Raw genomic sequence first — 57,671 nt, forward strand, 5'->3', positions numbered from 1 at the left:
AAAACAGCACAAATAAAGCGATACATTCAAACAATATTTCAAGGGCTGGCTTCATTTTATTCAGCCTTGCCCTTGCCACCCCTTAAGTCAATGACATTGCCACCTTGGGGCGTAAGAAATACTTGAAGCCATCTCAAAATAATTTGTACTTTCGTTGCGAAAGGAGTGGGTACATCTCTCTTCGCTTCGGTGCGGGCTTTCAGGCCCTTTTGCACAGGCGCTCACAGAGTTGCACCCACGCCTAATTTGGCTCGTCAAAAATAGGGCGAGTTTTTATATTTTTGAGATGGTTTTTAGTTCAGAAAAAGAAAAAGGGGCGATGAACGCCCCTTTAAATTACATTAGGTATAATTTGTTAATCTATTTTAATTCAATTAGATAGAGGCCACTTTTTCCGGGGAGGACGAGGTCAACGTCGCCGTCGTCGTCAATGTCGGTAAGAGCGGGATTTAACCCGAAGCCTACGGTTCCGCCCTCATGGATGGTGTTGCGTTTCCAATCTTTTTTCGCGGAATCATACTCATACGCATAGACGCAAAGCGGGTCGTCCGCACCTGGATCGTTGCCGTTGTGAGCGCGAAAGCGCTTTCCAGTGACGAGGTATTTTTTGCCGTTTTGTTTGAGATCAACCATGCGGATGTAGTGCGCTTGCGACCAGGATTTGTCAATCTCATGCTTCGTCCAGGTGCGTTTTCCGTCTTGAAGAGATTGCTCGAACCAATAGAGCCCGTAGTCGTGGCCCATACCCCAAACCACGTCATTGAGGCCGTCGCCGTTCACGTCATGCACTTCGATAGGGACGCTGGCGGTGCCGAGTTCAAATTCGCCGAACCAGGTCCATTCCATCGTTTCGCCGTTCATTTTGCCTTTGTACCAGCCATGCGGGGTGACGAGGTCGGTGACGCCGTCTTTATCGAGGTCGCCATAGCCGAGGCCGTGACCTGCGCCTTGTTTGCCTGCTTCGCGCTTGATCCAGGCGGCTTTTTTGGGGGCTTTTTCATACCACGCGACGGCGGTACTGATGTTGGGCAGAAAGTCGGCTTCGCCATCCTGGTTGATATCGACTTCCAGTCCAGTTTCCATGTTGCCCGGGGTATCAATTGAGTGTACCGCCCACTCATCGCAGCAAGAGCCGGGATTTTCGCGCCAGAAAACACTTTGGCTGAACCAGGTGCATGATACCAAGTCGATGTCGCCATCGCCGTCAACGTCTTGCATGGTATGAGCAAAGTCGTCGTAATATTCGTGTTGTTCCTCAAGGCTGGCGAATTTGTGTTTTTCCCATTTGGGCGCTTCATACCAAAATTCACCGCAGAGAATATCTTTCTTACCGTCACCGTTTACGTCGGCGACGCCTGCGGCTTCAAATTTTGAGTCGGCATTAATGGTTTGTACGCTCCATTCCAATGCGCTTTCGGCGGCGGGTACAATAGAGATTGATGCGATTGCGGCGAATAAAGCCATAGCAAAACGTTTCATTTGATATTCCTCCTGGATAGAAAAGCACCTTATTTTACGAAGAATCCGTTCCAATTGCTATGCGCCGGACGCAGCCCCGCCGCTGGTGAGTTGGTGTAGTTGTTCTTCAATAAAAACGGCGAGTTGGTCGATGGAAGCTCGAATGCCGTCTGCGCGCGGGCTGCGTAGGAAGAAGGCGCTCCATTGCGCTTGGCGCGCGTGCGCTTGCGCTTTGCGCAGAAGGTGAAGATCGAGCGTTAAAACGGCCAGTTTGGCTTCTGCTCGCGCCAAGGTATCTAAGTAAGCGAAATTGCGCGGGTCTTTGGCGACGGCGCGTTCTGCCAGTTTGACTGCGGCGCCATACGCGGCCTGTTTTTCTTGATTGCTATCCATGAAGTCGGCGCGAAGGATATTGACCATGGCTGCGATATTCTCACGGTAATCGCGTACGGTCGCTTCCTGGTTCAACGAAGACGCCTGGCGCAGCAAGTGTTCGCATTCCATCAATAAGTCCTGATCGCCTTCCTGCGTGTATTGATACAGGGCGCTATCAGCATAGACGATGCTAAGCAGCCAGTCTTCATGCGCGTTTGCGCGTAGAGATTCCGGGGCTTGGCTGACGGCCCGTTGGCGCAAGGCGCGTTCGAGTATCTGTATAACGCGCGCGGTCCGTTGGTCCGCCTGGATTTCTGTATTGCGTTGCAAGATGGTCTGGCGGATGAATTCGGTGGGGAAACGCGCTGATTGTTCAAGCCAGATATAACAGAACGCCACCAGGATGGCGCTGCCGACCAATGGCCAGAATTTGCGCCAGGAAAAAGCGATCAATGGCTTACGCTTTTTTGATGCGCGCCAGGAAGTTTCCTTGACGATTTTGATGGTGCTTAAGGCAAATATCGTGATGATGGCGACGCAACCCGCCAACCAGCCGATTTTGCGGTAGTGCTTAATATCCAGTTCGATTGAGATGAATAGCACATAGAGAGTAATCAAACAGAGAATGGCGAACGAAAGAAAATAGAAGGTGCCGTACGAGTGGAGTGAGTCGCGCCGCCGGATGTGATAGATGCTGGAAACCGACAACAATAGCGCTAGGCACAAACTCAAACATCCAACCAGCCCATACCAGAACACCGGCGCGGAAAGCGTTGTGAGGTTCGCCAGCCCAACGACTTGCGCGGTCAGTAAATCCAAACGGGAAAATGAATAGGAAAATCCAAACCCAAACGCGGCGCCCGCAAACAACGATAACGGGAACGGCATGAGCGGAAAACCATCATGAGAAGAAGCGGGGGATGATTCTGCGCGATGGATAATCTTTTGATGGTTGCGCCGGGTCAACCATGCAGCGAACAGCGACGCGCCCAGAAATGACAGCGGGCCGATGAGAAAGATGCGGATTAATTCACTGATGATTTCACCGTACGTCAGATAACTGAGATCGACGGTTTCCGGCAGGATGAATGCAAGGTTTTGAACGCCCAACAATACGCCGCTCAACAGGGCGATGATAAAACCGAGCGAGAGGTGGTCGGTGTAATCGCTTGGGTTCAGCCAGTCGGCGAAGCGGGTGTACATACTTTGCACGGTGCGTTCCATGAAACCGCGCCCGCGTGGGATGAATTCGATCCCTGGCGGGATATACGCGCGAAAGCGCCCCCATAACGGCGCCGTATCCGTGTCCGGCCCGCGCAGCGAACGCCGCGCCGCTTCGACCGCGCCGACGATGGTTGGCGTCAGATGGGGCGTTTGCAAAGACTGGTCAATACAAAGGGATTGATAAAAGCGCCGCGCCGCCAAAATGGGTTTGTCGTTATCTTCAATCTCGGCTTGATACCCCAAGACGCACAATCCCAGGTCATGCAGGCCGGACGCGAAACCCGCCGAGTAGCGGCCCCGGCTGGAAGAACCGCATGCGTTTAAAAAGAATATGGCTGGAATCTTGTTCTTTGGCGCACTTTCCTGGACGGAAGTCAGTAGTGTTCTCAGCCGCGAGACCGAAACATAATCAGGATCACCCTTATCATCCTCAAAACATAAACACGGCTCGTCATCCACCATCACGCCGTGGCCGATGAAATGCAGAATGGTTTTGGGACCGCCTTGAGACGAACGCAACGCGGCGTCTAATTGCGCAACCGTTTTGACGCCTCCGGGGCGCCGCCGCGATAGAGAAGGCCAAATTCGGATCAGGCCGCCTGACCAATCCTGTAAGGAACGCAGCATCTCAATTTCTTCTACGCTATGCGGCAAAGATGGCAAGCCGATTTTTTGCAGCGCCTCTTCATTTCCCGTTGCGAAGGGCGTCGCCAGAATGACGCCCCAAGTGGAGACATCAATTTTCTGCTTGTTGATCGACTCGCTGTCGCGGGTATGAGAGCGAATGATTTGCAGCCCATAGCGCCAACTGAGGTAGGTTTCGCCGTCGTGTAAGAGTTCCCAGGGCAAATCCTCTAACGCAAGACAGCGCTCTTTGGCGTCGTGAGAGGGAATCGGAAATTGCAACACCAGCGCCCGGTCGGATTCGTCGTCTTGTAAATTGGCGAATGTGTGGATTAACGTCTTTTGGGCTTCCGCGCCAAGCAATTCGTATAAACGCCTACCTGTTTCTTGCGCCTGACGGTCCCAAGCGCCAAACCATGCGCCGGATGATACGTCTTTGGTTTGCAACGGGAGGTTGCCCGCGCCGGTAAACCGCCGGGTGGGCCAGGCAAACTGCAATGAGATGTGCTTGCCGGTCTGATAATAAAAGTCGACCGCCAAACCGCCGTCATTTTCATGCGGTTCGCCAAAACTCCAATTGAGCCGAATTTCTCCCATAGGGTTCTTGTCCGTTTTGGTTCACAATACAGATCAATTCAAGATAAGCATAGCCAAATCAAGGCTTGCTGCCTATGCAATCGTTTATCTTTCTTGTCGTAAAACGACTTGTTCGTAAGTCATTTTAGCTAAATGGTTTTGTTATGCGATACCATAATCACATAAGATGATGAAAAATGTTTCAATTGAGAGGGGACGGATGATGAATACCTTTAATTATAAAATGTGGTTCCTCCCCATGTGGATGGCCGTATTCGCTTTGGTCGCTCCCGCGTTTGTTGCGGCGGAGGATACGCCAGACCCGCCGCGAGTCGCGCGCATTTCAGCCATTGAAGGCAGCGCGTCGCTCTGGACGGACGATGAAAACGAATGGCAGGCGGTAGACGTGAATTCGCCCGTCTTGGGTGGAGACCGCGTCTATGCAGGCGTTGGCTCTCTGGTTGAAATTCAACTGGGGGACGATGTTTTTGTCCGGCTGAACGAACAAACCTATATTTCGCTTCCCTATTTAGAAGAAGATTTTGTTCGCATCGAAGTGGAACAGGGCAGCGTCAATGTGAACGCCAAAGAAACCGAATATGACCGCCCGCCGCTTGAGGTGATGGCTTCGACGTTTTTAGCGACGATGGATGAACCCGCTAATGTGCGTTTTGACGTTCAACCGACTGGAGCGGAAATTGCCGTCCAGCGCGGACGCTTGAACGTCAACATAGACAAAGAGCGCTTCATTCGGGTTGAGCGCGGTGAAAAACTGATTGCGCCGAGAGCTGACCCGGACACCTACACCAAAATGCCAATCAGTCCGGCGGACGCTTTTGATAAATGGGTGGATATTCGCGATGCGGCGACAGCAACCATCTCGCGTGAGCCGCAGGTTTCAACGCGCATCTCCGGCTACCAGGACCTCGACCGATATGGTGAATGGGTCAATGTTCCAACCTACGGGACCGTGTGGCGCCCGGCGACGTCAACCGTAGACTGGGCGCCGTATCGTGAAGGGTATTGGACTTGGCGTTATCGTCATGGTTGGGTGTGGGTGTCGTATGAGCCGTGGGGATGGGCGCCGTACCACTATGGCCGTTGGGTGCATACAAACCGGTATAACTGGGTGTGGACGCCGCATTACGCCGCGTACGTTGGGCCGAGTTATCATTACCGCCGTCCTTACTGGTATCCCGCGTTGGTTTCGTTTACCTATGCAGACCGGGGCGACTATTTCCGCTTCTCAGTTGGCGGTGGGCGTAGTTACTACAACGATTCCATCGGTTGGTTCCCGCTTGGGTATAACGATCCCTACTACTGGAATTGGGGATACTATAACAATCACCATCGCAATCATTATTACTATGACGATTATCATCGCGGCTTCCATCGTCGCGGCGGCAACACCTTTATCAACAATGGAAACATCGTCATCAATGACTATGATTATGATAATTACCAAGTGAAGAATGCGGTCACTGTTATGCCGCGCAAAGATTTCACCGCCAGCGTGTATGATCGCAAAACTGGGGTGACGGTGCAGACCTCCGCAAGGCGCGCGGTTGCGCTGGGCGAGAACGCGATGAATAGCGTCCCCGATGTCCGCGCGGTGCGGACGGAAACGCAAAAGACGAAATTGGCGATGAAAAATTCAAGCCAGCCGTTGACTTCGCCGTCGCGGGTTGTTTCAGACCGTAGTTTTATGTCGAGTTCAAAACCGCGCAGCATTACGACTGATGACGCCAAACCGGTTGCGATGACGACGACCAAGCCCGCCCGTCTGCGTGACGCGGAAACGCCGCGAATGAAAATGAGCAACCCGGCGATTGATGAAAAACGGGTGAAAGTCGCGCAGCGGTCGACCGTCGATGTGAAGACAATACGCCAGTCGCAAGCCGCGTCGCCCAGTCGAAGCGGACAAGCAGCGGGGCGCGTTGAAACCTCGCCGTCGCGGACGGTTTCGCCTGACAGAACCACATCGCCAAATCGAAACCCATCTACGGTTGCTCCGCAAACCCGCAGCCGAATTTCGGCGCCGTCTGTTTCAACGCCAGGCGAACGCTCTAGCCGCTCGGTGACGAAGCCAAACAGCCCATCCAGAGTTGGGCAGCCGCAAGAGCGTTCGGTTCAACAAGCGCCGTCGACAGTGAAAGAGCGCTCTTCGCGCGCACAAGAACTGCGTTCGCGACGGACGGTCACACCGCCAAATTCACAGGCGGCGCGCAATCGTCAACGCGTGACCGAACCGAGCATGAGCATGAATTGGTCGGAAGCGGCCCGCAACCGGAGTTATTCGATTAATTCAAGGTCGCGTTATGAGTCCGAATCGGGTTCCCGCGCCATCACGCCGCCGGTGCGCGTACAGGCGCCGCGCAATTCGGGCAGCGTAACTTCGACGCCGAGGACGTATAATTTGCAGGGCCGGGGAGCATACTCTGTCTCGCCGTCTCGATCTGAAGCGAATTCAAACGTGAGAGTGTATAACCGAAGCGGGCAGTCTTCCGAACCAAGCCGCAGCATCCCGCAGAGAGAGACTTCGGTGCGGCGTTCCAATATTCAAACTTTCTCGCCGGAGGCCAGTCCGCAGAGGTCGACTTCCAGGCGTTCTTCTTCGCCGTCGGTTTCATCGCCGCGCTCGAGTGAGCGGTCTTACAACGTCTCGCCGTCACGGTCGTCATCGAACCGTTCGAGTTCCGTGTCGCCGTCGCGCAGTTCCAATTCGAGTAGTCGGATGAACAGCCCATCGGTTTCTCGCTCGCAACCCAGCCGTTCGATTTCTCCGTCGCGTTCGTCCAGTTCATCAAGCCGTTTGAGCAGCCCGTCGGTTTCGCCTTCGCGTTCGAGCGTTGGAACCTCTCGCGCATCGCAAATGCGAAGCAGCTCTCCTACGCGATCCAGCGGCCCGACATCCAGCGCCGCCGCATCGAGAGCAAGAAGACCGTAGTATGACTCAATCAATATTCATATTGGCCCGAATCTACGTAGTGAGTGGATTCGGGTTTTTGGTGTATAAGAAAAAGCCCGCAGAGACATCCCCAAGCCTCGCCAACCAAATGAGTTGACTTACTCGATAGTCGTTCGGTGTTTCTCTAAAATTTTGTCGATAGCGGTTAAATCATTTTCGCTGATTTCCGTATTGCCTGCTTTGACGTTTTCCAGCGCTTGATCTGCATTTCGCGCACCCGCCAAGACGTGAGTGACGCCGGGTTGAGCGATTGTCCAAGCGAGAACCAATTGGGCGATGGTTAATTCATAGTGTTCGGCAATCGGTTGGAACTCGTTCAACATCGCCAGAACGCGCGCGCGATTTTCTGTGCTGAAACGAGAGCGCACTAGCCGGACGTCTCCCTCTTTCAATTTGCGCTCCGGTGTTAGTTTGCCTGTCAGCAGCCCCATCGCCATTGGTGAGTACGCGAGAAGCGCGATGTTATTTTCCATGCAATGCGGCAGTTGGTCTTCTTTGATTTCAGGGTCCAACATGCTGAATTTTTCCTGATCGCAATCTAACGGGCCGGCGCTGGCGTATTGCTTCATTCGCTCTGCGTCGCAATTGCTTACGCCGATGGCGCGAATTTTTCCCTCGCGCTTGAGGTCTTGTAATGTCGCCATTGTTTCTTCAGCGGGGATTGTTGGGTCTTGCCAATGGGTTTGGTAGAGATCAATGCAATCAATGTTGAGCCGCGCCAAACTTTGTTCGACTTCCCAACGGATCGAATCGGCGGCCAAGTGACGGTTCACCGATTTGCCTTCAAGATCAAAAAAGTGTTCGCCTTTGTCAAAATCCCAACGTAGGCCGCACTTGGTCGCGATGACGACTTGGTCGCGTCGGCCTTCGATGGCTTTGCCGACGAGAGTTTCAGAGACGCCGAAACCATAAACGGCGGCGGTGTCGATACAGTTGACGCCGTTGTCGATGGCGGCGCGAATCGCATCAATCGACGCGGCTTCATCGGTTCCGCCCCACCAGGTACCGCCGATGGCCCATGTGCCCAATACGATTACGCTGGCTTCAATGCCGGACTGTCCTAATGTGCGACGCTTCATGGATATCTTCTCCTAATGGGTCAATTTATTTTTGGGTTTGCGTTGCTCCATCGTTATACTGTATAGTAACTCAGCAAAATAATATTTTACGTTTGGAGCACTCAAAAATGGTTCGTAATTTCTTTTCTGTATTTGTTGTATTAATTTTATGCGCAATGCTGCTTTCTCCAAGTGCATTCACCGCAGAAGATACGCCGCCGCTGTTGGGCGAAATCGCCCCGGATATTCAAACCAAAACAATCGAAAACAAAGATTTTAAGATGAAAGACCTGAGAGGCAAATTGGTCTTGGTTGATTTTTGGGCGACATGGTGCCCGCCGTGTAAGGCGGAGTTGCCCCACTTGAGAGAGATATATGCTAAGTACCATAAAAAAGGCCTGGAAATCGTAAGCATCTCTGCGGAAAGCGTCAATACAATTCAGCCTTTCGCAAAAGCCAAAAAAATGGATTGGATTCATATCAGCGATACGCACAAACGGCTGTTAGCGAAATATAGCGTTGAGTCTTATCCATCGCCTTTTTTAATTGGGCCTGATGGTAAGCTGCTTGAGAAACATGTTCCATTGCGGTTGCATTTTCTCGAGAAAACGATTGAAGAACATATCGGCAAAGTAGACCCCAAAGTATTAAAAAAAGAAGACGCTGCTGAGTAAATGAAAGCAAGCGCGTCGCATCCTCAATTGAACACTGCAACGCCGCGGCGAAAGTCGCGGCGTTTATTGCGTTGGGGCGTGGGAGGATGCCTTGTACTGTTTGCGATTTGGATGTTTCAGCCCATTGATGTGTTGTTAAATTATGTATTGGTGTATGAAACGCCAATGAAAAACGTCGATGCAATTTTTATAACGCAACTGGGTGAAACTAAAACAGCGGCGGATTTATTCCACAATGGCAGCGTGAAGCGAATATTGATTTTGCACGGCCCAAGCCCGGAGTACCGTGAGGCGGACCCGCCCATTTCTCCGCATACCTTTATTCGGGATGAGTTGCTCAAACAATTGACGCCTGCACACGCGATTGCGCACCTGCCGTATCAAGCCACCAACGCCGTAGACTCACACCGTCTTATACGTGAATGGGTGTTTGCGAACAACGTGAAATCCATTGTCGTTTTCCCGCCAAAATACCACTCGTTTTATAACAAGATGACCCATGAGCAAACCTTGGGATTTGAAGGAATCGAGTTGGTTGTCAGGCCTGTGGATGAGAACGGGATATGGCGCAAGCAAATTTTGAGTATAGAAAATTTGTTTATACGCATGGCTTGGTGGCGATTGGTGGATTTGCCGAAATTGCGCGCCGAATTCGGATATGGAAAACCGTTGACCGCCCTTTCGGAAGACGCCGCCTAAGGCATATTCATCGCAATTTCCGCATAGACCCGCGCTGTTTTAACCAATGAGTTCACATCGCAATGTTCTTTGTCGCCATGAAGTCCCGCGCCTTCAACGCCATAACCGATCGCCGGGCAATTGGCGTAATTCGTGAAAAAGTGCAAGTCAGTGAAAGCGCCGAACATTCGTAATTTTGCGCGTGAGCCATAGACGGTTGACGCTGCCTTCTGGGCGATTTTACAGAACGGATGTTTGGGATCGGTATATCCCGCATTAAACGCCATCGTATAGTTGATCGACGCGTCTAAGTTCTTGTCGCGCTTTATGGCGGATTGAAGCAATGCGTCATACTCGTTACTCAGTTCTTTTACATCTTCTTCCGCAAGCAGCCGACGGTCAAAGGTGAAATGAAACGAGTCTGGGATAATATTGACCTTGGAGCCGCCGCCCGATACGCCGCCCAGCGTAAGCGTCGGGTGTTTGGCTGCGGCGTTATTCATCATTTCGTTTGTTTTGCGTTGTTGATGTTGGGCGTGTAACTCACGAAAACTTTCGGCGAGTTTGACGCCGTGTTCAAAGGCGTTCACACCGGAAGCGGGGTTCGAGCCGTGCGCCGCTACGCCGCGAATATGGACATCGCCCCACAATACGCCGCGATGCCCGTAGGCAACTGTATCGCCGCTACCGCCTTCGCAGACAACGCAGGCGTCAGGCGAAACGATTTTTTCTTTAGTTAAATAGCCAACGCCGCAGGCGCCGCCGATTTCTTCATCAGCGGTAAAAGAGAGTTCGATGTTCCAGGGCGGTTGGACGCCTTCGGCTTGTATGGCCTTCACGGCGAAAATTGAGGCCGCCAAACAGCCTTTCATGTCTTCCGTCCCTCTGCCGTACAAACGCGTACTTTTCAATACGGGCCGGAACGGGTCCGTTTTCCAATTAGGCGAGGCGGGCACTACATCGTAATGGCTATTGAAATGCAGCGTGCGATCCGCGCCGACGTCCCAAAGGGCGATCACGTTATAGCGCGGGTAGCCGAGCGTTTCTTTCGGAGCGTATTTCTCTTGGTATGCGTTCGGGACGCGCAACATGCGCACGTTCATCCCCATGTCTTCGACTACGTCTTTCAGAAAACCCGCACAGGCTTTGAAGTCTCGCCCCGGAGGATTTTCCGTCGGAAACGAACAGATCGCCTGAGTTAGATCAATAATTCCGCTTCGGCGCTCTTTCAAATATTTCAACATTCCATCTGTGCGAGTGGTCAACGGTTTTAGATTCATGATTGACTTCCATTGCGTTCGGTTTCTCTTTCGCGAAGCAGCCATAAGCGGGGGTATAGAAACAACAACGAAAAAATTAACAAAAGCGCCGTCGTGCTGAGTGAGCATCCATAATAATAGAGTTTTGGGAAATACTGAAACTCAATTTCATGCGTCCCGGCGCTCACTTGGACGGCCATGAGTGCATGATTGGCGCGGTAGACGGTGAGTGGTTTTCCATCTTGCGTCGCCGTCCAATGAGGTGAATAGCCTTCGGCGACTGCGAGTATCGCGTCGAAATCCGCCTGAATATCAAGCGTGAAAGAATCCGAGTGGTTTCGGTTGTATTCAATGGTTGCGTTGCCTTGCAGCCGTTGCGAGTTGGCGGCGCGTTCCGGCGCGGGGCCGTCGTTTTTATCAAAGAAGACGGGCAGCGGTTGATCGTGCGGCCATTCATTCATTTGCTCAATCATGGTTTCGATGCGCTCATATTCAATCGGAGAACGGCTTAAGTACGCCATGCCGGGACATGTTTCATTCTTCCAAACTGAGACTTCGGCTGCATCGGTGATTCGCGGCAGCGTGTTTTGAGATGCGTCGGCAAATACGCCGTAAACCAGCAAAGAAATATTAGATGTTGTGAGTTCGATGGAAACGGCGTCTATCGCCTGGTTGGTCTGTACGGGGTATATCGCCTCATACTGCCGCGCTTTGAGGTATCCAAACCGGGAGGGAATTGGAAACCAGCGATATTCTGTTGCCGGGCGGTGCGCCGCTGTATCCGGCCCATATTGGACGAACTGGTCGGCAACGTCGACGCCGATGCGAACCGGAAACGTCTGTACGGTTTGCGATGCGCTGAGAAGATGGACGCGGCCAATCTGCGCGCCTTGTTGCAGTCGCCCCGCGCCGACCGTGACCCAACGCAATAACAGGCTCTCGATCCGTTGCGGTTGTTGAAGCGAGGTTTCTACCCGGCTTGGTTCATCAATCGCCACTTGTCCTTGATAGAGCGTCAGCGTGTTGGGGCGGCCCACGATTGCGCCGACGCCGAGCATATCCAACATGCGCGGCGGCAGCGTCTTAAAGCGGATATTACGGTCGGGGTGGACGATCTCTGAGTGACCCGCCCAAGCGCGAGTGAGTTCGGCATACTGTTTTGGAATTAACGGGTCATAGCCTTGAGCGTCATATACTTGAAAGACTTCATTGAGCCGGGGGGAGATCACGGGACGGACGTAACGCATACGGATGTCCATTCCACTGTCGAGAGTTGGGTCAAACCCGCACATCCGCGCGAACGGTTGAGCGCTTTGCCAATCATGGATCGCCCGGGCGGTGCGCGGCGCTTGCATGTATGTCGAAGGCGTTGTTTCTAAAAATAAGCGTTGCGTGTATTGCGCCGATTGCGCGGCAATGAGCAGTACCAAAATGGATAGGCATACGTTGGGTTTGATCCAATTTCTCGCCATGCACGCAATTACAAGCAGCGTGAGGCCGATCCATAAACAACAGGTGAATAGCGCCCAGGCTCCATCGCTGTAGGCGCCGGGCTGAAAGGGTTGCGTTAATCCAGAATGAACCAGAGTCGAAAACAACGTGGGGTTGCTCCACGCTGCGCACAGCCAGATGGCGGACGCGATCAAACCGCCCGTCAACAGCACAACGCTGCGGCGGGGAGAGGGGGACATATTTAACAACGCTTCCGCGCCGAAGCCTGCAAAAATTGGCAGGGCCATTGCCGCCATCAATAAGGACCGGTTGGGTAGATTGAGTGCGTTCCAACCGAGCAGCCATTGATACATCAGGGGGTAGAGAACCCCTTGCCTGCCTGCGGTCAATAATGCGGCGAAGATAACGGCGAAAGTCAGCGGCCAACGCAATTGGCGCGGCATCGTCTTCCAGCCAATCGGCAAAAGCAAGAGCGCGGTTGCGCCGATGTAGCAGGTTCCTTCCCAAGGGTCGAGACGGGAAATACCCGGCTGGCTTAATCCGCCGATAAAGCACTTCCATAAATCCGCAAGAGGAATTGACCCTGCTAGCGCCTCATGTAATCCCAACTCGGTGCGTACGGTGGCAGGCAGATTGAACAGAGCGGGGATGAGCATCCCGCAGGATAATAACAGCGCTGTCAAAACCATTGCGGCGTACATAGACAATGAACGACCAAGAGATCGCGTGTTGAAGGAAGTGAACCCAATATGCAAAATGAAAGACAATAGCAGTAGGTACGCTGCTGTATGTGGAACGCCCGCTAAGATTGTCATGGAGAGAAACAAACTTGCGACCATCAGTGGAATATAAGAACCGCGTTGCAGCGCCAATAAATTAAAATAGAGAAACGCCGGCGCCCAGGCGGCGCCTTCGAGAATGCCCAGGTTTGTGATTTTACATCGCCAGTAGGTGTTCAATAAAAACGCGGACGCGCCGAAGAGCGCAGCCAGCGGCGACAGGCGAAGCCCGCGCAACAACAAATACATGCCAATTCCGCCCAGCGCATAATGAGCAATGATTAAAATAGGAAACGCCGTTTGCGCGGGCAACAACATCGCGATCCAGGCGGGCCAATAGAGCAGCTGCGCTTGCGGATTGGCGTCGCGGGGGAACCCGCAGAATTGGTAGGGGTTCCATAAGCCAACATCCGCATCGCCTTGCATTGCAACCTGGGGATAGAAAAACAGCAGGGAATCAGAGTCCAGCGGCAGTTGCCCTAAAAATGCAATGGACGAATTACAGAGCATCGCGATTGCAATCAACAGCAAGACGCTGACGGCGTCAAAGCGTTGCCAACGGGGAACTTCACAGATTGGCGGGTTCGCCATGCTTTTTTGAACTCCATGTAAAAGGTCGATGGTTATATATCAGTTCTATCGCCCGTTGTCATCGGGTGGAGCCTGGCGCATCAACCTTTGTTCCTTCGATTTTCATCTGGATAACGATATGCTCCAAACATCATAACGTGAGAGAAAAAAATCTGCAGCGGCAATGCAGCAGCGCATGATAATGACGAAACAAAAGAGGGGCGTGCCAAAAGGCCCGTTTTGGAAATTTGCCTTTGTTGACTTGGCGATTGTTTTTCTTTCGCTCGGCGCCGCTTTTTCCATACACATCCGCGAGATTTCCACGCAAAACCTGAACGTCTATATTCAATTGCTGCCGCTGATTGTGATGATTCGCCTGACATCGTATTTCGCTTTCCGGTTATATGACTATAGCCGCCCCGTGACCCAATTTGATATTTTGTATATGACGTTTTGGGCGAACCTGGCCGCGCACGGCATCGAAAGTTTGTTAATTCTCTATACGGGGACGTATTTCTCTGACCGCGCCGTATTAGGATGGGCGCCGCTTCACACCCCGAACCCTGACGCCACCGCCTACCAAATATCACGAATCATTCTAGCGCTCAATTTCTTCAATAGCTGGTTGCTGTCGGCGTTGTGGCGCATGTTGTATTTATATCGCCGCTTGCGCTGGGGCTATGACCGCACCCGCTTATTAATCGTTGGCGCCGGGCCGTTAGGCGAGAGCGTCCATCGCGACATTGAGCAATACTCACGGCTTGGTCATCACGTCGTCGGTTTGGTGGATGATGATCTCGAACCGGGGTCGGACAATGCGCAGGTATTGGGAGTAATGAATGATCTTCCGCAGCTCGTTGAACGCGAAGAAATTGACGAAATTATTGTGACCAGTCGTCGGGCGACCCGCCAAACGATGCTAGAAATTCTTACTCAATGCCGTTCGACTGGGTGCAAGGTGTACTTACTGCCGGAACTCTATGAAGTCGCCATTGGGCAAGTTGAGATTGGACAAGTGGCGGGCATCCCGCTGATTACAGTCGGTATGGCGCCGTGGAGCGACTGGAAGCGTTTCGTGAAACGCAGCTTTGATCTGGTGTTTTCGATGATTGCTTTGATTGCGCTATTTCCCGTTTTATTGGTGACGGCGATTGCGATCACGCTTGACAGTCGCGGCCCGGTGTTCTATCAGCAAACCCGCGTTGGGCGCGACGGCGCGTTGTTCCGTATACTTAAATTCCGCACCATGCGGCAAGACGCGGAAACCAAAACCGGGCCGGTGCTCGCTGATGAAGAAGACCCGCGCGTTACCCGCATTGGGCGCATCTTGCGCCGCGTTCATCTGGATGAACTGCCGCAGTTGATTAATGTGTTTAAGGGAGAAATGAGTTTGGTGGGGCCTCGTCCTGAACGGCCTCATTTTGTTGAGAAATACCGCAAAGACATACCGTTATATCGCCTGCGGGAAAGTATTCGCCCCGGCATGACGGGCCTCGCGCAGATTCATGGATTTTACAAAACGCCGATGGAACACAAACTGCGTTACGACCTCGCTTACGTCAACAACATGACGTTTCTTCTCGACATCAAAATCATCTTCAATACCGTACGCGTATCGCTTTCCGGGCATGGGACAATTTGAATTGTGAACTCAATGATTGCGCGGGGAGGGCGAGTCTCCCGACGAGCCGCGAACTATCGAAATGTATGCTCTTTATTGCGGCTCACCAGGAGGTTCGCCCTCCCCAAAAATCACCACTACCATTGGTGGGTTAAGAACTTATCCTCCGTCTAAAATTTCGCAGCAGAGACACACCGAACCATGACGCAATCACCCCGGTGGAAACAGATCGACCGTCTTCTTTGTCTTGGATTTATTCTCTTCAACGGAACCCATCATCGCTTTATAAAAATCTTCGCCATACTCACGCGTTTTGACGACCACTGGCATTGGCGTGGCGTGTCCGAGGATGAGCGCCTGCTGTTTGCTGTCGAGCGACGCCAATACGTTGCGCAACGCCGCTGCCCCCGATACGCCAGTGAATACCGCATTGATATCTTTTTCATCGTTCAATAGCGCGGTCACGCGGGTTCCTAACTGGGAAAGTATTTCGTCGTCGATCCCCGAAGGCCGCTGATCGACCACCAGCAGCGAGACGAAATACTTACGCAATTCGCGCGCGATGGTTCCAAAAATTGTCTGGCGCGCAGCGGCGGGATTCAAAAACTTGTGCGCCTCTTCGATGGTAATCATCAGTGGGCGCGGGCGGTCTTCGAGTTTCTGCGTCGCCATATATTTTTCCGCCTGATTGACCCATGTCTCATGGATGCGGCGGCTGATCAGGTTCGCGACCAGCAGGTACGACAACATGCTGGAGACGCGGCCAAATTCGAGGTCAATGTTGCGCCCCTGTTGCAACTCTTGAATCAATCGCCGAACGCCGACGCGGTTGGATTTGACATGCTCCTCATCTTTGTGCGCTTTTTCTGTGACGAAGGGCAGGTTGCGCACCGCACTTAATTTTCGGTACAACGCCGCCAGGCTTTCTTTGTTGGCGCCGATCTCTTCGGCGAAGTCTTTCATTCCCGCCGGGTCTTGGTCGAGCAACTCGCTAAGCCATTTTTTCTTGAAGCGGTTGCGTAAGATGTAAGCCGTTTCGATGGCGGTAGTGTGCAGGTTGAGTTCATCCTGCAGCGGCGCGATGTCTTCAACGTCGATCTCGCTGAGGGGAATCTCAAGTTCCAGATCGACGCTGACGTTACGCGCGCGGGCGGATTCAGGATCAAGCGTGCAGATGAGCACCTGCTGCCCGAACAGGTTTTTGAGGCCCTTCACAAACGTGTCTTTGCCAGAGCCGGATTCCTTGCGCGTCTGCCAGCCGTATTCGCTGTGCATGTCAAAAATCAGGTTGACGGCTTTGTTGTTGCGGATAATGCCCGCAAGGATGAGCCGCGTTAAAAACGTCTTGCCCGTCCCGGTTTTTCCGAAGACGCCGTTCGAGCGTTCGATCAAACGGTCGAGGTCGAGGCACACTTCGATGTCGTCCATGTCGATGGGCGAGCCTAGGTTAAAGAAGCGCTTGCTCTCGTCTTCTTTGCCGAAAATTTTGTCGATATCAATAGATTGCGCGCTCCACACAGTCGAGAAGTGCACCGGGATGCTCTTGACCGGGCGCAAGTCTTCATCGCGCTTGATGGTTTCTTTTCGCTCGACCATCAGCATCGGTTTGAGCGAAAGCGTGGCGTAGGTGTGGTCGCCCGCTAATACGTCGCTGAGCAACGATTCCCGCGCGGGCGGATCGCGCAGGATCGACGCGCTGGAGGCGTCGAGGCGTACATCCGTTATCATCGAGAAGAAATCGAGTTGCTTGCCCTCGACCACGACGAACTTGCCCGCGCGCACTTCTTCGACCGAGACATCGGGGTCAAGCCGCATCTCAAGCCCATCGCTGAGCGAGCCGGAGGTGACCACGCCCAGGCGGTCCTCTTCATTACGGGGAGTCAGTTTTTCAGCCATTTATCCAGTCGCGCCATCATCCGGCGCAGGGTTTCGTAGTCGTCGCGGTAGAGTTGCGAAAGTTCTTTGCCGATCTTTACCGCTGCGGCTTTGTCGGTTTCGAATTCATCGCTTCGTTTGAGCGACGACAGTTCATCTTTTCGATTAACGCCACTCGCTTGAAGAAGGTTGATGCATACCTTCAGCAGCAATTCTTCGGACGACGCCCGGCCTGAATCATAGATCAGGCGAAAGAAGCCCAGGTCGGATGCGATTGTCTGCATGAGTTCATTGCCGCAATGCGCGACGCCCGCGTGCAGCCCCGGCGGGCGGCTGGGAAGCCCATATAAAAAGCGTCCATTGACGATTTCACCGATGAGAAGCGCTTGAAACTGCTTGCGCATCAGGGCGAACAATTGCGGATGCTGCGCGGGGAGTTGGTCTTCGGCGATTCCGGTCATGGCGGGCTTGCGATAGCCTTCGGGACCGACCACTTCGACGTTAAACACCACCGCGACGCAGCGGCTCGACTTGCCCGCGCACACCAGCGAGCCGAAGCCGGGGCCGTCAACTTTGAGTTTGCTTTGTCCGGTGATTTCGGTGGTGCTGGTTTGGATGATTTCGCCGATTATTTCGCTCATCAATTCGCCCATGTCGAGAATAGATGAACCAGTATGGCGCCATCCGATGATGCGGCAATCCCTGAGTTTGCGTCCGGCGTCTTGATTTCCCTCATGGCGGGGTTATGATTTCAATCGTTCTCAGGGGCTGTAGCTCAGCTGGGAGAGCGTCTGAATGGCATTCAGAAGGTCAGGGGTTCGATCCCCCTCAGCTCCACAAACCCTCCCCATCCCAGTGAAGTCTTTTCACCTTAACTGAAAATATACTTATTCCACTTAACAACCAAGGTAGGGTGGGATCGCGCCAGCAGCCTACCAAGTAATGTATCAATCGTTTGAAATGCCGGGTTAAGAACCCGGCCTGCAATGCTGGATTGCAATTTCATCAAAGATTGTCAATCTTTGTCAGTGCGGATACAATATTAAAAGATAGAGCGAAGGGTTTTCAATTATGCATGTATCCCTGACGGAACGGCTTGAAGAGTTCGTTAAAGAAAAAGTCGAGAGCGGACTTTATAACAACTCCAGCGAAGTGGTACGTGAGGCGCTGCGGCTTTTAGAGCAAGAAGACCAACTTCGCAAGATTAAACTCGAGCGGCTGCGTGATGCGATCCGCGTTGGCGACGAACAATTCGCTCGCGGTGAATTCAGCAACCGCACCATCGACGACATCATTGCCGATAATGAAGCCGCCGCAAAAAAATCCCGCAAATAAAATGTCTCCATACAGATTGGGTGGCAAGGGCAAGGCCGCGAAGCGGGCAGCCCTTGATAATTTTTCCCTCATCCTAACCTTCTCCCAGAGGGAGAAGGGATTTGGTTGTCACTCCACTTAGCGTTGGCGTCATTCACGAGCGCAGCAAAAGCAGCCCACCGGAATGAACTACACGACGCACAGACATGCAATGAAATAGAATATTGCACTTAGAACCGAAAAAAATGTCCGAATATGGTTCCAATTAGTCCAGGTGCGGCAGTATTCGAGCCAATAGGTCTCCGTTTCTTTGTCCTCAAAATTCATCGAATCTAATCGTTGATTCATTGGCACATTACAGACGCCTGTGACTAAAATTACGCCAAAGAAATAAGTAAGCCCTCCAGCAAGGGTCCACCAAAATTCATTGTGAGTCGCGTAGAAAAATGAAAAAATCATAAGTGAAAATGAATAAGGAACCATCCCCATCAACAAGACCATAAAAATGGAACGGTATACCTTCCGGTTGATGAGTTGCATACATTCAATGCCGGCAGCGGGATTGGCGGCGTCAAGCGATCGCATGATGAAATCGGAAAACGCTAAAAATATTCCCGCCACGAGTCCGCATGATAATGCGGCGATGCTGCATCCAATTAGTAATAAATGAGTCGTCATTTTTACGCTCCCAAGCACTTAAAATCAGCGTTATTTTGAGGCGATTGTAGGCCAAGGCCGCGAAGCGGGCTTCGCTTTGCTCGCGATGACGCGAATGGCAGTTTTTTTCTTCATTTGCAAAAAAGTCGTATTATGGTAGTTTTATATATACTTGCCCGCAATTGTTCCTGCGGCTATTTCGATTCATATTTGGTAAAGGGGCTATGAAAATTTTAAACTCATGTCGTGGATTTACATTGATTGAACTTTTGATTGTGGTGGCGATAATCGGCATCCTCGCGGCGATTGCGGTGCCTAATTTTCTGAATGCCCAAGTCCGCGCCAAACTCTCGCGCGTCTATGCCGACCAACAGGCGCTTTCAACCGCGATCCAGATGTATAGTTTCGATCATGGCCGCTCGCCGATTGGTTCACTTGAGGGCGTTTCGCTGGGAATCTATTCCGCCAATGATCGCCAGGCGCTCAAGGCGTTGACTACGCCGACAGCCTATATGGGCGCATTGCCCTTTGACCCATTTATGAAAGGCGCTGGCGGGACGCTCGATTCCGACACCAACCGGGCGTCATTTACCTACAACAGTATGGAAAACCCTGATTGGCGCGGCGGCAACTACCAAATGGCTTATGAAGCGGGCTATCGCTGGTATATGTTTTCGCCCGGCCCGGCGAATACTCAAGGCGCGCCTTGGCCAGACTATTTGCTGGCGTCAAATAACGCCCGCTACAGTGGTCAGCCCGAAGACCCCAAAGACCGCGTTTACAAAGCAAGCAACGGTATCTCGTCACAGGGGTGGATTATCCGCTCCAGCGCGGGGCAGTATGAATAAATCTGGTTCATCCGGTAAGTGAGTACTTGCATTGATGGATGGTCATGATTTTGATTACGAAAACGTATCCCGGCGTATCAATAATTGAAAAACCAATTCAGGCATGGGTGCAACTCTGGGAGCGCCTGTGCATAAGGGTCTGAAAGCCCGCACTGAAGCGAGCAGAGTTGTACCCATGCCACATGCGATGAAACCTCAATTCAATTTATAAAAAAGCACTCAATTTACGGAAGAACCATATTACAATATGCTGCAAACAGTACCTATAATATGCGCTTGATGAAAAGACAACAAAAATATTACTGAATAAATCAGATTTAAAACGCTTCGTTTTTGGCGGCTAAGTGCTTTAATTTATTTAATACACAAAAACATTAATATATATTCGTTGAAACAACGCACACACTAAGGAACTGAAGATATGAGCGAAGCTCCAACCAGAAAAATCACACTCATTCCCGGCGACGGCATTGGCCCTGAAGTGGTCAACGCGGCGCGCAAGATCATCGAAGCCGCTGGCGTGAAAGTTGAATGGGAAGAATGCGAAGCCGGCGCTGTTGTCTTTAAAAAAGGCTTGGCCTCCGGCGTCCCCCAAGAAACCATCGATTCAATTCACCGAACGCGGGTCGCGCTGAAAGGGCCGCTGCAGACGCCCGTCGGCTATGGCGAGAAAAGCGCCAACGTCACCTTGCGCAAAATGTTTGAGACTTACGGCAACATCCGCCCGGTGCGCGAGATGCCCAGCGTGGCGACGCCCTTCGTCGGACACGACGTGGACGTAGTTGTCGTTCGCGAAAACGTCGAAGACCTCTACGCCGCCATTGAGCACATGCAAACCCCCGGCGTTGCGCAGGGGTTGAAACTCATCAGCCAAAAAGGCTCCGAAAAAATCATGCGGCTGGCGTTTGAATACGCCCGCTCGCAGGGCCGCAAACTGGTGCACTGCGCGACCAAAGCCAACATCATGAAACTCACCGAAGGCACGTTTAAGCGCGTTTTCGAACGGGTCGCGCCAGAATACCCCGACATCGAAGCGCAACACATCATTATTGATAACTGTGCGCACAAACTCACCATGCACCCGGGCCAGTTCGACATCATCGTCACCACCAACATGAACGGCGACATCCTTAGTGATTTGTCGTCTGCCTTGGTGGGCGGACTCGGCTTCGCGCCTTCAGCAAACATCGGCAACGAAGTCGCCATGTTTGAAGCCGTCCACGGCACCGCGCCCGACATCGCGGGCACTGGCAAAGCCAACCCGACCGCGCTGGTTCTTTCCGCGATCATGATGCTGCAACACATCGCCGAATTTGAGGCCGCTTCGCAAATCGAACACGCGTTGTTCGCCACGCTCGAAGAAGGCAACAAACTCACCAGTGACGTCATCGGTTCGCGCGGCGTCACCACCGACGAATTCACCGCCGCCATCATTGAGAACCTGGGCAAGAAGAGCACGAAAGTATCCGACCGCGAGTTTAAGCCCATTCTTTTGCCGCAAGTGACCCGCGACCCCGACATGGTCAAGGCAGAAAAACGCGAAGTCATCGGCGCTGACATCTTCATCGAAGAAGGCTGCACGGCGGGCGACCTGGGCGAAGACCTCAAAGCGCTGACGGTAGGAACGCCGTTGTTGCTCAAAATGATCTCAAACCGCGGTACGCAAGTCTTTCCGCTGACCGATAATTTAACCGACTGCGTCGATCACTGGCGCTGCCGCTTTTTGTTGGACAAAAAAATGGACGCCGATGAAGCCGACGGCGTCATTACTGATTTTCTGGTCCTCCTGCGCGGCAAACACCGCTGGATGCACGTCGAGAAGTTGCAGGTTTTTGACGGAGAAAACGCCTTCACCAAAGCGCAAGGCGAAGATTAATATAGACTGGCGAGTTTTTGATCGACCGTTAAAATTCCATTTAAGGATTGACACGGCGCGGCTGAAACTTACAATAAGGTAAATTGTCAGAAAGACAGTGAAGAGGAGTAGTAAGCGTCACTGCGAACATACAGAGAGCCGAAATTTGCTGAGAACCGGTTGTTCGAGCCGCTGAACTCGCCTTGGAGTCGCCTTCGCAAACGCCGAAAGGCTTGTAGTTGAGGCCGGGTCGCGCCCGTCATCACGCGTAACGAAGGGCGGTTGGGTTTCCAATCGCTGAACCAGGGTGGTACCACGAGGAACGCACAACGCCTCGTCCCTGCAATACGGGACGGGGCGTTTTCTATTTTTCGCCCATTTTCGCAAGTAGCAAATAAGCAATACCGAAAGGAGGTGGGTTCCGTGCTCGCCCTAACAGACGAAAGCGACCTTAGCGACTTAACAGACTTAACCAAGGCCCAATCGGCGGCGCAACCCACCGCCCAACACAGAAAGAGGATAATCACATGAGCAAGCCCAATGACAAAATCATTGTTTTTGATACCACCCTGCGCGACGGCGAACAGTCGCCCGGGTTCAGCATGAACATCAAAGAGAAAATCGAATTCGCCTTTCAATTGAAGCGCCTGGGCGTCGACGTGATCGAGGCGGGCTTCCCTATTTCGTCTGAAGGCGATTTTGAAGCGGTCAAAGCGGTCGCCAAACAAGTTGACGGCCCGCAAATTTGCGGCTTGGCGCGCGCGTTAGAGAAAGACATCGACCGATGCTGGGAAGCCGTACAGCATTCCAACAATCCGCGCATCCATACCTTCATCGCCACCAGCGACGTGCACCGTGAAAAGAAGTTGAAGAAGACCGAAGCCCAGGTACGCGACATGGCGGTCAAGGCGGTTAAACACGCCCGCCAATACACCGACAACGTCGAGTTCTCCACCGAAGACGCCGCGCGCACCGGACGCGAATATATCTGCACCGTCATCGAAGCCGCCATCGACGCTGGCGCCGCAACCATTAACGTCCCCGATACGGTGGGCTACTCAAACCCGTGGGAATTCGGCTCGCTGATCGAATATATCTTCGAGCATGTGCCCAACGTCAACGACGCCGTCATCAGCGTCCATTGCCATAACGACATGGGCTTGGCGGTGCCCAACTCACTGGCCGCCGTACGAGCGGGCGCGCGCCAGATCGAGTGCACCATCAACGGCATCGGCGAACGCGCCGGAAACGCCTCGCTCGAAGAATTGGTAATGAACATCGTCACCCGGCAGGATTGCTTCCCTTACAAGGTTGACGTGAAAACTGAGCAGATTTATCCGACCAGCCGTTTGCTGACCCGCTTCACGGGCATCGGCGTACAGCCCAACAAGGCCATCGTCGGCGCCAACGCCTTCGCGCACGAAGCGGGCATCCATCAGGACGGCGTCCTCAAAGAACGCACGACGTATGAAATCATGTCGCCGGAATCCGTCGGCTGGGCAGGCAGTTCGATGGTGCTGGGCAAACACTCCGGGCGCCACGCCTTCGCGACCCGCATTCAGGAACTGGGCTTCCATTTGGAAGACAAAGAACTGGAAGACGCCTTCAACGCCTTCAAAGATTTGGCGGATTTGAAGAAAACCGTCTTCGATGAAGACCTGATCGCCATCGTCGGCTCGCAGGCGCAATCCGAAGAAAACTGGAAATTCAAATACAACCACTTGTGGTATTCGAGCGACCCCGACAAGAAGCCGAAAGCCAAGGTCAAACTCGAAACCGCCGATGGGATCATCGAAGGCGAGAGCGACGGCGACGGCGCAGTTGATGCGGCGTTTTCCAGCATCAAAACGCTGACCAATATGGAAGACGCCGTCTTGATTGACTATCACGTTGGCGCAGTCACGCGAGGCGCGGACGCACAAGGTTCAGCGAACCTGGTGTTGCGCAACGGCGACAAGCAGGCGACCGGACGCGGCGTCGATACCGACGTGGTACGCGCCAGCGCGAAGGCCTTCGTCAACGCGGTCAACAAACTCGTCGCCGACAGCGGCAAAGAAAAAACAGAGGTGGTGTGAGCACGGTTTTGTCATTGCTTAGTTTTTGTCGGGTGGGTTCTTAATCCCATCGGTTCAACCATCCAATTAACCGTAATATTTAATAGGGCGGGCTTGTTCGCGGCGACGAATAACCCGCCTTTTCATTTATATAGTGGTTGCCCGAATTTAAGCCCGCACCGAAGCGAGACGCGCCCAACCTGTCGCCAAAACGCCTTCATGCAATCAAAAAAAAATCCGCACCAGAGCGATGCGGATTGGTAGTCAAAAACCCGGCGGGAGCAGTCGCGCCCCCGCCAGTTAATTTGTTGGTTCAATTAGAGCGCTTCGTTTGAGCGCTCACCGGTGCGGATACGGACCGCATCGTTAAGATCATAGATAAACATTTTGCCGTCGCCGACCTGCCCGGTGTTCACCGCGCTGCGAATGGTGTCGATCACGCGTTCGGTCATGTCTTTCTTCACGACGACTTCAACCTTGATCTTGGGTTGAAACTCGACGGTGTATTCGCGCCCGCGATAAATTTCCTGGTGACCGCGCTGACGGCCATAGCCGCGCACTTCGGTCACGGTCATACCGACGACGCCCAGTTCTTCGAGGGCCGTTTTCATCGCGTCTAATTTATGCGGACGAATAATGGCTTCAATTTTATTCATGATGTTACTCCCTGTAGGAGCCAATCGGGCTCATTCCCGTATCGGCATGATTATACGCCACTTCTCCGTGAACGCTTAGGTCAAGACCCATGGTTTCGTCTTGTTCGGCAACCCGCAACGGCATGAACAGGCCAATGACTTTCAAGAAGATAAACGTCCAGACGCCCGCCCACGCAGCAGCAGCAACAACGCTGACAAACTGAATCCAGACTTGATTGGCGTTGCCTGCGATCAACCCTTCTGCGCCGACCGTCGCGAAAATGCCGGTGGCAATTGCGCCCCAGGTTCCCGCCAGGCCGTGTACACCGAACACGTCGAGCGAGTCATCGTAACCAAACATCGGCTTCAACGTATTCACGCCGATGAAACTCACCACGCCTGCGCCAACGCCGATCACGATCGAAGGCAACACTTCAACCCAACCCGCTGCGGGAGTAATTCCGACCAAGCCCGCTACAGCGCCCGTTGCGCAACCCAGCAGCGTGGGCTTGCCGTTGGTAATCCATTCGATCAACGCCCAGGTCAATCCCCCCGCTGCAGCAGCCGTATTGGTGTTAATGAAAGCCAGCGCCGCCAAACCATCAGCAGCCAACGCGCTGCCCGCGTTGAAGCCAAACCAGCCCACCCAAAGCAACGCAGCGCCGATCAGGGTCAAGACAATGCTATGAGGCGGTTTGATGCTATTGGGGAAACCGTTACGCTTACCAACCAGCATACAGGCCACCAGGGCGGAAAACCCGGAACTAATATGGACCACCGTGCCGCCCGCGAAATCAAGCGCATGGCTCTCACCCCATAAACCGCCCGGCCCTAACCAACCGCCGCCCCACACCCAATGGCACAAGGGAGCATAAACGATGGTCGTCCAGAGAAGCATGAAGATCACATAAGCGCCGAATGTCATACGCTCAGCAATGGCGCCGCTAATCAACGCGAAGGTGATGATAGCGAACGTCCCTTGGAACATGACCCAAAGCAGGTGCGGGATCGTCAAACCGGGAGCGACGTCCTCGTAGCCGATTCCCTGCAAGCCGAAGTAATTCAGCCCGCCGATAAACTGATTGACGTCATCGCCAAACGAAAGCGTATAGCCAATCAACACCCAATGAATGCTGATAAAACACAGCGCGAAAAAACTGTGCATCAGCGTCGAGAGAACATTGCGTTGACTGACGAGACCGCCATAGAACAACGCCAGACCCGGCGCCGTCATCATAATGACGAACGCAGTCGAAACGAGAATCCAGGCGGTGTTGCCTGAATCAATCGCCGCTTCTTCTTGCGCAAACGCAGGAACCGCAGCGAGCACGAGAAGTACGGCGAGAAAACCAATACGACGGAGAACGAGAGATGCTTCAAAACAGTTCATTGGGTAACCTCCCAAAAATAAAAATTACTTGGCATTATGCACATTGAACGAAGATATTACAAGAATAAGAGGACAAAATCGCCCAAGTAGAAGCAAGACACATAGCAGATTAGAATTAAGTTAGTTAAATCAAATCTGTCAATTAAAACCTATACAGAAATCAACCGAACCGAACTTTTTTAAAAAGATCGCGCCCATTTTTTATTGGTGCGCTTTCCACCCGCTGTTACCCGCCGGGCTTGTTGCTCGAAACATCCCAATGGATGGGATATCGCCCCAGCAATCGCCATTACCATCGCCAATCGGTGACGGAGCAATTGGCAGGTCGCCGACAACATCAGCAAGCGCCATCCCCGCCGCTTTCGCCGGGCTATCGGGTTGAAGATGAAAATCCCCCGATTGCGCATCAACAAAACGCGGGTCTTCTTGAACCAGGTTGCCGAATGTTTCGCCGGGCAAGTTGGCCCGTGAAAAGTTCGCGTTCTCTGTGTGATAAATCAAATTATGCCCAAAGCGAAATGTTTCCGGCTTGGCGCCGCCGCCGATGTTCACCAGCGTATTCACCCGCGCGTCAATCAGCACAATGTTGTTGGCAAAGACATTATTTGATGATTGCGCAAAACGCTCCGCTGTATTTTCCTGCAAAATTCGCGCGACCCATTTTTGTGGATGGTCGATCACGTTATGAGCAAACAATCCGTTGATGCAGCCGACAAACGCAATCGCCGCCTGGCTTCCCGTAAACAGGTTGGCAATCACTTGAATATCAGACGCCTCATAGGGCGCGTCAATCGGACGAAAATACTCCAGGCCCGTGCTGCCGCCCATGTTCACCGCCCGGTCTGTGATGTCGGTGAACTGGTTGGCGTATATCAATACGCGGGCGGATCCGCCCTTTGCCTGAACGCCCGACGACCCGCCGTCGCCGAACCAGCAATGAGCAATCACGCCGTCATGGCAGCCCACCATGTCAATATACGAGCCGCTGCTTCCGGGGCGCTCAATCCGGCAATTTTCAATGCGGAAATGGTCCAGGCCGGACAGTTTGATCCCGTCGTGATTGCCATCGGGGCCGATATCTCTGACAGTCAAACCGCGTAGAACCACATGATGCGCAGGCGTGTCAAACGACATGCCGTCATCAATGTTGAGTCCATTCGAGGCAGCGCCTTCGACGCCGAAATTCTCCAACACCACATACGCGGGATCGGTCAATTGGATTGCGGTGTTTCCACCGGAGAAAACCGCCTCGCCTTCATCCGGCCCGGTGATCTTGATTGGCTGCGTTGCTGTACCTTTCAGGTTGGCGATGTGTTGCCCCGCGATGTGATTGCCGGATGCTAAGTGGATGATGGTTCCTGGAGAGGCTTCACGCGCTGCGCGTTCTAAGGTGCGGTAGGGGTTCGCCGCGCCGCCGTCATTGTCGTCTGAGCCGCCGGGCGAGACGTAGAATTCGGTTGAATAGACCGCGCCGTCGTCAAACGCAGGCGGTAAGGCGCACTCTTGCGCATAAGAAAACGGAAAAGCAACGATACAAAGAACAATGATGAAATTGAAGCGCATACCATACCCTCGTTAATATTGAGTTTTCATTGATGATATCACGGAACCGCCCTTCCGGTTGAAAGGACGGTTCCGCTTAACGAGAGATTTGATGCATTCTACGCCGGGCATGTCCCAGCGATTGTTTACAGTGCTTCTTCGGATCGTTCGCCAGTACGAATACGGATCGCATCCGCAATGGCGTAGATGAAGATTTTACCGTCGCCAACCTGTCCGGTGTTGACCGCATTGCGAATCACATCGACAACGCGTTCAGTCAGGTCTGCTTTGACGGCGATTTCAACTTTAATCTTGGGCTGAAAGGCCACCGTGTATTCACGGCCGCGGTAGAGTTCATGATGTCCGCGCTGACGGCCAAATCCTCGTACTTCGCTGACCGTCATACCTGTTACGCCCAATTCTTCTAAGGAAGTCCGAAGGTCTTCCAATTTATGGGGCCGGATAATCGCTTCTACTTTATTCATTATTGTTATCTCCTTAGCGTCTGGTTCAATGTAGTTCTGTTTTGCTCAACCGGCCGAATTAGCGGCTGGTCACGACCGAAAAGTCTGAGTAAGCGGATGCGCCGTGTTCGCCGAAGTCGAGACCTTCCATCTCTTCTTCTTCGGAAACCCGCAGACCAATCGTAGCTTTCACCAGACTAAAGATAGCGAAGGACACTATGAACGTCCATAAGAAGCCTGCTCCAACGCCGATGAACTGTGTGACCAACTGGCTAGCGCCGCCGCCGAAGAACAGGCCGTTGACGCCGCCAAAGGCTTCTTGCGCGAACAGACCCGCAGCAATCGTGCCCCAGGCGCCGCAGACGCCGTGGACGGAAACCGCGCCGACAGGATCGTCAATGCCCATGTTCTCAATGGCGAGAACAGAGATCACAACGATGATGCCGCCGAGAAAGCCGATGATGATGGCTGAAACCGGGCTGACGTTGTAGCAAGGGGCGGTAATGGAAACCAAACCAGCCAATGCGCCGTTGAGCGACATGCCTGCGTCAGGCTTTCCGAATTTGATCCAAGCGGTAACCATCGCGCCGATGGCGCCCGCCGCCGCCGCCAAGTTGGTGGTTACGGCGATCACTGCCATGTCGCCGCCAACCGCTGTTGTGGAACCGGGGTTAAAGCCAAACCAACCCAACCACAAAATGAAGACGCCCAAGGCCGCCATCGGAACATTGTGGCCAGGGATAACGCGCGGCTTGCCGTCTGCGCCATACTTGCCAATACGGGGGCCGAGAACAATGGCGCCCGCGAGGGCCGCCCAACCACCGACAGAGTGAACAACGGTCGAACCGGCGAAGTCAATAAAGCCCAGGCCTTCGAGCCATCCTTCACCTGCAAACAAACTGCCCCACGCCCATGAACCGAAGACGGGGTAAACTAAACCAGTGATGAAGACGGTGTAAACCAAGTAGCCTTTAAACTTGGTGCGCTCCGCCATCGCCCCTGAAACAATCGTCGCTGCCGTCGCGGCAAACACGGTCTGGAAAATCCAGAAGGTATACGTCCAATATTCGGGGCTGCCGTCTTCGGCGAACATATAGCCGAAGAGCGCGAAGCCATCGGTGCCGATGAAGCCTTTATATGTTGTCCCGAACATCAACCCAAAGCCGAACAGGAAGAAAATGATCGAACCGATAGAGAAGTCCATCAGGTTCTTCATCATAATGTTCACCGCATTTTTGGCGCGAGTGAACCCGGCTTCCACCATGGCGAAACCGGCTTGCATAAAGAAGACCAAAAACGCCGCTAAACACGTCCACAAAATATTCGCATCATCTCGTAATAATGATAATTCCGTTTCGGCGTCAAACGCCGCTTCTGCATCTTGTGCACTGGCAACGCCAGAGAACATAACGGTTGCGATCACTAAGACCGCAAGAATACTGAACCAACGATTCGCCCGTTCTGACTGAATTCGCATGGACAGGATTCTCCTTTCACAGTTCAATTTGGATTTAATAAGAATCTTTTGGCGACCGCCCTTCCCGGGGTGAGAGACAGTTCAACCAATAGCAAAAAAGCCACAATTGCTTCTTCTTCTATGGGCAACTGTCATGCCAATCCTACCAATCAGTAGGCGAGAGGAGAGTAAGGCATTGAAAACAGGCAGGTTAAGTTAGACAAAACGAGAACAGATTGGAGCAGCGCCCACAAAAACCCTACATGAATGTAGTTGAAATCCAACCATGCTGCTCAAAAAGTGACAATACAATCTGAACAGAAACAGACTCAGAAATCCGCTGCGTTCAAAATTGACTCTCCAAATTTATTCATGTTTTTTCATCTGTTTTAATTACATTTGCTCATTTCTAGTTATATCGTGACGAAGTGAAATTTATCCTTTATAGTTCTCAAGATACATAATTTGAATTGCATTTGTTTTTCAGAGGAATGGATTGATGAACTTTATTCAGCGCAATGCAGCCATCGCATGTTTTATGTTTTTTCTAAGCATAACTAGCAGCCAAAGCCAGGTCGTCATTAACGAAATTCACTACAACCCGCCCGATATCGGAACCGAAGACGGCCTCTTTCGCGAATTCATCGAACTCTATAACGCAGGCAGCGAAAGCGTCGATCTGACCGGATACGCTTTCGATGACGGAATTACGTATACGTTCCCAGACAATGCAAGCATTTTTCCCGGGCAATATATTGTTCTTGCGAAAAATTTAAACCATAGCGTCTGGCGCAATAGTTCCTTTCGCATCTTTGGCCCGTATGAAGGCCGCCTCGATAACGGCGGCGAGCGCGTCACGCTGCGAAATGCGCAAGGCATAATTGTCGAAACCATCCGTTATAACGACGCCCCGCCCTGGCCGCGCGGAGCAGACGGCTATGACGCATCGCTAGAGCGCGTTGATCCAACTACGCCAACGGATGACTCTCATTCCTGGCGGGCGTCAACCAATCCAGGCGGAACCCCCGGCGCAGTGAACTCGGTGCATGGAACGCCGCCCTACCCCACTCTGACCGAATCAACCTTCACCCCCTCAAACCCGACATCGTCCGACGCAGTGCAGATGCAAGTCACGTTAGACGCGCCCGCGTTAATTGAATCGGTATTTCTGAACATTGACGACGGCGCCAATGAAATCACCGGGACCACCGTCTTTGAATCCGCCAGTCCATGGCGGTTCTGGAAAGGGACCACTGCGCCTTCGGACGCTTCCGAATGGACAACGCTAGCGTTCCGGGATTCAAACTGGCAAAGCGCGCAAGGCGGCTTCGGCTACGGCGACCTGGACCGCGTCAATACAACGCTAAACGACATGCGCAGCAATTACTCAACGCTGTATCTCCGAAAAGCCTTTTCACTGCCCACCCTAAGCGCCCGTCAGGCGTTTTTTCTCGACATTTACTATGACGACGCCTTTATTTGTTATATCAACGGCGTTGAAGTCGCCCGCGAAAACGCGCCGGATACTTACACCAACAATTCACTTGCGGCAGGCGGCCATGAGTCGAATTCGCTTTCGACATTTGCTCTGCCCCATTCGGTTTTCACGCAGGGCGAAAACGTCATTGCGCTGGTCGGCTTCAATATCTCGCTGGGGGGCAGTTCTGACTTCGTGCTGGCGCCGTCGCTGCGCTATCAAGACAACAACTCATCACGAATCGAGATGACGAAAACGGCGCAAACCAACGCCAGCGCCATTTATCAAGCGACGCTGCCCCCGGCGCCGTCGCAAACCATTGTCCGAACCAACCTGACAATTCAACTGACGGACGGCGGCGATGTGACCTTGCCGCATTCCGCCGAACCCACGCCGTTTCTTTCGTATTTCGTTTATGACAATGAGATCGAATCGACGCTGCCGCTGCTTTGGACCATGCAGCCGAAATCCAGTCCCTTGTTGACCAATGGACGCACCTACGGCGCGGCGGTCGCGTTGCCCATTGGCGCCGCGCATCCAACGCTTTTCGATGGTGCGCTCATCATACCCTCCGAGAGCGGGCGCGAGAAAATTCGCTTCATCAAAGGCGCAGAATTTTTCGGCGACCGCACCATCAATGTCATCCCCGAAGTTCCAACCGGCGGCACCAACGCGGGCATCAGTTCGCCTTATCGTGAGCATTTGGGCTATTGGTTCTTCAGTCAGATGGGCGTGCTGTCGCCCTGGGGTGAATTCTACCGGACGATTGAACTGCCCTTCTCAACCCAAAACACCCAACGTCAACAACTGGTATTTCAACAAATCAACGAACGCTTTTTAGAAATGCACGGGCTTGACTCAAACGCGGATTTATACAAGCTCGAGCGCCGCGCCAACCCCAACTGGGAAAAACACACCAACCTCGCCGAAGGCAACGCCAGCATTAACGAATTGCTCAACGCGTTAAATTCATCCCGCCGCGAGACCATTGAGACCCGTTTTAATCTCGACAACATGCTGGCCTTTAGCGCCGCTTCGATTTTCACCAGCAACTGGGACGGCTACTGGCAAAATTATTGGACGTACCTCGACCCCGCCACCAACCGCTGGGAAATGTACCCCTGGGACCTGGATTGGATTTGGGGCGCCACCCCGCCGCCCAACACGGGGCCGATGTACGCTGAGATGCCGCTATCGTTTCCCATTGACGGCAACGCCATCGGCGACCGCAACGTATCGCGCCCGGCAGGCCCCGTCACCTCGCCGATGCACCAAGACCCTCAGTATTATGAGGCCTACATCCAACGCTTGAGCGACGAATTTAACCATACCTTCGGGCAGGCGTTTCTCTTTGCGAAAATTGATGCCGACCAACAACAATTGTTAGCGGATTTAGCATTACTCAACCAGCAGACGGGACGTAATGTGGGGCAACGGATACAGCAGATACAAAGTTCGTATGAAACCTTAAAAGAATACATCATCCGCCGCCGCGCTTATCTGCAACCCCGTTTGCCGCAGAGCGTCAACGACTGGGCGGTCTATGAATAAACCACCCTCGACTAAAGTCGAGTGGTTTGGTTAGCGGATAAATCCGCCTCAAAATTCACAGGTTCTCCCCCCGAAGTTTGGGGGGGGGAGTTAGAGGCAATGTCATTGACTTAAGCCTTTTAGCCCCTCTTTTTAAGGGGGGACGGCGCTGAAAGCGCCAGGGGGGATTCCAAAACAGCACAAATAAAGCGATACATTCAAGCAATATTTCAAGGGCTGGCTTCATTTTATTCAGCCTTGCCCTTGCCACCCCTTAAGTCAATGACATTGGGCTAGGGGGGATTCTGATGCACCCGCGCCGTAGGTATGGCATTAAAAAAGCCTGCATCCAAAATGAATGCAGGCTTTCGGTTTTATCTATAGGAAAATTGCTTAGTTGGCGCTGCGGACAATACTTCCGTTGACGCGCGCCGCTTCCGGGCGTTCATATTCAAAGAAGCCCTTGCCCGACTTCACGCCGAGGTGGCCCGCCCGTAACAGTTTTTTCAACAGGGGGCACGGACGGTATTTGATTTCGCCGAGTTCATGGAACAAGTGGTCCATTTGAAATACGACGGTATCAAGCCCCATCGCATCCGCGTAGTGCAGCGGCCCCAGTTGCATCCCGCAGCCCAACATCATGGCTTTGTCGATGTCTTCCGCAGACGCGACGCCTTCCATCAAGGCGTAAACCGCTTCGTTGATTAAAGGAACCATAATACGCGTGGTGACATAGCCCGGCCATTCATACACTTCAATCGCCGTCTTGCCGATTTCATCTGAAAAGCGCTTCACCGTCGCCATGGTTTGGTCGGAGGTTTCAAGCCCGCGCACCAACTCAACGACAGGGCGGCGATGCACCGGCGCATGAAAGTGAATGCCAATGAATTTTTCGGGACGGCCCGACTCCATCGCGAGGTTACTGATTGAAAGAGTCGAGGTATTGGTCGCGAAAATCGTACGCGGCCCGCACACTTTTGAGAGTTCACGAAACAGCTCGGTTTTTAACTCGAGGTCTTCATTGATCGCTTCAATTACGAGATCAACATCGCGAAAATCATCTAGCGATTTTGTTGTGACGATCTTCGCAAGAATCGCTTGTTTTTCTTTTTCGGTATGGCCCCACTTGGCGATTTCGTCGTCAATTTCCGCCGCAACGCCCGCCAGAGCGCGTTCAGCCGATGCATCTGAGATTTCTCTCAGAACGATGTTGAATCCCGATTGCCCTACGACGTGCATGATACCCTGGCCCATGGTGCCGCCGCCGATAATGCCGATGCGTCGAATTTTCATTTGTATATCCTCAAAATGATGTGAGTGCGATGAAGTCATTGGCTACAAATAAAATGCAACCTCTACTAACGTTCTAGTCTAACACAGGAAGCGCCCAATGCGGAACGGTTTGAAACGGAAAAAACAAACGTTTAACTTTTTATCCGAGGTTGTTGAAGCAGTTCGCACGCCATATCCAACACATCCGCCCGGCGAAAGGGTTTTGGCAAATAGGGGCAAGACCCATGCGATAAAAACGTCCGGTAGCGCTCTTCGTCCGTATAGGCGCTCATCACAATCACAGCGGTAGCCGGATAATACCGTTTGACTTCTTGAATTAAAGACACCCCGTCTAGATTGGGCATTTGCAAATCCGTAATGACCAAATCAACCGGGCTTATTTGCAACTGTTCTAACGCATCTTTCCCGTCCTCTGCAAGTGAAACAGTATAGGAACCGTCGGCGAAGATTGTTTGCAGAATCGAGCGGTAGGAGCGGTCATCATCAACGATGAGAACGGAGTGTTTATCTGTTAGATTAACCATGCTGTACGCAGCCCAAAGAAGTATCTAAATTTTGTGATGCTGTCATCACATCAAAGCAGTAAGTATGCCAAGTAACAAATGCGGCCTCAGACTTCACCTTGCAAAACCAACACGAAACGGATGCCAATAACAATAGTTGATGCACCGGGTCTGTGTTCAATGAAGGTTCCATACGACATTCAATTGACCAATCCGCAGGTTTCACTCCATGGAAACAACACAGATCAAAACACTTATAACCTTCTTGCCGCAATAGACTTGACCGATCTTCAATCATCAGCGGGCAATTTAAAAATAGGAGATATTCATACGGATTCATCTAAACACAACCATGCTTATCCATCTTGTAATATTTAAAGTGACTACTTTTTATTATTTTTCGGTAGCAAAGAATGACGTCTATGCAATTTTTTGCCATTCTTGGCAATCAGAAGCCCCGCCGTTGTCATATTTGGCAAGAGGCGAATTTCTTCCCTAATTGAAAAATCCCACAATTGGCTATTAAACAAAATCACATTTTCGACGATAATGCGACAATGCAGAATTTTGTCTAAAGGTATGGATGATGGTTAGCGGACCGACCGCAGTCAGCGGCAACTCGCTCATTCAATTTCGGCCTGATCCAGGCGAGCCAGCCGCCCGCCTCAAAGCGCCGGAAACTCAAACCGCTCTGCTTGTCACCGCACAAGAGCAGCGCAACGAAACCCGTCTGCGCTCTCAAGCCATCGCCCGCGGCGACGACATCGTCTTTTCAAACCGCACCTTCACTCTCGGCGTGGGCAACCTCAGCCCCATCTATAACGGCGGGCTGACCACCGTCTCTACGCGCTCCGACGCCAATGGCTTCGCGCCCGATAACCCGCCAAGCGCATCGGCGAATGAAACCAGCCAAACCGAAGACGAACCGGTTGAACAAGATGCGCGCGCTATCCCCGAAGACCCCGAAGAAGCAGTCCAACCCAGCGAGGAAGAACTGCAACGCGAAGAACAATCCCTGGATAACGACGAGTCGCGCCTCGAACGCAACTTGACCCGCGCCCAGGTCGAACAAGAGCAGGCCATCCAGAGCGCTGACCCCGTGCAGTTTCAGCAAGCGCAGCGCGACGAGGCCCAACTCGAACGCGAGCAGGAAACGCTCGACCGCGAAAAACGCCGGAACGAATTAGACCAGGCGGAACAACGTCTGCAAGGTTTCCTTGAAGATGCTAGCGGGGCGCTGCAAGACAGCGCGAACGCAGCAGCGGGCGTGTTAGATGTATTGTTTGGATTGAACGCGCCGACGGTTGCCGATTCAAGCGCACCCGCGCCCGCTCTGGCGCCCGCTGGAGGCGGCAGCCCCGGCTTCTTCGCCGGCGCCCCACGGGTGGGGTAGTTTTCAGGTATTATTACCTTTTTTTCAATTTTCTCTATCGCTTTACGCCCCCCTTTTGTAAGGGAGGCTTGACCGATTGCAACCTTACTTTTCTATCATGACATCATACCGCACGAAGGTTTTGTCGGGCTTGAACGGCATCGACCAATCCCAGGTGGTAAATTCACTTTTAATGACTTGCCCGTCGATGAGAATTTGGACTTCGCGAATCGCCGATGACTGTTCGGCGACCGTGTTCACGATGCTGTAAATGGTCGCCCATTCCGCCAGCGCGTTGAGTGAATTTTTGTCTATGAGTTGCGGCGAAAATGAGATATACGCACAGTGGTCTTGTTCGCGCCAGAAGACCGACTGCAACTGCGTGCCTTCGGGGACGGGATTGAGCATTCCGTCTTGCCGGGGGCCGCGCATCAACTCGGTCACAGCGGTGTGCAGTCGTTCGGTCAGCGTTTCGTTCGGCAGGGTTTGGACCACTTCATACGACAGCAGGTCATGCGACGCCGTCGGGAAATAGAGCCGAATCATGTCCATCGGCCCCGTGGGCATTTCCGCAGGCTCTGATTGTGCGTCGATGATTGCCTGGGGGATGGGAATGTCGGTGGTTTCGAGTTCTTGCAGCCGCAAATAGAAATAGCCCGCCGCCGCCAAACTGGCGGCAAGAACCAAGATCAAAACGCCGATGAATATCGTCCGTAAATCCATCCCGGCTCAGCCCCCGTCCACGCGATAGGCAGGCTGTTCTAACAACACGTTTTGGATCGCCGTTGTGAGATAGGCCGCGATAGACATCTGAATGGTTTCGCTGCTGAGATAGCGCGCCGACGCCGCGTGATTGAGGTTGCCCAGTTCAAGTACAACACCGGGCATGGTCAAACCGCGCAACACCGCCATGCGGCCAGGACGCGGATCGGCTTCGACTTTAATCAGGTTGGTGGTGCGATATAACGACGCGAGTTCCTGCAATAACGCTCCTGCCAGACGGCGGCTGGAAACAACATGGCGCTGATATGCGTTATGCCACGTTTGCAGCCCGGGAGCGAACACTGTATTGGGGTCAAACGGCGGCGCCACATCTAATTCGGGGTTCATATAATACGCGGCGGCGTGAGCGACGTTGGCGGAATGCAACCGCCCGCATTGAATACTGATAAACAGGCGGCCTTGTACGCGGTTGGCTGCGGCGATGCGTTGTTCATTGGTGACGCCGCTTGCGCCGCGCCGAGTAAGCGTGACGTCAAAGCGCCCATCTTCTTTGAGCAGGCTCTCGATTTTTTCACAGATCGACAGCGTCAGTCCCGCTTCACGTTGCGAAAACATCGCAGAGGCGCCGGGTTGTTCGGAGTCGTTGCCCGGGTCTAACACAATCATGGCGCCGCTAACGCGATTGTAAGGTTGAGACGGCGCATAGAAATCAATCGTCGGCGTCGGCTGCGCGGGGAAAAACTGAAACGGCGGCGGGGTTGAAGTCGGCCCGACTTGATATTCATACCCTGTATCGCTTTGACGAAACGGAACGGGCGTCGGCGGCTCCGCGCCTGCTTCAGCGAACGCGACCTCTGGAAACAATATGACGTCTACCATATAGAAAGGGACATAGATCACGCTATTTTGCCGCAGCGGCGTTACTCCAGTGTGGACAATGCGCGTCCCAACCATCACGCGTTGGTCGCCAAGGCGCATCCCCACGCGGACGCCGTCGGGGCGATAAAAAATCACCGTGCCCGAAATGCCGTCATAGGTCCATCGTTCAGGGAAATACGACGCCAGATCAGCAGCGGAAATATATTCGCCGCCTTCGAGCACTTTGGTTTGGAAGCGAATGGTTTGGAATTCCGTTCGTCCGAGTAGTTCCCGCGCAAACGGCGTTTGCAAACAGACAAGCGCCAACCCGACGGCGGCGATAAGAAAGAAGGTCCGGTTTTGCAAGACTGGCGTCAGCATTCCGTTTGGTCCGATTGCGCGAAAGATGAACGGCAAGCAAAAATTAGCACAAGCCGTTGTTTTACCAAGGGCGCATAAGGGTATATTAAGAATACGATTGGTCGGGCGCAAAGTAAGGCGGCGCCAACACTTTTCCCAACCCTTCCGATTTCCGCCCATCCAGCCGGATATGGTAGTAGCGAATGCAATGATGAGCAGTGAGTTTGATAATCATCCAATGATGGTTTGACGCAACGCCGTAGCGATTGGGCGGCTCCGACACAGGAAACGACAACGCAACGCTTTCGTTCGGCGGCGCGACAAACGGCTGATGATAGGGCGTGATCGAGGTCAACGAGACTTCGCCGCTGAGCGTAGGGTTCCACGCTTCCAGCGGGCTAATCACCCGCACGTCACCGATAACGTCAAAGGGATATGCATGTTGCAAATTCACGTTGAAGCCTTCGCGGGTCAGAGTCATCGAGAGGTCAAATTCCGGCGCGGGGCCGATGTGGATTAAATCTTCAATCGAAATCCCGCCGCACTGCGTCCGCGCAATGACGGCGCCCTCTTTTTTTACGCCGTCGAGAATGAGGTGCAGCGGCGTAATTTGATACCCGCCGCCCTGCAAACGGTACCCCACTTTTGACGGAACCACCCGCCAGCCCGGCGGCGCCGAAATATCGACTTCTCCCTGCGCCGTGCGATCAGGCGAATTATTGACCGTAACCAAATCAAGGTGATGAACGGTGTTGTTGCGAAAGCGCCCGTCGAGGCGAATTTGACCGCGCAACGAAATCGCGACCGGCGTCAAGCCAATCGGCGCCGCGCCGGAATTCTGCCGCCAGTAGCGGGTATGCGTAATCAGCGGCGGCGCGTCCGACTCGACGCCCGGCGCGGCTGGCTCGGTCTTGAAATCAAATTGATACGACACAATCTCATTAGCGTGGGCCAATGCGCGCACAAACTGGTCTTCCCGAAAGAGTTCGCGCTTTTCAGGCAGCGCTTCTTCGAGCAGCGTAACCGCTTTCACATTACGCAGCGGCGTCTTGGCTTCGATCCACACGTTGGATTCTTCGCCGTGCGCTTCATAGGCGCGCAGCACAACCGAAGAAAGCGGCGATGGTTTTGAAACGCATTTCCATTCGCTGAATCCGGCGGGCTTCATCGCAGACAAGATCATGTTCGGCGGCTCAACCGACAAAAATGAATGCTGCGGCGCCATGTCGCCATGGTGCGGCTCGACCGGCAGCGTAGTGATTTCGTGGTGATATTCCATCGCGCGGCGGGGCGTCTCAGCCAGGCGCCAGTCGCCCGCGTGGGGATACAACCGATACGAAAACACGTGCGACTTGCGATCGGCGAAATCGGCGGGCCAGCCCGTTTGTGCGCGGGAATAAGGCGCGGTTTGCAGCAACGAAAGCCCAAGGACGCCGTCGGCCATGTAGGTGCTCAAGGGCGTCCCGGTTTGGAAGACGGCGAACCCGGCGTCGTCAATCGGCGTCAGGCTTGAAATAAAACACGCGGACGCGGGACATTCCCAACGGTGAGAGACCGTGTTGTTCACCATTTCCTCGACGATCTGCTCAACCAGCGCAGGCGTTTGTCCCGCAAGAATCAATACTTTCACCGGGTTCGCGGGCGTACCAATTTCTGCATCTTCCACCGCGAGAAACACCGAACCGAATTGCTCGAGGTTGCGGGTAAAATAATCCGCCGCGTCCGCATTGCGGCTCAAGAGATGATGGGTGTAATCGTTTTCTTCGCGCAGTCCAATCGAAAAAATGCAAGCAGGCGCGGCGTTGCGATTTTCGGTTTGCAGCGCTTGCCCCGGCTGCGACGACACCCCATGCCGCGCCAAGTGCTTCATCAGCGCGTCGCCTGCTGCGCGGTATTTTTTGTCGGGCGTGACCAGTTCGCTGGGGCCGACGGCGAGGCTGGCGGTTTCTTCTCCGGCGTCCACAAAACGGATGAGAAACGTCCAGCTGATATCGAGCCAACGCTCGCTGGCTTGTAAATTCAATCCGCGCTCGTTCCATTCAGTCGGACGCGCGTTTTGCAGCGAGACCAACCCGCTACGGCCCGCCTTGGCGTAGAAGCGGTCTTCGAGCACCGGCGCCGCGCCTGGATGGTTTAAGGGAAACGCCGCGAGATACATGTCGCGGTAAGGCGCAGTCGGGTCATCCAGCCGCGATTCTCGCCCCCGGTAGTCGGCCAGCAGCGTCACGCAGTCGATATACGGAAGGCCGTCATACAATTTGATTTCCTGGATGCGACGACACGACCCCGGCCCCGCGCCGCGCACCAACAAACGCCGACTGACCGGGCCTTCATAATAATCAAACGCCGGCGTAGGGTCGATCGCGGCTTCGATGCCGCCGCGCAACACAAAGCCGTCGCGGGGATTTTCCGGCTCGTCAATCGGCAGCGTCAGCAAGACATTTCCAGGGTGAGAATGATCTTGGTTGATCCATTCTTTGCCGGAATCTTTATCAAAGAGACTAACGATGCCGCCGCCGCGGTCGGGGTCGATCTCCACCCGGAAAAATTCATTCTCGACCCAGGTCTGGCGTTGCGCGCGCTTCAAATAGGGCGCTTGCACGTCATGCGCGGGCGTTCGGCGTACGCCGACAAACCCGGTCGCGGGCATCTGGCTTTGCACCCATATAAGGTGCGCATGGGTGGGGTGGTCTTCGGCGTCGCTATCGACTTTTTCAATCTCAAATGGAATCGGCTCGCCCTCTTGATCGGTCAGCGAAAATGGAGAGAAATCCGCATCCACATCAACCATGCAACGCACCAAACCCTCTTGCCGCCAAGGCAGGCTGTTAAATAACAACATCGACAACGCGCCTTGTTTGGGCTGGGTGTCCACGCGCGCCGCGATACGCTGCAGCGAATCGTTCCGCGCAGTAGTCGCGGCGTCTAACGCCTGATGGAGCGCGTCCAGGCAATCCGCGAAAACCAACTCGCTGCCGCCGAAGGCGACGCCCTGCTTGCTTTGCGCGAAGAGCAACTGCCTCCAGGCGAATTCGATGCCGTGAAATGAAACCGGGCGCCCCATCACCGCCGCCAAGGTCGTCCAGACCTCGGCTTCATAGAGGCGGTTTTCGGTCAGACGCGCAGCCTGTTTCAAGTCGCCGCGCGCAGCGGAGCGGCCATAGGATTCGGGCGGCCAATCGGCGGGCATCCATTCCAATTCGATTTTCTTGCCGGAAACCTGGCTGTCAATATAGGAGAAAAACTTTTCCGCCGCCGCGCCGGTACACACCAGGGCGGGATCATTCGCGCCCCACTCTCGACCGCGTCCTACCATCTCTGGTTGCGGCGCAGGTTCCTCCAGCGAATCGAGCAACACCGCCGCCTGGCTTTGCGCATGTTCACTTTGAATTGCATCCAGCGAGCGCTCCAAACGTTCGGGCAAGGTCAAACTGGAGGGCGGCAATTCGAGGCGTTTCACATACACCCAATCGCCGTTCGGCGCCGACCACACAAACAGCCCCGGCGATTGCGTCGGGCCTAGATGAGAGCGGTTGGGCGCCAGCATGGCCTTCACGCCGCATTGCGACAAAATTTGCGGCAACTGCGACGCGTGCGCATCCGACTCGCCGTTAAGAAAGACTTTCGGCGTAATGCCCGCTGTTGTTTTCGCCCAAACATGCCCATAGACAATAGCGCGCACCAACGCCTCGCCGCCGACGAATGATTCCATTGGCGGAAGGTAGGCCGCGCCAATCGCGACGCGTTCCTGCTGGGCGAGACGCACCACCCAGGCGCGTTCTTCCGGGTAGAGATCAAGATAAGGTTTGAGCGTATCGACATTGGCGAGAAACACGCCATAGTACGGGTCCGTACGACAGGCGAGCAGGTGTTGCGCAATATGAACCAGGTTTTGTTCGGTGGTTTCGGCTTGGGTGTTCAATCCATAAGGCGCTGCATCAAACCCCGGCTGATAAAACACCGTTGGACGCTTTAACCGAACACGTTTAAACGTCGAGCGTTTTCCTTTAAAAAGCATTGGCGTCCTGAGCAGCGCGAAGCGAGTGGCGCGATCGTTTCAGTTATCAGCGAGCGAAACATATACGTCTATCAGTTGAACCAAGTTAGAATACCAACAAACCGTGTTTGAGATAAGGTTTTATTGTTGTATCAAACAATTGAATTTGGCTGAGGCAATACGCCTCGAAGCGTCCAAAGATCAAAAATCACCTTGGGAGCCGTCATGTCAAAATCGAAACCCAAACTCGCCGTCACTATGGGCGATCCGTCCGGCGTCGGGCCGGAGATCATCGCCAAAGCCTTTCATCAGGACGATGTTTTGCAGCGTTGCCGCCCGGTGATCGTCGGCTCAGAACGCGCCTTGCAACGGGCGTTTGAATTCACCGGCGTTTCTTTCGCATATCAAACCGTCACCGGCCCCGCCGAGGCGAACGACGGCGTCTGTTTATTCAATGACGAAACCGGCTTAGGCGCGAACCTGCCTCTCGCAGAGATTGACGCCTCCTGCGGCGATGCGGCCTTTCGCTGGCTGTCGCAAGCGATCACCTGGGCGAAAGCGGGCGCCGTCGACGCCATCGTCACCGCGCCGCTGCACAAAGTCGCCATGAATCAGGCCGGACACCATTTCGCAGGCCATACCGAAATTCTCGCCGACCAAACCGATACCGAAGAGTTCAGTTTGATGTTAATCGCCGGCGGGTTCCGGGTGGTGCACGTCACCTGCCACGTCGCCATGAAAGAGGTGTCGTCGATGCTCACCCCAAAGCGCATTGCCATGACGGTGCGCCTATTCAACCAGGCGCTGACGCGGCTCGACGGCAAACCGCCGCGCATCGCCGTCTGCGCCTACAACCCTCATGCGGGCGAAGAAGGCCTGTTTGGCCGCGAAGAGATCGACGCCATCGCCCCGGCGGTCGAGCAATGCAAGCGCGACGGCGCCAACGTCTTTGGCCCCTACCCCAGCGACTCGATTTTCCCGCAACTAATCGGCGGAAAATTCGACGGCGTGGTGGCGATGTATCACGACCAGGGGCATATTCCATTCAAGACGACGAATTTCGGGTTTGATCCCGACAAGGGCGAGTGGAAAACTGTCACGGGCGTCAACGTAACGCTCGGCCTACCGATAATCCGTACTTCGGTCGACCACGGAACGGCCTTCGACCTAGCCGGAACCGGCAAAGCCTCCGAACGCTCGTTGCTCGACGCGATAGACGTAGCGATTCGGTTGGCGGAGTGATAGAAATTTCCGTGTGGAGCGCAAGCCGCTGCGGCGATCAGCCCGCTCTACCAGGGCTTTTTGTTTTGGGGAGGGCGAACCTCCTGGTGAGCCGCATGAAACCGATAACGCTTCTCATTCTCGCGGCTCGTCGGGAGACTCGCCCTCCCCTCGCTTTGACCGTGATGCTTTTCTGGAAAGCATGTGACCACACAGGCTAACAAAAACGCCCCTGTGGACAGGGGCGCTCCAGATGAGGCATTTGTGAATGGTAGAATGGTTTACAGATCAGGCGTGTTGGCGCCAAGCCCTTCGACCAATGGCAGGCCGCCCTCAAATTTCGGCGCGATGGGGGCTTTTTGTTGCAAGGAACGGTCGCTGCGCGCTTCATAGAAGCGGTCGAGACGCGCCAGCAAACTGGTGTCGATGGGGTCGGGCGCGCTTAAGATGGTCTTTCCGTTGCGCGTGATGACGTTGGTTTGTTGTTCATTGGTCAAGACGGTGCTGCCCATCATGCTGCGGCCTAATTTTTCGACGATAACCCGGCCTTCACGCACGCCAACCAGCGTGTGCTTATCGGCGCCCACTTCGACGCCGACGTAGAACTGGGTTCCAAAAACAGTTGTCTTTGAGTTGGTCGTCACCACGCTAAAGGCTTCTTTGGCGGGGCGTACATCAATAAAAATTTCACCCGATTTCAGGCTAACCCGGCGGTCGTTGCCTACGCTGGCGGCGCCGCCGCCTTCCTGAAACGACTCAATCGAAAACCACGTGCCCGCCGAGGCGTACAATGTGGAGCCGTCCGGTAATTCAAAAAACTCGCCTTCGGGGCGAACCACGTACATCAGGTCATATAAGGTCGTGCGCATCACCTTACCGCTGCGGGTGATGTTGAAATATTGGTCACTCGCCACATCGCCCACTTGAGCAGTCAACAGAGCGCCGACCAAGCAGACCAGCAGCGAAATCGCGGCGGCCATGTGCGGGCGGCTGCGCACGAACGTCACCACCGTCATTTCATAGAGCCAGCCCTGCATACGCGTCCAGATGGTTTCGGGGCTGCGGTGTTCGAGCAAGTACATGACGTTGGCGGAAAACGCAACATCCGGCGCAAAGGGCGCGGCCTGGCGGCGCAGGCGCCCTGCGAGCATCGATTCTTCTAGGGACAGTTCCGACAGAAACGCCGAGCAGTCGGCGCACTTGTTCACATGCCGGTCAACGCGGGAGCATCCGCTTTCCGACAGTTCGCCGTCGTGGTACAAGACCACTTCTTGTTCCCATTCGGTACAGCAGCCTTTAACGGCCATACTCTTCTCTCCGTGCCTGTTCCATCCGCTCCCGTAAAATACGACGACCTTCAAACAATCGAGACCGCACTAAGTCCACTGGCCAATCCAGCAATTCGGCGATCTCCAGATAAGAATAATCTTCCATGTATTTCAGCCTGAGCGGCGTCCGGTATTTTTCAGGGAGTCGCTCGAGCCGTTTCAGTATATCTTGCCCGAGTTCGCCGCCGTCTGACGTCTTGGGCTTAAGCGCCACGACGTTTGGGGAATGTTGGGGCAGCGATTCGTCAAACGGTTCGGATTGAATCTTGCGCGACCGGATCGAGTTGTAGCAAAGATTGCGGGTGATGCCAAACAGCCAGGGGCCGAATTTGTTGGGGTCTTCTATCTCTCTGAGTTTCTGAAACGCCAGCAAGAACGCCTCTTGTGCGATATCTTGGGCTTCCGGCCCATGCCCGAGCATTCCGTTCGCGAGAAGAAACACTTTTTTCTGATAGCTTTCTACCAGTGGGCGAAAACACTCCCGCTTGCCTTTGAGCACCTGTTCAATCAATGTTGCCTCAGTTTTTTCAGGCATCAACGAAACCGTCCGTTTTCTAAAAGAGATAGCACAAAAAGGCCAAAGTGTCAGAAGTTGGTTACTTTTTTCCCCCAATTCAACATTCTGCTAAAAAGTATACCTCTTGTGAAGGATTGTGGTATACTGGCAGCACAATCACACACCCGCATCATGTGAATCAATTCATTTGTAACTTAATACAAATCAAACATCATTGTAATCACAATCTCATTTCCGATCTCTTTTATGTGATGCTCATAAATTTATCTTGGAGGAAGTACAATGAAAAAGCGTTTTTTCGTCGTTGCATTACTCGTCGCCCTCGCGCCAGTGTTTGCCATCGCGCAAATAGAACCCACGTTTACCATCAGCGACCCCATCACCCTGTTCCCTGATACGCAGACCAAGGAAGCCGGTCTGGCGGTCAACACCACCGAAGGGATTAATGAAGTTCTGTTTGTCACCATTGATACCATCGCCATCGACGTTGACCCCATCACGGGCGAAGACGCCGCCGAAGCCGTGTTTGGGTTTTATTACAATCCAATCACGCTTGCGCAAATTGGCGAACCCTTCATCATCGTCGGCAATCCGCGCGGTAGTTTGCAAAAACTGACGGTAACCTACAACCCCGTCAACAATAAGTATTTTGTTGCAGTTGCGGCGGACAGCTATTCACCAAGCGGCGCCCGCGTTCCCTTGATGGCCATCGTCAACCCCAGCAGCGAATCTGAGCATGTGTTCAAAGCATGGGCGTGGGACGCTGAAACAACGCAAAATTATCAAGATACCGCCGTCGCCGCCAGCACCAAAAACGGAAACTTGCTGTATGTCAGCGAATATTCTCCTGCCGAAGACGGCGGTGAAGGCGTCATCGGCTTGTTGTATGACATGGAAGGCAATTTACTTTCCAGCGGAAACACTCGTTTAGACCAAGCCGCATCCGATAAAATCATTTCCGATGAAGATGAAGACGATCCAGATGTATATTACCTGCCTGAAAATGATGTTTTTCTTTTCATTTGCAACACAGACCTGGGTGACGTCCCGAACCGTATTTTCGCCGAAGTCATCCAGCCTGAAATCGGTTCTGACGGCTTGTTGCAATTGGGCGAGATTCAAATCGTGTCTCAATTACGCAAAGACTTCGATGCAGGACACCCATCAGCCGTTGAAAACCCCTTCACGGGTGAATTCATCGGTGCATTAGATTACGGGAACGGCTCTGAAGGCGGCGACTTGTTCTTCTTCAACATTGGCGGTGCGCCAGGTTACGCCTTGACCGAATCGCAAGATCAAATTCCGTACCTTGAAGCAGCGGGCAACAATCCCTTCAGTCAGCGCCACCCGCGCTTTGCGGTCGATCAAACCAGCGGCGTCATCGTCGTGTCTCACAACGCCCGCGACGGCGTCTTTCAAGGCATGGCGTTCACACTACTCGGCCCTGACGGCGCCATTCTTCCTGGTCGCCCGGACGATTTGTACAAATTAGTCGAAACGCCAACGGTCATTAGTAATGACGCTAACTCCCATGACGTAAAATGGGACCCGAACAGCGATTCGTTCCTGGTGATTTACGCCACAGGCGGCGGACTGACCAACGTCGTTCGTTTGACTGTCACATCAGACCACATGCCCGCAGACATCGACAACTGGATGACCTACTAATTCCGTTTCGTTATTACGCAACTCTTAAAACGCCTGGACGAGTGTCCGGGCGTTTTTTTTATTTGGCGACGTTTGGCATTCATCATGCTTTGGCAAGAAAGCATCATGAACGACAATCAAACTTCCATCCATATTAACTTGCGAGAATGCAGAATCCCCCCTAGCCCCCCTTATTAAGGGGGGCTAGGGGGGATTCGTAAATGTCTTTCGAGTTGCCTGCTTTGATAGCCGAACATGCAGCCGCGTCATTGCGCACAAGGCATTTTGTCCACCGGGTAAAACGATTCACGTCTTTTTATTTCTCTATCGCTTGCCGGACGCATAGAAACAACGCACAATCGCTGCCAAGCCTATGAGCGACTGGACTCCCCTGTTTAAGCATACGTTTTCGCCCCAATCCGAAGCCCCGCCCCCATCAGCAGGCGTGTGGTTTGCGGTCATGCACGGCATTCAATCGTTGCGAATCAATTGCTCCATTGATGCTCCGCCGCCATTGGTTGAAATTATTTTATTTGGCCCCAACAACGAATTTCGCGGGCGCTGGGACGCCGCATTTCAAGGATGGAAAGTCCTCGATCAACAAGGCGCCGATGATGGATTCATCACTGGCGATATCCAGTCCGGTCAATGGCGCATCGAACTCCGACATGATGACGCCGCATTAAGCGAACTACGCGCCTCGGTTCTCGTAGAGGGTTCTACAAGCGCCGTACACAAAATGCCTGAACTGCTGATCTACCAACCCGAAGACGAAGAACCCGACGAAGATGCGCCCTCGTCATGGATGATCGGCGAACTATACGAAACCACTACCCGTTCCAACGGCGCCATGTCGGTTAATCAAACGCTGTCCGCCTATCAAAATAAGGATTGCGGTTTCGTCGTGCTGGCCGACCGCAACCAGCCGCCGTTAGAAAAATACGCAATCGACCCGGGCTTATCGGTCATTCGCGGGCAATCACTGCAAACGCCGCAAGGAAACGCCCTGCTGCTTGGCGTACGCGAACGCATTGATTGGAAAGACGCCGAGGGCGAGAAACCCCTCGCCAGTTTGATACGCGAAACCCATATCGCAGACGGGCTGTTCTGCCTCGCGGAACCGTTCGCCCGAGAACACACGCCTTGGCTTGAGGATGAAGAAGCAAGCGCCTTGATTGATTTGCTGCAAATCTGGCCGGGACAATGGGAAAAGCGCTTTGCTGAAATTCAAAAAGCCATGACCTGCTGGGACGCCCTATTGAACCAGGGCTTCCGCATTTACGGCATGGCGGGCAAAGGGCCGCAAGGACGCGCCGACGACGAAGACGCAGTTCGTATTCCAAAAACGGTTGCATTCACACAAGGCCCCAGCGAAACCGCGCTGCTTTCGGCGCTCAAACAAGGCCGTTTTTATAGCACCGTCGAACCAGCCCTCTCGCTTTGGACGGAATCGGCGCACGGCGGCGCCATGATCGGCGATGAGATGCGCCTGCCCATCGGAACGCCCTATCTGCTCTACCTCTCCATCAGTCAATTAGAAAAAGGAGGATATTTCACCGTCCGCACCAACGAGGGAATCTATTGTCAAACACCCTACTCAACCCGTAAAGACACCACATTTAAGTTGGTCGGGTCCGCCCATTCGGGCTGGCAGTGGTTCCGGCTCGAGGTTTATCAATTCGCGCGGCCTTTTGATCGACTCATTGCTTTTAGCAACCCTATTTTCATCCGTGGAATCGTAAGCGCATAGAATTCATAGATATATACACAACCGATCTTTAATTATTTTTCATTTTTTACTAGCAATTACTTTTTATATATCGTAAGATCACTACTCATCTCGCAAATACTTCCAGTGAAACAATTTATTAATCGTTTTTGTTAAATATTCATTTCGACTAGTTCATCTTTGTCTATTTTTTTTGTTGTAGTGGAGGAATTATGATGAAATTAGTATTTCGTAATGTAGTTGTTTGTTGCGTCGTCTCATTGGTTGTTTCTTCGGTATCAGCCCAGACGCCTCACCGTGCTGAAGATGTTGGACTTGTGCGCGCCACGCCCGATTCCATTGGGTTCAACACTGGAGCTGACAATCAATCCAACTGGGAAGGCTACATGTCAAAAACGGGCGACGGAACAATCATCCTGTGCGTCAACACCTTCGCAGACGGAGATGCAGGCGGAGATTCAGAAGTCGCCGCGCTCGTTGTCATGTTTCCTGACGGAAGCATTCATGAGTTTTGGGGCTTCTATTCGGATGACGGCTCGCCATATACCAAGAATATGGACATCATCCGCACCAACGGCAATCCGCCTTCCGTTGCAGGCGATAAACGCCCGGGCAGCCGCAAATTCATCGTCGGCAATGAAGCAACTCCGATGGATTTCGACGAATTTCAGAGCGACGGTCGTTGGGACGGCAATGATTACTCCGACCATATTTTCGCTGTGCAAATTTTAGAGATGACTGACAATGGCCCTGTTAAAGTATCCAACGTCATCGACCCGGCCTATGGCGGACAAACGGGTCAAGGCGTCGGCAAAATTCGTAAAGGCGGAACCATCGGCCTGTCAAACGGCAACTTCGTCGCTGGCGGCGAAGACCGCACTGGCGAACGGTATCCAAACAGCAGCATTATCAACGGTGAAGACGGCTCCATCGTTGCTGGCCCGATGAACTTAGCGGGCGACGGCAATTCAAACGAAATGTGGGAAGGCCTGGTCGCGTATGACGGCGGCTTCGCCATTCGTTTAAATCGGCTCGGTAACGCCCCGGCTGGCGAACCCAACCCGATACGTCTTCGCTTCTATACCAATGCGGGAGAATTTCGCGGCGAATGGATTCAAGACACCGTTGCTGTTGAAGAATTCGGCGGCGAAGCGTTAGACCTCAACAATAACCCTAACGGTCGCACCACCACAATTAACGAAGACACTCGCGGCGATTCGGTCCGCGTCCGCGCGAACATCGACGGCAACGCCCTTTACTATGCCGGTCGCGGTTGGGACTTAGACGGCGCCGATAAAAAGTGGGTGTATTTAACCAAAATTGATGCAACCACCATGGAAACCATCGGCGAAATTCGCGTCAACGAGTTGGCCGAAGACCCAAATAGCGACTTCGAAAACTGGGCGGAAGCGGGACGCGTTTCGTGTGACGTTGACCCCAACGGCAATGTGACTGTTGTTTGGTCAGACACATCCAATAACTTAAAAGAGCAAGTCATCGCTCGTATATTCAATAGCGACATGGAACCAGTCACGCCGTCGTTCCTCGCCTTCCAGGGCAGCGACATTGGCTTCGGCGCTGATGGCGGAGAGATCACAGACATTGAAACGCGTAATCCTGACGTCGCCATGACCAGCCAGTACATCATGATTTCTGCGATTGCGACGGACTTCACCATCACTTCATCGCAAGAACCCGCTCCGGCAAAATCCAGCCTCTTCACCGTGCTGGAAAACCCATTAGCGGATTCGGACGTATCACAATGGAGCGTCTATTAATTTAACGTACTATGGTTTTATGACCTTTTCCCAGGCCCGGCTCACGCCGGGCCTTTTTTTTATTCACCCGGAAACGAATGTCCGCTTCTACGCTCTCAATCAAAACCGTGCTAGGGTTTTATAGAATTATCACCTCATCTCCAGGAGACGCAGCCAAGGCATGTTCGCCTATATCATTAACCGGTCGTTACACACCATCCCCGTGCTCATTGGCGTCAGCATGTTGACCTTTCTCATGTTCCACGCCATCCCCGGCGACCCGGCCCGCATGATGGTCGGAATGCGCCCCGACGTGACCACCATCGAGCAGTTGCGTAAACAATGGGGCTACGACCAACCGTTATATGTCCAATATTGGCGTTTTGTGAAGAAAGCCGTCACCGGCGACCTGGGGCGCTCCACCTATACAAACCGGGAAGTCACTCCGGTCATTTTAGATCGCGCTCCTGCGACCGCGTTACTCGCGTTTGCCGCGATGGTGTTCGCCGTCGTTGTCGGACTGCCCGCTGGCGTACTCTCCGCTTTAAAACGAAACTCCTGGTTGGATTTCGGCTCTATGATGTTTGCGCTGATGGGGCTGTCGATCCCCATATTTTTTCTGGCGATTATCCTGCTGTGGGTTTTTGGCTATGAGATGAAGTGGTTTCCGCTTTCGGGGTACATCGACCGCAACGGCTGGGCCGCGTTGATTTTGCCCGCCATCGCGCTGGGTACGCGCCCGCTCGCCATCATGGCGCGTTTAACGCGATCCAGTATGCTTGAAGTGTTGCGCAAAGATTACATCCTCACCGCCCGCGCCAAGGGACAAGGCGAATGGGCCGTAGTCTTCAAACACGCCTTTCGTAATGCGTTTAACCCGGTCTTCACGGCTATCACCGGCTCAATGGCAAGTTTGTTGGTCGGTAGTTTTTTTGTCGAAATTATTTTCCAATGGCCGGGCATTGGTCAGTTGGCCATTCAAGCGATCCAACAGCGCGACTTGCCCATGATTCAGGGGACGGTGTTGTTTGCGGCGCTGATTTTTGTCATCATCAACCTGCTGGTTGATATTGGATACCGCATTCTTGATCCACGGGTGAAGTTATAATGAAGACGCTCTTTCGCCAAAAAATGGTGCTCGCGGGATCAATCATTACCCTTACGCTGGTGTTGGTTTCGTTTCTCGGCCCACTCATCAGCCCGTATACTATTCAAGAACAAACTCTCTCGAACGCGCTGAGCGCTCCATCCTTCAGCCATTGGATGGGTACCGACAACTTTGGCCGCGACGTGTTAGTGCGCGTCATGGAAGGCGGACGCATTTCACTCTTCGTCGGCGTGATTTCACAAAGCATCGCGCTCATCATCGGCGTCCCGCTGGGTTGTCTGGCGGGGTATTTTCGCGGGTGGACAGACGGCGTGGTGATGTGGCTCGTTAACGTATTCTGGTCGTTTCCCTACTTGCTTCTCGTGATGGCGATGAACATCGCCATGGCGGACATGTTTTCGCCGATCGTGCGGGTCTTCATCGCCGTCGGTTTGGTGAGTTGGGTGCTGGTTGCGCGCATCGTGCGCGGGCAGGTCATGTCGGTGAAAGAGAACGCGTACATTGAAGCGGCGCGCGCGTTTGGGTTTTCGACGCCGCGCATCATTTTCCGCCATCTGATCCCCAATATCATTACGCCCATTTTTGTCGTTGTAACGCTGGGCTTTGCCGAAGCCATCATCGCAGAAGCCGCGCTGAGTTTTCTTGGCCTAGGCGTTGAAGCGCCCAATCCCAGTTGGGGGCAAATGATTGCGGTACACTACGGACGCATCTTCTTCGCTCAAGGCTGGTGGATCGCCTTCTTCCCCGGCGTCGCCATTATGGCGGCGGTGTTGGGGCTGAACCTGTTGGGCGACGGCTTGCGCGATTTTCTTGACCCGCACCTAAAGGACGAACTCGAGGGCGCCCGATGAACAGCGCTGACGGTTCTGTTGCTCAGCGGAACTCGGCGTTGCTTCTCCCTGCGTTGCTCTGTCTACAAGCCCTACTGTTTCTCATCGACCATTTTATTAACTTCAAACCCCTTTGGGTGGATGAAGGCTACTCGGCGCTCTTGGCGCGGCGTTCGTTTTCTGAAATTCATCAGGCTTTAATTTATGACGCCGGGCCGCCGCTGTATTACGACTTGCTGCATATCTGGCGGGCGGTCTTCGGCGAGTCCGAACTGGCGCTGCGTTCGCTGTCGCTGTTGTTTGGATTGCTTTCAACCGTCTTGCTCTACCATTTCGCCAAGCGCTGGCTGTCGCCGCGAACCGCGTTCTATGCGGCGTTGATTTGGGTCGTGCATCCGTTATCGCTTTTTTATCTCAGCCAAGCGCGCAATTACACCCTGCTGATTGCTCTGGCGATTTGGTACGCCGACCGCCTGCTGGCTTATCTTCACACACAAAAGTTCACCGACTTATTGCAAATCGCGCTTGCGCTAACGCTGTCGGTTTATAATCACAACATAGCCTGGTACGTCGCAATGGCGGGCGGGCTGTCTTCGTTATACTTCACGCGCGATTGGAAGCGCATCGGCGCGTTATTCATTGCGCACGTCATCCCCGTGTTGTTCTTTCTGCCCTGGCTGCCAGTGATGCAACAACAACTGGCGAACACTGAAATGACCACCGCCTGGATCAAAGACGTATGGACGGTTTTCGCGCCGCTGATTTCGATCTTATGCCTTTCGATTGGCGCCACATTAAACCACATGACTCACCCTTGGACTCTTTTATTGTTTTTACCCATGCTCGCTTTTTGGCCAATCATCAATTACAGATGGCCCGATTTTTTTCCCGACGAACAAAAGAAACGGGTGCGTTGGCTACGACTATTTTCAATCTTCCTCCTGCTTGGCCCCTGGCTGCAATCAGTTTTGTCGGATCCAATTTATATCATTACAAGAACAGACTTTATTGCATTGCCGTTTCTCGCGATTGCCGTTGCACCTGGATTCACGCGATTTCCGAATTTGAAACTTCTCTGGAAAACTCTTATTTTAATCGGCCTAGTCGCTCCAATTCTTGTCGCAGTCGGTTTTGGCGTAGGTTCAGAGCGCGGCATCCCGACATCGTTTGGTCAGAAATATCTGTCTGAAAAAACGATTACTGATTACATTGAACGCCAAGGCAAACCGGGCGACATTGTGATATGCACTGATGTTTCGCGTCCGGTCATTGAATATTATCTTTCACCAAAAGGCTTTAATTTCACATCATTCCCACCCGACATGAACGATCAATTGGCGCATTACAATGAAAATTGGTATCGCGAGAATTTAAATCTTGAGCAGGAAGCGATAACCACGATTCAAACGGCGAAAAACCTATTGCAAGAAGATTCTTCTATGTGGGTTGTGGTTTCATTTCGCTCCCCCGTTAGCAAATTTCTCGAGGAGGCGTTACAATCCGACGCTGAGTTGTTTGGTTCGCCGAATCCAATCCGGGCGCCGCGCATGGGAATTCGTATGCCCGTCACAGACATGTTTATCTTTCGCTATGAACAACGATAACAAAAAAACACTCATGGAAGACGCCAAGCACGGCGCGTTTATCGCCGCTGTCGCGGGGCTGTTGCGCTTGGTCTATATGCGCGCGTTTCTTGGCGCGTTGCCCAATGCGCTGCATCCGTCTAACGATGCGCGTTCCTACTGGGAACTCAGCCTGCGCATTTATCGCGAGGGCTGGCTACTGCCCAACGACGGCCCCTTTTATCAAGCGCCGCTCTATCCGTACGCGCTTTCGGCGTTGCACCAATTCGGCATCCACAGCATCGCCAACATGCTTTGGCTGCAAGCCGGGCTGGGCGTCGTCAATACGCTGCTGACGTTTATTCTGGCGCGATCATTCTCCTCGCGCCCCGCCGCGACCGCCGTCGCACTGCTGTTTTCATTCAGCCATTTGGTTTTATTTTTAGAAAGCAAACTACTGGCGGCGACACTTGGAACCACCCTGCTTTTATGCTTCGCGTTATGCGCAGTGCGATGGCTCCATACCCGCGCCGCGCACATGCTGGCATTCGCGGGATTGCTATTCGGGCTCACGCTGTTATGCCGCCCCAACCAGATTTTCCTGTTCCCGTTTCTGGTCGCATTTTTCATCTGGCAGGGACGAAAACAGAAATCACTTTTGATGACGCCGTTGATTTTTTTGGTTGCAACCCTCATCGCGATCACGCCTTCGTTTTTGCGCAACGGTCTCGTCGGCGGCGACTGGGTCCCCTTTACGGCGAACGCGGGCGTAACCCTCTACATGGGCAGCAACCCGCAGGCGCAGGGCGGCCTGGCGCCAATCGAAGGCTTGTCAAACGACATCGAAGATCAACACACCCAAAGTATCGAACTCGCCTCGCAACTGGCGGGCGAAGCGCTGTCGCCTTCGCAGGCGTCCAATTTCTGGGTCAAAAAAACCATCGCCTGGGCGGCGGGCAACCCCGTTACGTTCACCATACTGGAAGCGAAGAAATTGCTGTGGTGTTTGTACTACGCCCCGCCTGCGGTGAATGTTTCGACGCACTTCGAAAGCGCGTTTATCGGCTGGCTCGGGCTATTATCCTGGCCAACGGCATTCATTCTTGCACTTGGCTTAATCGCGTTGCCGTTGCTGCCGCGCATGGGCGACAAGGGATGGTTTCTGCTGGCATTGTTCTGCGGATACCTCTTGTTGAGCCTGACCTACTACGCCTCCGACCGTTTTCTGGCTGCGATGGCGCCGTTTTTCGCGATTCAAGCGGTGATTGCCGTCACAACATACCTAGGCTCCAAACGCAGTGCGCTGGCGAATGAACGTATGCGCTGGACGATATGGATCGCGCTTTGTTTCGTACTTGCTTTTAATCCGTTTTTATCCTGGAACGCCGCCAATGAAACCGGTATGGGCTATTACAACCTGGGCGTGTTTCATGAAGAGCAAGGCGAGTTTGCTGATGCCTTTGGCGCGTACAAAGACGCATACAAATACACACCCAACAACCCCGCATTGCTACTCAACCTGGGCGTACTCTACGCCAAACAGGGCGACTTGCAGCGCTCCAGCCAGTTCTTTGAGCGCGTGTTGGAACTTGCCCCAAACCATCCCGAAGCAAGGCAAAATCTAGAGATTAATAAGCAGCGGATGAATTAAAAGTGGCGCTTTCATGAATAAAAATATTGAAATCGTACGCGGTAGCGGTAATATCTATGCGGATTTTAATCTGCCAGATGCTGACGTGCGACAAACAAAAATACTTCTTGCTTCAGAAATTGTTAAGGTACTAAAAACCAAAAATATTTCGACTCGTCAGGCTGAGAAATTAACCGGCGTTGACCATAGCGTATTTGTAAAACTGCGCAAACCAGAACTCAAAGGAATGACCATTGACAGGCTGATAACAATTCTCAATAAACTAGACCAAAAGGTAGACTTTGCTATAACGGTTACAGAAAGACGTTTTGAACAAAAATCAAAAGTACACGCCTGAATTTTGATACAGTTTCCCATAATCAGATTGGATAAACTCATTTCCAGCATCTTGTTGTCGCTCAAATGAATTATCCAGGTTCTTCCGAAAACTGGGTACTTTTTTATAAACTGAATTGAAATTTCGCTGCACGCGGCCTGGGTACAACTCTGCTCGCTTCAGTGCGGGCTTTCAGGCCCGTTTGCACAGGCGCTCCCAGAGTTGCACCCATGCCTGAATTGGTTTGTCAATTATTGATCCGCCGGGATACGTTTTCGTAATCAAAATCATTGCATTCATCAATGTAGGTACTCACTTACCGGATGAACCATTATCCATTTGAAACGCCTGAAATGCGTTTGAGAAGGTATAGAAATTGGCTTGCGTATGGGCGATTTTCGCCTTCATTTGCGCATGAAGAAAGTTTGGAACCGCAATGACGACAAGAACCCCAATGATCGCAACGACAACCAAAAGTTCGATCAATGTGAACGCCAATTTGCGATTATTTCTCATTTTGAAACCTCAATTGAGTGTGTTTCACGATCAATGAAAAAATAATAATAATAAAATTCTGTAAAAAAAATCTTTTAAAATAACAACTAAGAAGATTGTATACCATTTCCATCCACAGTTTGTTCACAATGACTGAAAAATCTGAAATGACTTGTCTTGTTGGCTATCCTATTACACCAGCTAAAACTTATCCACTGTGGATAACCCGGCAATCCATTCCCTATTTCCATTCACACCAATCTGTCGTACCATACGATCCCGCATCGAGTTAGGCGGCGGCGGTTTAGAATTTGCTTAACCTTTATTTTAAACCGTCGATCACTTTGGGTAGGGATAGTTGTCTGTGGGCAAGCGAATATCCAAATCAAAAAAACGTGATCGTTGGATGCAGCACTTCAGCGAATCAATGAACTCTATGCACACACAAGCGCAAGATGCAGTAATGGAAGCGTGGCAAGAACTCGACGGCGAACGCCGCCGTGAGATTCTGTCTATCATGCTGTTCGCATTATCGTTGGCCTCCATACTGGCCTTGATCTCATACAACCCCGCCGACCTCGCGGCAGGGTCGCTCGCCATGGACGGCGCACAACGAATTCATAATTGGATCGGCAAACCCGGCGCCTGGCTGGCCTGGGCGATTACCTTTGTGTTCGGCTCGTCCGGCTTCGCGGTGCCCGCCCTATTGTTAATGTGGGGAATCGACCGCATCCGCAACGGGGTCGACTCGCCCATCCGAAAATTACGCATCGCGGGCTTCGCCGTCTTACTGATTATCTCATCGAGTTTTTTGGGGATGCTCACCCATGCGCTGCAACCGCATGTTTCCGATGAACAGCTGTGGCGCATCTGCGGCGCCATCGGTTACACCCTCAATCGCCGCTTGTCTGAGTTGGGGCCGATGGGCGCGATTATCCTCAATGGGTCACTGCTTGCTGTGTCTCTATTAGTCTGTACGCCGTTCTTGTTCACCCGGTTTTTCCAGACGGCCGCCGAGTTTTTGTTCCCTGAACACGAAGCCGTTGATGACGAGAATGAAGAAGACTTCATTGCGAATGAAACCATCACCGAATCGGGCGGGCGCATTACCCTGCAACCGTTCCGCGAAGGCGCTGCACCAGACGCTTACCCCACCGTGAGTTTCCACGATGATGAATATAATGACGACGATGACGGCGGCCTGCCTTCATTATTGACGGAACATCAATCCGAAACAAAGCCAGTCGAAACCGCTTCGCCTGCGCTGGCGCCCTTACAGGAAAACGGCGAGTTGCGCATTGTCACCAGCGAAGAAGAAACCACCGAAGAAATCGACATGGGCGTCAACTTGATCGAAACGCCGACGAATGATGAATACCAACTGCCCTCGATTCAATTATTAGAAAAATCCGAACAAACCCGCCCCGAAGTCGCTCGCGAAGAAATCATCTATAACTCGCAGATGCTCGAGCAAACCCTGTCGGACTTTAACATCAGCGCCAAGGTGGTTGAGGTCAACTACGGGCCGACCATCACCTGTTATGAAATAGAACCTGCGCCGGGCATCAAAATCAGCCGCATCGAAAACCTGGCCAACGACATCACCCGCGCACTCAAAGCGGAGATGGTGCGAATCGTGGCGCCCATCCCCGGCAAGGGCACCGTCGGCGTCGAGGTCCCCAATCAACACCGCTCTGACGTGCTGCTGCGCGACGTAATCGCCAGCGACGGATATCACAAAACCGAGTCGAAACTCAAAGTCGCGCTGGGCAAAACCATCAGCGGCGAACCGTTCATTTTTGACCTGATGAAAGCGCCTCACCAATTGGTCGCGGGCGCGACCGGATCAGGTAAGTCGGTGTGCATCAACACCATCATCACCTCGATTCTCTACAACGCGGCGCCGCACGAAGTCAAACTGCTGCTGATTGACCCCAAACAAGTCGAACTGGCGTTGTATAAAGACATCCCCCATTTATTATCGCCTGTGG

41 protein-coding genes, 1 tRNA gene and 1 other annotated feature (1 of these 43 running past the window's edge) are annotated in these 57,671 nt (G+C 53.1%); of the genes, 21 read left to right on the forward strand and 21 right to left on the reverse strand.

Features of this window, described 5'->3' with window-relative positions:
* Window positions 1–360: 360 nt before the first annotated feature.
* Together P9L94_12685 and P9L94_12690 are read right to left on the reverse strand one after the other, a co-directional pair.
* A complete protein-coding gene (locus tag P9L94_12685) occupies window positions 361–1,479 on the reverse strand; it encodes a VCBS repeat-containing protein (GenBank protein MDP8244935.1) in 1,119 nt (372 codons plus the stop codon).
* 57 nt (window positions 1,480–1,536) lie between these two features.
* Entirely contained in the window at window positions 1,537–4,278 is a 2,742-nt protein-coding gene (locus tag P9L94_12690) for a CHAT domain-containing protein (protein ID MDP8244936.1), read from the reverse strand.
* 199 nt (window positions 4,279–4,477) lie between these two features.
* Here P9L94_12690 and P9L94_12695 point away from each other — a divergent pair, with 199 nt between their 5' ends.
* Window positions 4,478–7,204 (forward strand): hypothetical protein, encoded by a 2,727-nt coding sequence (locus P9L94_12695; protein ID MDP8244937.1) that lies wholly within the window; start codon window positions 4,478–4,480, stop codon window positions 7,202–7,204.
* A 119-nt stretch (window positions 7,205–7,323) separates the two neighbouring features.
* On the opposite strand, the gene P9L94_12700 is transcribed toward P9L94_12695, so the two are convergent.
* Window positions 7,324–8,304, reverse strand: coding sequence for an aldo/keto reductase (locus P9L94_12700; protein MDP8244938.1), 981 nt, complete (start codon window positions 8,302–8,304; stop codon window positions 7,324–7,326).
* A gap of 107 nt (window positions 8,305–8,411) precedes the next feature.
* Between P9L94_12700 and P9L94_12705 the strand changes: the two genes are divergently transcribed.
* Entirely contained in the window at window positions 8,412–8,957 is a 546-nt protein-coding gene (locus tag P9L94_12705) for a TlpA disulfide reductase family protein (GenBank protein ID MDP8244939.1), read from the forward strand.
* The gene (locus P9L94_12710) at window positions 8,958–9,656 is read left to right on the forward strand and encodes a hypothetical protein (protein ID MDP8244940.1); all 699 of its coding nucleotides are present in this window, start codon (window positions 8,958–8,960) and stop codon (window positions 9,654–9,656) included.
* Here P9L94_12710 and P9L94_12715 read toward each other — a convergent pair.
* Together P9L94_12715 and P9L94_12720 are read right to left on the reverse strand one after the other, a co-directional pair.
* Window positions 9,653–10,915: an ArgE/DapE family deacylase gene (locus tag P9L94_12715; protein MDP8244941.1), complete on the reverse strand. Its 1,263-nt coding sequence runs from the start codon at window positions 10,913–10,915 to the stop codon at window positions 9,653–9,655. The genes P9L94_12710 and P9L94_12715 overlap by 4 nt on opposite strands.
* Window positions 10,912–13,716, reverse strand: a complete 2,805-nt coding sequence (locus P9L94_12720) for a YfhO family protein (GenBank protein MDP8244942.1) — start codon at window positions 13,714–13,716, stop codon at window positions 10,912–10,914. The genes P9L94_12715 and P9L94_12720 overlap by 4 nt, the downstream gene beginning before the upstream one ends.
* Before the next feature lie 181 nt (window positions 13,717–13,897).
* Here P9L94_12720 and P9L94_12725 point away from each other — a divergent pair, with 181 nt between their 5' ends.
* Entirely contained in the window at window positions 13,898–15,337 is a 1,440-nt protein-coding gene (locus P9L94_12725) for a sugar transferase (GenBank protein MDP8244943.1), read from the forward strand.
* Between the two features lie 189 nt (window positions 15,338–15,526).
* Here the strand turns inward: P9L94_12725 and P9L94_12730 are convergent, their stop codons facing one another.
* Together P9L94_12730 and P9L94_12735 are read right to left on the reverse strand one after the other, a co-directional pair.
* Window positions 15,527–17,212 (reverse strand): ATP-binding protein, encoded by a 1,686-nt coding sequence (locus tag P9L94_12730; protein MDP8244944.1) that lies wholly within the window; start codon window positions 17,210–17,212, stop codon window positions 15,527–15,529.
* Window positions 17,197–17,832 (reverse strand): hypothetical protein, encoded by a 636-nt coding sequence (locus P9L94_12735; GenBank protein ID MDP8244945.1) that lies wholly within the window; start codon window positions 17,830–17,832, stop codon window positions 17,197–17,199. Before P9L94_12735 ends, P9L94_12730 begins: the two co-directional genes overlap by 16 nt.
* Window positions 17,833–17,955: 123 nt before the next feature.
* On the opposite strand from P9L94_12735, the gene P9L94_12740 reads away from it, so the two are divergent.
* Together P9L94_12740 and P9L94_12745 are read left to right on the forward strand one after the other, a co-directional pair.
* A tRNA-Ala gene (locus P9L94_12740) sits at window positions 17,956–18,028 on the forward strand.
* Window positions 18,029–18,262: 234 nt separating this feature from the next.
* Window positions 18,263–18,526, forward strand: coding sequence for a type II toxin-antitoxin system ParD family antitoxin (locus tag P9L94_12745; protein ID MDP8244946.1), 264 nt, complete (start codon window positions 18,263–18,265; stop codon window positions 18,524–18,526).
* Window positions 18,527–18,694: 168 nt separating this feature from the next.
* Here P9L94_12745 and P9L94_12750 read toward each other — a convergent pair whose 3' ends face one another.
* Window positions 18,695–19,183, reverse strand: a complete 489-nt coding sequence (locus P9L94_12750; protein MDP8244947.1) for a DUF1772 domain-containing protein — start codon at window positions 19,181–19,183, stop codon at window positions 18,695–18,697.
* A 203-nt stretch (window positions 19,184–19,386) separates the two neighbouring features.
* Between P9L94_12750 and P9L94_12755 the strand changes: the two genes are divergently transcribed.
* The 3 genes from P9L94_12755 to P9L94_12765 all read left to right on the forward strand — a co-directional run bounded on the left by P9L94_12755 (window position 19,387) and on the right by P9L94_12765 (window position 23,940).
* Window positions 19,387–20,010: a prepilin-type N-terminal cleavage/methylation domain-containing protein gene (locus P9L94_12755; GenBank protein ID MDP8244948.1), complete on the forward strand. Its 624-nt coding sequence runs from the start codon at window positions 19,387–19,389 to the stop codon at window positions 20,008–20,010.
* A 421-nt stretch (window positions 20,011–20,431) separates the two neighbouring features.
* A complete protein-coding gene (locus P9L94_12760) occupies window positions 20,432–21,886 on the forward strand; it encodes an NADP-dependent isocitrate dehydrogenase (protein MDP8244949.1) in 1,455 nt (484 codons plus the stop codon).
* A gap of 88 nt (window positions 21,887–21,974) precedes the next feature.
* Window positions 21,975–22,210 (forward strand) — a binding site (T-box leader).
* 182 nt (window positions 22,211–22,392) lie between these two features.
* Entirely contained in the window at window positions 22,393–23,940 is a 1,548-nt protein-coding gene (locus tag P9L94_12765; protein ID MDP8244950.1) for a 2-isopropylmalate synthase, read from the forward strand.
* A 296-nt stretch (window positions 23,941–24,236) separates the two neighbouring features.
* On the opposite strand, the gene P9L94_12770 is transcribed toward P9L94_12765, so the two are convergent.
* The 5 genes from P9L94_12770 to P9L94_12790 all read right to left on the reverse strand — a co-directional run bounded on the left by P9L94_12770 (window position 24,237) and on the right by P9L94_12790 (window position 29,427).
* Window positions 24,237–24,575, reverse strand: a complete 339-nt coding sequence (locus P9L94_12770) for a P-II family nitrogen regulator (protein MDP8244951.1) — start codon at window positions 24,573–24,575, stop codon at window positions 24,237–24,239.
* Between the two features lie 4 nt (window positions 24,576–24,579).
* The gene (locus P9L94_12775; protein MDP8244952.1) at window positions 24,580–25,944 is read right to left on the reverse strand and encodes an ammonium transporter; all 1,365 of its coding nucleotides are present in this window, start codon (window positions 25,942–25,944) and stop codon (window positions 24,580–24,582) included.
* Between the two features lie 201 nt (window positions 25,945–26,145).
* Entirely contained in the window at window positions 26,146–27,507 is a 1,362-nt protein-coding gene (locus P9L94_12780) for a right-handed parallel beta-helix repeat-containing protein (protein MDP8244953.1), read from the reverse strand.
* Between the two features lie 125 nt (window positions 27,508–27,632).
* Entirely contained in the window at window positions 27,633–27,971 is a 339-nt protein-coding gene (locus tag P9L94_12785; protein ID MDP8244954.1) for a P-II family nitrogen regulator, read from the reverse strand.
* Between the two features lie 58 nt (window positions 27,972–28,029).
* Complete coding sequence (locus P9L94_12790; protein ID MDP8244955.1) at window positions 28,030–29,427, reverse strand: ammonium transporter; 1,398 nt, start codon at window positions 29,425–29,427, stop codon at window positions 28,030–28,032.
* A 478-nt stretch (window positions 29,428–29,905) separates the two neighbouring features.
* Between P9L94_12790 and P9L94_12795 the strand changes: the two genes are divergently transcribed.
* Window positions 29,906–32,434 carry a CotH kinase family protein gene (locus P9L94_12795; protein MDP8244956.1) on the forward strand — a complete coding sequence of 843 codons (2,529 nt, stop codon included), beginning with the start codon at window positions 29,906–29,908 and terminating at the stop codon, window positions 32,432–32,434.
* A gap of 372 nt (window positions 32,435–32,806) precedes the next feature.
* Here the strand turns inward: P9L94_12795 and P9L94_12800 are convergent, their stop codons facing one another.
* Together P9L94_12800 and P9L94_12805 are read right to left on the reverse strand one after the other, a co-directional pair.
* Window positions 32,807–33,706, reverse strand: a complete 900-nt coding sequence (locus tag P9L94_12800) for a 3-hydroxyacyl-CoA dehydrogenase NAD-binding domain-containing protein (protein MDP8244957.1) — start codon at window positions 33,704–33,706, stop codon at window positions 32,807–32,809.
* 131 nt (window positions 33,707–33,837) lie between these two features.
* Entirely contained in the window at window positions 33,838–34,230 is a 393-nt protein-coding gene (locus P9L94_12805) for a response regulator (GenBank protein MDP8244958.1), read from the reverse strand.
* A 562-nt stretch (window positions 34,231–34,792) separates the two neighbouring features.
* Here P9L94_12805 and P9L94_12810 point away from each other — a divergent pair.
* On the forward strand, window positions 34,793–35,602 hold the full coding sequence (locus tag P9L94_12810) for a hypothetical protein (protein ID MDP8244959.1): 810 nt from the start codon (window positions 34,793–34,795) through the stop codon (window positions 35,600–35,602).
* Between the two features lie 84 nt (window positions 35,603–35,686).
* On the opposite strand, the gene P9L94_12815 is transcribed toward P9L94_12810, so the two are convergent.
* The 3 genes from P9L94_12815 to P9L94_12825 form a co-directional block, all read right to left on the reverse strand.
* A complete protein-coding gene (locus P9L94_12815; protein MDP8244960.1) occupies window positions 35,687–36,304 on the reverse strand; it encodes a GerMN domain-containing protein in 618 nt (205 codons plus the stop codon).
* 6 nt (window positions 36,305–36,310) lie between these two features.
* The gene (locus P9L94_12820; GenBank protein MDP8244961.1) at window positions 36,311–37,543 is read right to left on the reverse strand and encodes an N-acetylmuramoyl-L-alanine amidase; all 1,233 of its coding nucleotides are present in this window, start codon (window positions 37,541–37,543) and stop codon (window positions 36,311–36,313) included.
* 85 nt (window positions 37,544–37,628) lie between these two features.
* Complete coding sequence (locus P9L94_12825) at window positions 37,629–41,540, reverse strand: hypothetical protein (GenBank protein ID MDP8244962.1); 3,912 nt, start codon at window positions 41,538–41,540, stop codon at window positions 37,629–37,631.
* A 204-nt stretch (window positions 41,541–41,744) separates the two neighbouring features.
* Here P9L94_12825 and pdxA point away from each other — a divergent pair, with 204 nt between their 5' ends.
* Complete coding sequence (pdxA, locus tag P9L94_12830; protein ID MDP8244963.1) at window positions 41,745–42,761, forward strand: 4-hydroxythreonine-4-phosphate dehydrogenase PdxA; 1,017 nt, start codon at window positions 41,745–41,747, stop codon at window positions 42,759–42,761.
* A 260-nt stretch (window positions 42,762–43,021) separates the two neighbouring features.
* Here the strand turns inward: pdxA and P9L94_12835 are convergent, their stop codons facing one another.
* Both P9L94_12835 and P9L94_12840 read right to left on the reverse strand, forming a co-directional pair.
* Window positions 43,022–44,047: a FecR domain-containing protein gene (locus tag P9L94_12835; protein ID MDP8244964.1), complete on the reverse strand. Its 1,026-nt coding sequence runs from the start codon at window positions 44,045–44,047 to the stop codon at window positions 43,022–43,024.
* On the reverse strand, window positions 44,037–44,603 hold the full coding sequence (locus tag P9L94_12840; protein ID MDP8244965.1) for a sigma-70 family RNA polymerase sigma factor: 567 nt from the start codon (window positions 44,601–44,603) through the stop codon (window positions 44,037–44,039). The genes P9L94_12835 and P9L94_12840 overlap by 11 nt, the downstream gene beginning before the upstream one ends.
* A gap of 264 nt (window positions 44,604–44,867) precedes the next feature.
* Here P9L94_12840 and P9L94_12845 point away from each other — a divergent pair, with 264 nt between their 5' ends.
* From P9L94_12845 to P9L94_12880, 8 genes are all read left to right on the forward strand, one after another.
* A complete protein-coding gene (locus P9L94_12845; protein ID MDP8244966.1) occupies window positions 44,868–46,253 on the forward strand; it encodes a hypothetical protein in 1,386 nt (461 codons plus the stop codon).
* 352 nt (window positions 46,254–46,605) lie between these two features.
* Entirely contained in the window at window positions 46,606–47,982 is a 1,377-nt protein-coding gene (locus tag P9L94_12850) for a CehA/McbA family metallohydrolase (GenBank protein MDP8244967.1), read from the forward strand.
* A 191-nt stretch (window positions 47,983–48,173) separates the two neighbouring features.
* Complete coding sequence (locus P9L94_12855; protein ID MDP8244968.1) at window positions 48,174–49,739, forward strand: hypothetical protein; 1,566 nt, start codon at window positions 48,174–48,176, stop codon at window positions 49,737–49,739.
* 160 nt (window positions 49,740–49,899) lie between these two features.
* On the forward strand, window positions 49,900–50,826 hold the full coding sequence (locus P9L94_12860) for an ABC transporter permease (GenBank protein MDP8244969.1): 927 nt from the start codon (window positions 49,900–49,902) through the stop codon (window positions 50,824–50,826).
* Window positions 50,826–51,677 carry an ABC transporter permease gene (locus P9L94_12865; protein MDP8244970.1) on the forward strand — a complete coding sequence of 284 codons (852 nt, stop codon included), beginning with the start codon at window positions 50,826–50,828 and terminating at the stop codon, window positions 51,675–51,677. Before P9L94_12860 ends, P9L94_12865 begins: the two co-directional genes overlap by 1 nt.
* A complete protein-coding gene (locus P9L94_12870) occupies window positions 51,674–53,260 on the forward strand; it encodes a glycosyltransferase family 39 protein (GenBank protein MDP8244971.1) in 1,587 nt (528 codons plus the stop codon). Before P9L94_12865 ends, P9L94_12870 begins: the two co-directional genes overlap by 4 nt.
* Window positions 53,247–54,869 (forward strand): tetratricopeptide repeat protein, encoded by a 1,623-nt coding sequence (locus P9L94_12875; GenBank protein ID MDP8244972.1) that lies wholly within the window; start codon window positions 53,247–53,249, stop codon window positions 54,867–54,869. The genes P9L94_12870 and P9L94_12875 overlap by 14 nt, the downstream gene beginning before the upstream one ends.
* Window positions 54,870–54,882: 13 nt before the next feature.
* Window positions 54,883–55,206 (forward strand): XRE family transcriptional regulator, encoded by a 324-nt coding sequence (locus P9L94_12880; protein ID MDP8244973.1) that lies wholly within the window; start codon window positions 54,883–54,885, stop codon window positions 55,204–55,206.
* A 291-nt stretch (window positions 55,207–55,497) separates the two neighbouring features.
* Here P9L94_12880 and P9L94_12885 read toward each other — a convergent pair whose 3' ends face one another.
* Window positions 55,498–55,701 carry a type II secretion system protein gene (locus P9L94_12885; GenBank protein ID MDP8244974.1) on the reverse strand — a complete coding sequence of 68 codons (204 nt, stop codon included), beginning with the start codon at window positions 55,699–55,701 and terminating at the stop codon, window positions 55,498–55,500.
* Between the two features lie 343 nt (window positions 55,702–56,044).
* Between P9L94_12885 and P9L94_12890 the strand changes: the two genes are divergently transcribed.
* On the forward strand, window positions 56,045–57,671 hold the 5' portion of the coding sequence (locus P9L94_12890) for a DNA translocase FtsK (protein MDP8244975.1). It continues 824 nt past the right edge of the window; 1,627 of the gene's 2,451 nt are visible here — the first part of the coding sequence; its start codon is at window positions 56,045–56,047; the stop codon falls past the right edge of the window.

Source organism: Candidatus Hinthialibacter antarcticus (assembly GCA_030765645.1).
Taxonomy (GTDB): Bacteria; Hinthialibacterota; Hinthialibacteria; order Hinthialibacterales; family Hinthialibacteraceae; genus Hinthialibacter; species Hinthialibacter antarcticus.

Bases quoted from the DNA above. Each gene is read 5' to 3' on its own strand.
- P9L94_12725 (MDP8244943.1), top strand. From the start codon at position 13,898: ATGACGAAACAAAAGAGGGGCGTGCCAAAAGGCCCGTTTTGGAAATTT.
- P9L94_12840 (MDP8244965.1), bottom strand. From the start codon at position 44,603: ATGCCTGAAAAAACTGAGGCAACATTGATTGAACAGGTGCTCAAAGGC.
- P9L94_12800 (MDP8244957.1), bottom strand. From the start codon at position 33,706: ATGAAAATTCGACGCATCGGCATTATCGGCGGCGGCACCATGGGCCAG.
- P9L94_12790 (MDP8244955.1), bottom strand. From the start codon at position 29,427: ATGCGAATTCAGTCAGAACGGGCGAATCGTTGGTTCAGTATTCTTGCG.
- P9L94_12875 (MDP8244972.1), top strand. From the start codon at position 53,247: ATGAACAACGATAACAAAAAAACACTCATGGAAGACGCCAAGCACGGC.
- P9L94_12765 (MDP8244950.1), top strand. From the start codon at position 22,393: ATGAGCAAGCCCAATGACAAAATCATTGTTTTTGATACCACCCTGCGC.
- P9L94_12835 (MDP8244964.1), bottom strand. From the start codon at position 44,047: ATGGCCGTTAAAGGCTGCTGTACCGAATGGGAACAAGAAGTGGTCTTG.
- P9L94_12810 (MDP8244959.1), top strand. From the start codon at position 34,793: ATGATGGTTAGCGGACCGACCGCAGTCAGCGGCAACTCGCTCATTCAA.
- P9L94_12785 (MDP8244954.1), bottom strand. From the start codon at position 27,971: ATGAATAAAGTAGAAGCGATTATCCGGCCCCATAAATTGGAAGACCTT.
- P9L94_12710 (MDP8244940.1), top strand. From the start codon at position 8,958: ATGAAAGCAAGCGCGTCGCATCCTCAATTGAACACTGCAACGCCGCGG.
- P9L94_12735 (MDP8244945.1), bottom strand. From the start codon at position 17,832: ATGAGCGAAATAATCGGCGAAATCATCCAAACCAGCACCACCGAAATC.
- P9L94_12850 (MDP8244967.1), top strand. From the start codon at position 46,606: ATGAGCGACTGGACTCCCCTGTTTAAGCATACGTTTTCGCCCCAATCC.
- P9L94_12805 (MDP8244958.1), bottom strand. From the start codon at position 34,230: ATGGTTAATCTAACAGATAAACACTCCGTTCTCATCGTTGATGATGAC.
- P9L94_12820 (MDP8244961.1), bottom strand. From the start codon at position 37,543: ATGCTGACGCCAGTCTTGCAAAACCGGACCTTCTTTCTTATCGCCGCC.
- P9L94_12705 (MDP8244939.1), top strand. From the start codon at position 8,412: ATGGTTCGTAATTTCTTTTCTGTATTTGTTGTATTAATTTTATGCGCA.
- P9L94_12745 (MDP8244946.1), top strand. From the start codon at position 18,263: ATGCATGTATCCCTGACGGAACGGCTTGAAGAGTTCGTTAAAGAAAAA.
- P9L94_12690 (MDP8244936.1), bottom strand. From the start codon at position 4,278: ATGGGAGAAATTCGGCTCAATTGGAGTTTTGGCGAACCGCATGAAAAT.
- pdxA (MDP8244963.1), top strand. From the start codon at position 41,745: ATGTCAAAATCGAAACCCAAACTCGCCGTCACTATGGGCGATCCGTCC.
- P9L94_12695 (MDP8244937.1), top strand. From the start codon at position 4,478: ATGATGAATACCTTTAATTATAAAATGTGGTTCCTCCCCATGTGGATG.
- P9L94_12730 (MDP8244944.1), bottom strand. From the start codon at position 17,212: ATGGCTGAAAAACTGACTCCCCGTAATGAAGAGGACCGCCTGGGCGTG.
- P9L94_12845 (MDP8244966.1), top strand. From the start codon at position 44,868: ATGAAAAAGCGTTTTTTCGTCGTTGCATTACTCGTCGCCCTCGCGCCA.
- P9L94_12700 (MDP8244938.1), bottom strand. From the start codon at position 8,304: ATGAAGCGTCGCACATTAGGACAGTCCGGCATTGAAGCCAGCGTAATC.
- P9L94_12720 (MDP8244942.1), bottom strand. From the start codon at position 13,716: ATGGCGAACCCGCCAATCTGTGAAGTTCCCCGTTGGCAACGCTTTGAC.
- P9L94_12870 (MDP8244971.1), top strand. From the start codon at position 51,674: ATGAACAGCGCTGACGGTTCTGTTGCTCAGCGGAACTCGGCGTTGCTT.
- P9L94_12815 (MDP8244960.1), bottom strand. From the start codon at position 36,304: ATGGATTTACGGACGATATTCATCGGCGTTTTGATCTTGGTTCTTGCC.
- P9L94_12775 (MDP8244952.1), bottom strand. From the start codon at position 25,944: ATGAACTGTTTTGAAGCATCTCTCGTTCTCCGTCGTATTGGTTTTCTC.
- P9L94_12880 (MDP8244973.1), top strand. From the start codon at position 54,883: ATGAATAAAAATATTGAAATCGTACGCGGTAGCGGTAATATCTATGCG.
- P9L94_12860 (MDP8244969.1), top strand. From the start codon at position 49,900: ATGTTCGCCTATATCATTAACCGGTCGTTACACACCATCCCCGTGCTC.
- P9L94_12885 (MDP8244974.1), bottom strand. From the start codon at position 55,701: ATGAGAAATAATCGCAAATTGGCGTTCACATTGATCGAACTTTTGGTT.
- P9L94_12780 (MDP8244953.1), bottom strand. From the start codon at position 27,507: ATGCGCTTCAATTTCATCATTGTTCTTTGTATCGTTGCTTTTCCGTTT.
- P9L94_12685 (MDP8244935.1), bottom strand. From the start codon at position 1,479: ATGAAACGTTTTGCTATGGCTTTATTCGCCGCAATCGCATCAATCTCT.
- P9L94_12795 (MDP8244956.1), top strand. From the start codon at position 29,906: ATGAACTTTATTCAGCGCAATGCAGCCATCGCATGTTTTATGTTTTTT.
- P9L94_12755 (MDP8244948.1), top strand. From the start codon at position 19,387: ATGAAAATTTTAAACTCATGTCGTGGATTTACATTGATTGAACTTTTG.
- P9L94_12750 (MDP8244947.1), bottom strand. From the start codon at position 19,183: ATGACGACTCATTTATTACTAATTGGATGCAGCATCGCCGCATTATCA.
- P9L94_12865 (MDP8244970.1), top strand. From the start codon at position 50,826: ATGAAGACGCTCTTTCGCCAAAAAATGGTGCTCGCGGGATCAATCATT.
- P9L94_12715 (MDP8244941.1), bottom strand. From the start codon at position 10,915: ATGAATCTAAAACCGTTGACCACTCGCACAGATGGAATGTTGAAATAT.
- P9L94_12855 (MDP8244968.1), top strand. From the start codon at position 48,174: ATGATGAAATTAGTATTTCGTAATGTAGTTGTTTGTTGCGTCGTCTCA.
- P9L94_12760 (MDP8244949.1), top strand. From the start codon at position 20,432: ATGAGCGAAGCTCCAACCAGAAAAATCACACTCATTCCCGGCGACGGC.
- P9L94_12770 (MDP8244951.1), bottom strand. From the start codon at position 24,575: ATGAATAAAATTGAAGCCATTATTCGTCCGCATAAATTAGACGCGATG.
- P9L94_12825 (MDP8244962.1), bottom strand. From the start codon at position 41,540: ATGCTTTTTAAAGGAAAACGCTCGACGTTTAAACGTGTTCGGTTAAAG.